This window comes from Streptomyces sp. NPDC036764, from assembly GCF_055609385.1.
Window position 1 is genome coordinate 1 of the sequence record NZ_JBVJPT010000010.1, and the last position, 55,306, is coordinate 55,306.

Below are 55,306 nucleotides of genomic sequence, written 5' to 3' on the forward strand. Positions count from 1 at the left end.
ACCCGATACGACAAGACCGCAGCCTCCTACGAAGCAGCGGTCTCCCTTGCCTCGTGCCTGCTCTGGGCAAGATGCGTTTGAAGACGGACCCTAGTACTCGTTGTCATGCTCGTCCGAACCTCATGAAATGAGGCCGCCGGGATCGGGGTGGAAGGGGTACGGATACAGGTCCGGGTCGCTGAGCCGCGCCTGGCGCCAGTCCTCCAGCGACCACAACCGGTCCAGCTCGGTGGCGTCGGCTTCCAGAGGCCGGCTCAGCGACAGGTAGCCGTCGATACTCCCCGGCCCGTACAGGTCCAGGAACGCCTTGTAATCCGAGGGCAGCCCGACATCGAGATACTGCTCGGACGCCGTCCACAGACGCGGCCTGGCCCAGCCCCAGGTCACCGGTTCACCCAGCAACGCCCTGAGGCGGTCGAGTGACGACATAGTTCCCCCTCCTCCCAGCGGAACCCGCCGAAGCCACATCGTGCACCATGAGGCCACTGAGCGCCTGCGCCTGATCTCCTCCACGGCCCGCCGGTGTTCCGGTACAGCAGCGGAGTACAGCAACCATCACGGCCACAGGCGACCACCAAAGGCCGCCAAAGGCCGACTGACCAGCCGAGCGGACCTCAATGACCCCGCGGCCGAGAGTTCGGGACGAAGGGGTCGTGCCAGATCCATGCCAGGTCGTGCGGGAAGCACAGGGAATGGCGGGGAACAGTGAGTCAGCACGTCACGTCTCACAGCAGCTTCACCGCAGGTCAGCGCAGCCACCGCCTCGAAGAAGCCCGAGCTTCCAAGCTGAGGGCTCTCGAGCCGCGATGGATGGTCAGCCCTCGCAACAGTTCTGGTCGATGACGAGACGCCAGCAGGGGTCAGCTGTTCACGCTCACAAGGAAGGAAACCAGGGTGCTGTCTCGTGCTGACTGGGCACCATCTCCTACGAGCACCTGGTGGGGGGAGCGGGTATGGGCAGAGAGCCAAGCACGCCGAAATCGATGCCAACGGGAGGAACGCGCATAGCGCCCCGTGTGCTGAGGACACTCATCACCGTCGTCGTGAGCATGGTGGCCTATGGAATTACCGATCTAATAGACCCGTCCCAGGACGCACTGGAGAAGCTCGGGGTGTCTATCGGCATCGGCGGTCTGACACTGATTGTCCAGTATATGGTCGACTTCGAGCGGCGGCTGGCCTCCATGGAGACCGGCCAACGAACGCGAACCCAAGAGCTCCACGACCACTTCCACCAGCTCAGTGAAGCTGCCGGGCTGCTGAGCGAGCTCAATCAGGCGGGCATGAGCACCATTGACGCGAAGCGTCTGATCAACAGCGCGAGCCTGGTGGGACAGCAGAGCCCGGAGATCGTGAAAGCCTTCGCCCGTGCCGAGATAGAGAGCCTTGCCTCGGTCGTCACGGACCTGTCCGGCATGACCGCCCACTGGCCGCGGGCCAACCACGAGTGGCTCATCAGGCTCATGGAATGCGCCCGGCGCACCATCGACGCCACGAGCAGCTCCGTCGACCGGCCCTTCTGGGACACCGATCCGGCGAAACACTACCTGGACGCACAGATCGAGGCGATGCGCGACCCAGGTGTGCACATTCGGCGTCTCTTCGTGATCAACGCTGAAGAGGAGAGCGACGACCATTTCATGATCGATTTCATGGCGCTCTGTCAGGAGCAGCGTGACCTCGGCATCCAAGTGCGCTTCATGATCCTCTCTGCGCAGCCGCACATGCGGGCGGCGGCGTGGGACATCGTGATATTCGACGACGCGTTGTACCTGGAGTTCGAACCGGACCGGCAGCAGAGCAGCCTCCAGACCAGACTCGACGCGGATGCCCGTCGTGTCGACAGGCAGGTCAGGCGCTTCAACGATCTGTGGCAGGCAGCCACTGAGCCGGGACAGCGGTGAGTGTCTAACTGCGTGACAACGCCCACGAACAACGACGGACGAGCGTGGACGTCTGCGGACCATCAGCGCAGGTGAGGACCACACCAGCCCAAGGCCATGCCCCCGTCCAAGTTGCTTCGGGACGAAGACGTCACTCAGTTACGGTGCGCCCCATGACCAGCTAAGCCGCTGCCTGTCCCAGAGTGCCGCCAGCCTCGCGGTTCCACTGCTTCGTCCAGGAGGACTTCATTGCAGGTGCTGCAATCAGCGGGGTGGTTACCCGCGTTCCAGTGGCGGAAGGCGCTGCGGCTGTACCCGTCGCGGGACTCGACGGGTACAGCCGCATGCTGGCCACGGCCTCCACGAGGGACATGGTCTCGGCAGCATGCGCCAGCGCGGGACTGGCAAGCGGGAAAAGAAAGAAGGCGAGGGCGGCAAGGCCGCGCACCGCGCCGCCCGTATGGCGGCAATGGTCGTACCGGGGCGCGCGCGAGCGATCCCGCCCGATCTCACGTCGTCCCCGTCCGGCAGGTCGATGCGTGGGCGAAGGAGCAGGGCGTCGAGGTCAACGGCCGCGGTCGAGCCCCCCGCGAACACCCGCGAGGCGTAGGCTCACGCCTGATGGAGAGCTACCGAGTCCGCTGGACCGAGGACGACAAGGAGTACGTCTCCGCGGCGGCCATGGACCGAAGAGCGTGCAGGTGTACTTGGAAGAGCTAAGGGCCCGCTCGGGCGTCTCTCCGACGTCGAGACGTTCTGCGTGAACTCGGGGGTGTGATGGGGAACCTAGGCAAATATCAGGAAATCACGACGCTGGCGAAGAGAGTGGGAGGCGTCGACAAGCTAATCAGTGCCATCGAGAAGGCTGCGTTCACGAAGGGCGCAGCTGTGGGCGCGGTAGTCGGCGGAGCTGCCGTCAGCGGAGCTGCTGTCGCGGTCAAGCGCTACCAGTCACGTAAGGCGCGAGCCGAAGAGGCGAAGGAAGAACTGAAGGCGGCAGTACAGGAGTCCGAGGTCAGCGACTCCTGAAACTAGGAGGAGCCCCGGCCGCCGAAGACAGCCGACGCGTTTCATTGTTCTAAGAGCGGCACGTCGTCGGGGCGAGGTCGAGGCGCGCCCTATGCCAACGCGCAGGGAGCCGCCACCGGCCGTCAAGATCGCTGGAGGAGCATGCAGACCCCTCTGAGCCTTCAACTTTCAAGCCTTGGTGTATGCAGTCCGCCAGCACTTCCGACCTGCGGTTGACGGTTCAGTGCAGTACAGCAGCGGAGACAGCAACCACGACGACCACACAAGCCTGTCGATCGACTTGAATGGCCGGTTGAACAGGTCATCAGCCATTAACGACCGCCCAGCCCAGAGTTCGGGGTGAAGAGGTCGCGTGCCACAGTCGTGCCAGATACAGGGGTCAGCTACGGTCAACAACGGGGACGAGCTGGTGCATCCGTGCCCGTTACCCCAACTGATGTAGCAGCAGGTCACCGGCAAGACACACCCGCCTCTCTCGAACAGCGGGGCGAGGGCTCGCCCGACGTCGGCTGAAGATCGCCTCTCACCCGCTCAGGAGGCCGCGGACCGCACGATGACGCGGGCCGCAGCACGCCCCTCGGAAGCGGGGACGAGCGGGTAGACATGGACCGCCCCGTCGCACACGATGACATTCCCGGCCAACCCTTCCGCAGCAGCCCGTTCTTCCAGGCGCCGGACGTCCGGGTAGAACAAGTCGCGAGTGCCGATGTAGACGTCGATGGGCGCCAGGGGGCAAGCGGGCCATTGACGGGACTGAGCCGGGGTTGGGCGGAGTCATCCCCGCCGGCCAGCCACGTCCGGCCGCGAGCAGGAGGCTGGTGGGGAGCCACGGATCTCGGGAATCGCAGGGTTGGTCAGAGTCAGATCCAGCCAGGGGGAGATCAGTACTACTCGGGCCGCTGGGGCAGACCCGAGCCGACCAGGCTCTGCGCCACGCCCAGAGCCAAGCCCGCGCCGGCGGAGTCGCCCATGATCGTGACCTGGCCGGCGTCCAGGTCGCTGAGCAGGTCGCGGTAGACGGCAGTGACGAAGGGATAGGCGTCACGGTAGGTGTACTTCGGCGCCAGCCCGTAGTGCGCCACCTCGACTCGTACACCGGCATCCGCAAGCTGCGAGATCAACTGCCAGTGCTGGGGCGAGATGTGGCTGATGTAGGCGCCGCCGTGCAGATAGACGACCGCTCGCTCCGCCCGGCGCCCGCGCGGACTGACGGTGTGGCATGCGAAACCGTCGATGCTGCGCGATCTCACGTCGTGCCGCTGTACCAGTTTGGCGGGCGGACGAGGTGGCTCCTTCGATGCAGCCACGGGGTCCGGGGCCGTCCTGCGTTTACGGGTCAACCGCAGGAACGCGGCGAGTACGTGCATCTGGGGACTGCTCATGTCCGGCTCTCCTCTTGGCACCGCGATGCCGTCCGCTTCGCGGAGGTTGTCACATGTGCAGGACGGGTCTGACGAGCCCTGCTTCGTAGGCGAAAGCCACCGCCTGGACGCGGGTCCGGGCACCGATCTTGGCGAGGATGCGGCTGACGTGTGACTTGATCGTGGTTTCGGCCAGATGCAGGTCCTCGGCGATCTCTCCGTTGCTCCGACCCGATGCGACGCGGGCGAGAACCTCACGCTCGCGTCCGGTGAGGTGGTGGAGCCGGCCGCTGTCGTCGTGGTCCTGGTCCGGGACGGGACTTTGCAGGCGGTGAGCGAAGGTGTCGAGGAGTTTGCGGGTCAGACTCGGCGCGATGACGGCGTCGCCTCTGGCCACCGCGTGGACTGCGGCGATCAGTTCCTCGGGGCGGGCGTCTTTGAGGAGGAAGCCACTGGCTCCGGCGCGCAGCGCCTTGTAGACGCGTTCCTCGAGATCGAAGGTGGTCAGTACCAGGACCCGTGAACGACTGCCGGAATCAACAATGCGCCGTGTGGCCTCCGTGCCGTCCATGCCGGGCATGTGCACGTCCATCAGAACGATGTCGGGCTGGAGTGCGGAGGCCATACGGACCGCCTCGGAGCCGTTGTCGGCCTCGCCGACGACGGTCAGTCCAGGTTGTCGTTCGAGGATCATGCGCACGGCAAGGCGTTGCAGGGACTCGTCGTCGGCGATCAGCAGGGTGGTCATGGTGCTGGTTCTTTCGTGGGGGGGTGGACCGGCGGTACGGGTGTGTACGGCGCCCCCGAGTACGCCCTACTCGTGTGCGATGTGTGCGCGGTGTTCGGCGAGTACGTCCAGTCCGAAGTCGGAGGTCAGGTCACGCCACACCGAGTGGGCGTGGTTGGCGTACCGCTGTGTGTTGTCGTACTCGATGAGGACGCGAGGGTCCTGCACCCGGTAGTAGTGCGGTTCCCCGGCGTCCGTGCTGCCCGCCCAGCCGAAATGCACCGCGTCGAGGACGGTGTCAGAGGCGTAGTGGGTGTCGTAGGCGTCTGCGAGGAACTCGGGTGCCCGTCCGGTGTAGAGGGTGACGAGCCGGTGCAACAGGTGCCGCTGCTCGTTGTTCAGGTCGCGACCGCTGATGCCTTTGGGGGGAATCGTGATGGCCACGCGCGCGTGATCGTTCTCGGTGTATCCGCTGCCCGCTTCCGCCCGGCGGTCGATGTCGTCGACAAGCCGGTCCAGCTCAGGGTCGGCGAACTGGCCGCGCCACAGGTCCTGCATGTGCATCATCGTGTCGCCGTGTTCGACGCGCGGACGGTTGCCGGAGACGATGTCCGAGACTGCGGACGGGTGGAGCAGGGCGCTTTGGAGTTGGCCCGGGTCCAGGCTGCGGACCAGTTGACGGGCCGTCTCCTCAGGGCCTTGCAAGGGCCGCAGGGTGCCTCCGATCAGCTCGGTCGTGGCCGGGTCGGCACCGATGAAGCAGGGGGTCGTGGAGACGAGCCGGCCGGCGACGACGAGGTTGTTCAGGGAGATGTGGTGGCCGCCGAACCTCCATGCCCAGACGCGGTCGCCGGGGCGGCCGAAGATCCTCAGCCAGTACAGGCCGGGGTCCCGTCCGCGCTGCCGGCCCCAGTGGACCCGCCACCCTTCCAACTGGTCCAGGACGTTCTCCAGTCCCATCACGGTGGTGACCGTGGCGTAGCCCGGGATGGACAGTCCGGTGGCCACCAGCCGCATGGCCAGGCTCTGTTGGCGGGCGTTCTGGTCTCGGACGGCGAGCCCGCCGTGTTCGGTGGGGGTGTAGAACCAGCGCAGCCGCTCGGCCTCCGCATCCGGGTGGAGCGGGGAGTCGTAGGCGGCGAGCGGGAGTTGGTCCTCGCTCAGGCTGTCCAGCCAGGCGGTGGCAGCATCGGCCATGGCGACCGCCGCCTTCTCCCGCCCGACTGCCAGGGCGTCGGGCGCGGTGCCCTCTCGGTCACCGGTCACCGGTGGACTCCGGGTCCTCGGAGATGTCAAGCATGACCTTGATGGCGTTGCCCCGGCGCTCGGCGTAGGTGTCGAACGCCTCGGCGACGTCGGGCAGCCCGAAATGGTGGGTGACCAGTTCCGCGGTGCGCAGCCGACCCCGGGCGGCCAGGCCCACGGCGCGGGCCACCGAACCGGTGCCCTCGCCGCGGACCGTCTGGATCGAGATGCCGTTCATCACGGCGTGGTTGAGGTCGGCCTGTACGGGCTCTTCGAAGAAGCCGACGAGGACGACCTTCCCGGACCGCTTGGCCATGCGCAGCGCGTCGTCCACCGCACTCGGGGCGCCAGAGCACTCCAGGACGATGTCGGCGCCGATCCCGTCGGTCGCCTCCCGAACCGCCGCTACGGCGTCCTCCTCCCGGGAGTTGACGACCAGGTCCGCGCCGAAGGACTTGCCGATGGCGAGCCTGGCTTCCCGCGTGCCGGCCAGGGCTACGGTCCTGGCCCCGAGTTCACGTGCGACCTGTACCGCGAGCAGACCTATCGGTCCGGGGCCGATCACAGCGACCGTGGATCCGACGAGCAGGGTGTCGAGCACGTCGAAGGCGTGCATCACGGTGCCCACGGTGGTGAGGACGACCGCGGCGTCGAAGTCCACGGTGTCCGGCAACCGGTGGAGGGTCGCCACGTGGTTGAGCGCGTACTCCGCGAAGCCCCCGTTGACGGTCATCCCCTGCACGCGGTGCCCGGTGTGCCGCAGGCCGTAGTTGAGGCAGTCCGTGTAGGCCCCGGCCAGGCAGTTGGCGCAGCGCATGCAGCCGCGGTGGGCTTCCGTCACCACCCGGTCGCCGACCCGGAGCTCGTCCACGGCACTGCCCACCGCGGCGACGACGCCGGCGTACTCGTGGCCGGGTACGAACTCGCCCGCGGCCGGGCCTCCGTCCTTGAAGAAGTGCCGACTGCGGATCTTCAAGTCCGTTCCGCACAGGGACGCCCTGCGGACGTGTACCAGAACGTCTTCCGGTCCCACCTGCGGCACGGGCAGCGTCGTGACGGCGAGGGTGCCGGGCTCGCCCAGCACCGCGGCCTGCATGGTTTCCGGCAAGGACATAGGGGCCTCCAGTTACGGCCGTGAACATGCGTCGGGAATCGACGGGCCAAAACGGCCCTATTCCCCACCTCATCTTGCACGCCGGCAACGCCTATTCCCTATTCGCGGCGCATAGGCATCCCTTATGCATGTCGCGAGAGATTCCTATTGGAGACCCACCACAACCTCGTGGCAGTGTCATTTGGAAACGACGGACGTAGCCGTCGGCCGTACGGCCGGGGAACGGGGCCACCGCCCAAGGAGCGAAGCTGTGGATCTGGGAATTTCGGGCAAGACCGCGCTCGTACTGGGCGGAGGTGGGGGTCTCGGCGGCGCGATCGCCCAGGCTCTCGCCGCGGAAGGCGCCGCTGTCGCCGTCGCGGACATCAGCCCACAGGCCGCAGAGAGCACCGCCGAGGCGGTGGCCGACGCGGGCGGGAAAGCCGTGCCCCTGGAATGGGACCTCGCGGACCTGGGCGCGATCGACCAGCACATCGCGGCAGTCGAAGGGGCGCTCGGTCCCGTGGACATCCTGGTCAACAACACGGGAGGGCCGCCGCCCTCGCCGGTTGCGGGGCAGGACCCTGAACTCTGGCTGAAGCACTTCCAGTCCATGGTGCTGTCCGTCATCGCGATCACGGACGGGGTCGTGCCGCTGATGCGGAGCCGCGGCTGGGGCAGGATCATCACCAGCGCCAGCTCGGGGGTGATCGCCCCCATCCCCAACCTGGGGCTGTCGAACGCCTTGCGGGGCAGCCTGCTCGGCTGGTCCAAGACGCTGGCCCGGGAAGTCGCGGCCGAGGGTGTCACCTGCAACGTGGTCGTTCCGGGACGGATCGGCACCCAGCGGATCAAGTTCCTCGACCAGGCCAAGGCCGATCGGGAGGGCAAGTCCGTCGCGGAGACGTCCGCCGAGAGCGTCGCGTCGATCCCTGTGGGCCGCTACGGCGAACCGCGGGAATACGCCGCCGCCGTCGCCTTCCTCGCAAGCGTCCATGCCTCTTACATCACAGGCTCGGTCATTCGCGTCGACGGCGGACTCATCGCCAGCCTCTGAAAAATACATCGGACTTCTGAGGAGGCAGAACAATGGCACCCCTGGACCACAACACCAATGGTGTTTTCGCCATCGCACCAACGCCCTTCGACAAGGAAGGCGCAATCGATTTCGACTCACTCAGCCGACTCGTCGACTTCTACGGCGACGCCGGCGTCACCGGACTGACCCTCCTGGGCCAGATGGGCGAAGCACCCAAGCTGTCCCACGAGGAGGGCGTGCGCATCGTCCAGCACGTCATCAAGCGCACCGATCTGCCGATCATCGTGGGCGTCTCCGCACCCGGCTACGCCGCCATGCGGGCTCTCGCGGTCGACGTCATGTCAGCCGGCGCCCACGGCGTCATGATCGCCCCGCCGAACACGCTGCGTACCGACGACCAGATCGTGAGCTACTACGAGGGAGCGGCGGGCGCCATCGGCGCGGACGTGCCGTTCGTGATCCAGGACTATCCGCTGTCGTTCTCCGTCGTCATGTCCCCTGCTGTCATCGCCCGCATCGCGAACGCCGCGCCAGGGTGCGTGATGCTCAAGCACGAGGACTGGCCGGGCTTGGAGAAGATCAGCGCACTCCGGCAACTCGAAGCCGATGGAGCGATGCCCCGCCTGTCGATCCTGTGCGGAAACGGCGGCCTCTTCCTGGACTTCGAGACCGAACGCGGAGCCGACGGAGCGATGACGGGCTACTGCGTGCCCGAACTCCTCGTCGACGTCGTACGCCACACCGCCGCCGGCGATCGTGATGCCGCCCATGACGTCTTCGACGCCCACCTGCCCCTGCTGCGCTACGAACAGCAGCCGGGCATCGGCCTGGCCGTGCGCAAGTACGTTATGAAGCGCCGCGGAATCCTGACCTCCGACACCCAGCGCAAGCCCGGGTCCGTGCTCTCGGCGCGTGCCCGCACCGAGGTCGACTACTTGCTGTCCAGGCTCACCCGCAAGGACAGCAGGGTCGCATTCATGGCATGACGCACAGGTAACACCCCTCAGCACAGCAGTCCGGCACCACGTCACCTAGCCCCGCCGAGTACTGGGCAACGCTCGGCCGAGTAACTTGATCACATGCAGCTACGTCAGCTGGAGTACTTCCTCGCGGTCTGGGAGGCGGGCTCCTTCAGCGGAGCGGCTGCGCGGCTCTATGTCACGCAGCCTTCGCTGTCCCAGCAGATCGGGGCCCTGGAGAAGGAGCTGGGCGCGGTCCTGCTGGAGCGCGGCCGGCAAGGGGTGACGCTGACTCCCGCGGGCCGTGTCTTTCTGCCCCGAGCACAGAACGTCGTCCGTGCGGTTCAGGACGCCCGGGACTCGGTGCGCGAGGTGGTGGAGGGCCGTCAGGGCGACGTCCACGTACTGACCGTACGGTCCGTCGCCTCGGGGATCCTGCCGCCGTCCGCGGCGCGCTGGCACTCGACGTACCCCTCCACCGTGCTGAGACTGCACGACTACTCCCACCGCCGGGACCTCGAAGAGGCCATGCGCAGTGGCCAGGGCGACATCGCGGTCGGTCCACGGCCCGACCCGTGGGAGGGGCCCGTCGTCTCCCTGGGATATGAGGAGATGGTGGTGACCGGCTCGGCCGAATACCCGGCGGGGACAGCGGCTGATCCGGCCGAACTGGCCGCTGCCGACTGGGTGCTCTACGAGCAGGAACAGGGCATGAGCGAAGTGGTGGACCGACTGGCAGGGCACCTCGGGTTCACGCCGCGCGCCGTCGCACGGACGGGCCAGGTCTCCGCAGCGCTCCTGTTCACGGTCGAGGGGATCGGCGTGACGGTGACACCGGAGAACGCGGTGCCGCTGCGTTGGTCGAGGCACGCCCGTCGGATCGGGCCCGGCTATTTCCGGGAGCTGGTGGTGTTCAGCAGAAAGCTCCCCTCCCAACTGGCCGAGCGGTACCGGGACATGCTCACCTCTTTGGAACTGCCGCTCACTGCTGAACGGGATCTGCCCGAAGGGGCACTCCGCTTCTAGCGGCATGATGCCCAACTGCGCTCGCCGCGCAGGAAAGGGCCCCGGCTGCGAGCGAAGTCTGCCGGCCAGCCAGCCTTGCCGCCGGCGCTGTCAGAACCTCGGTCCAGGGCCCCGAGCACGGCAATCCGTACGACGCCGGCGAGATCGGCCCAACTGGAATCACGGTTCGCCATCATGACGACGGTCACGGCGCCGAGGGCAGCGACGCCACGGACGTGCCGTTCCTCGTCCGTCCCCGCACGCTGACCGAATGCATCCATCATGCATGTGCCGTGCGGCAGCCAGACGTTCCACGACTCCCGGCTCCAGCGTCAGCCGGAAGGCACCGATGATGAGCGCGCCGGTTCACTGCCACGTCGCGATCACCCCGATCAAGGCCTGGAGAACCACAGCATCCCGCTCGCAGCCCTCAGGCCGTCCGGCGCCCGGCCGCACCGATGAGCGCCATGTGTCCTCGACTCGAGCAGTCACAGCCACCTGCATCCGCCACTGCCTGGACGGTGCCCTGGGCGAACCCGTGCCGGGGGCCTTTGCATTTGACTTTACACAGCATGGTTACCATCCTGGTCACCTAGTAACCGAAATGGTCACCCAAAGGGATGTGCACACCATGACGAACGACAACGAGCCCGCAGGAAGCAGGCTGGGGCCGCGGTTGTGGCTGGCCCCGGCAGTCATCGTCACCGTGGTCATGGCTGCCCTGGCAGCGTTGTATCTGGGGTCAACGGTCAACTCCTCCAAAGAGCTCGACGACTTTCCCGTAGCGGTCGTCAACGCCGATACCGGAGCCACGAGTCCATCGGGGCAGCGCGTCGACGTCGGCGAGCAGATCTCCGACGGCCTGCGCAAGGGGGTCGATGACGACAAGTTCGATCTACGCTTCGTCAGCCTTGCCGCAGCGAAGGAGGACATGGGCAAGGGGAAGCTCTACGGCGCGATCGTTCTGCCCTCGGACCTGAGCAAGAAGCTGGTGGCTCTCGCGGCGAGCGCTGCGACCGGTGGGGCCGCACAGCAGCCCGCGGTCACCGTGTACACCAATCCCCTCGCGAACACTTCCAGCGTGTCCGTCGTCAATTCCTTCGCTTCTCAGGCGCTGGCCGAGGCGAACCAGACCGTGGGCAAGCAGCTGCTCGCCACTGCGACACAGGCCGGGGACAGGGCGGCATCCGGCAGCCAGTCCGTCACAGGAACGGCACGCATCGTTCTGTCCGAACCGATGCCGGTGCATGTCACGCCGTTCAAGGAGGTTCCCGACGGGACCGGCGGCGGCCTCTCGGCCTTCTACTACGCCCTCCTGCTGGCGCTGGCCGGGTTCACGGGCTCCCTGATCGCCACGAATCTCGTCGACTCCCAGCTCGGTTTCACTCCGTCGGAGATCGGTCCGCTCTACCGCATGGAAAGCCACTCGGGTCGCAGCCGCCTGGCCACCCTTGTTTTGAAGTGGGGAATCATGGCGGGTATCGCGGTGCTCGTCAGCAGTGTCTATCTGGGGATCGCGGACTGGATCGGCATGCCGCTGGACCATCCAGGGGCGCTGTGGCTGTTCAGCGTGCTGAGCATCTCGGCCGTCGCAGTGGTTGCTCAGGCGATTCTCGCCCTGCTGGGCAGCCTGGGCATGGTGGTCAACCTCTTCCTCTTCATCGTGCTGTCGATCCCCAGCTCCGGGGGTACGACACCGCTGGAAGCCATGCCCCCCTTCGTCCGCTTCCTCAGCTCGTTCGAGCCCATGCACCAGATCTATCTGGGTACGCGCTCGATCCTGTACTTCGGAGCCACCTGGGACTCGGGGCTGGCGCGTGCCGTGTTGGCCTCCGTGATCGCGCTTGTCCTCGGCCTCCTCGTCGGGGCCCTGGGTACTCGTGCCTACGACCTCAAGGGGCTGACCAGGAAGCACAGCGCCCCTGCCGCCACCGTGCAGTGACGGAAAAACTCCGCTGGGGATGTTCCACAGCATCCCCATAGGCTCACCACGAGCGGCTGTTTAACTCGTCTGCCCCGGGCACTGCAACGTTGAGTGCCCGGGGCAGGCGGCTTTCCTCGCGCGGGCACCGGTTGACCGGTTCGGCCGGCGCATTCGCCCTTGGCCGGGGCCGGCGGGTCGATCACGAGTCCCTGACAGCCTCGCTCCATGCCGACCGAGATGACTCCGTAGGCGGGCGGCCTCAGGTTCGCATCGTCCTGGCTGGTCAGGCGTCGTCGCGCAGGTGGGCAAGCCCGCTGAGAAGGAGTTCGAGTCCGAAGGAGAACTCGTCCTCGATCGGAACGGGCATCGACCCGGCGACGGTGACCGTTGCCGGGAACAAGGCTGGATCGACGCTCTCAAAGACGGCGGACAGTTGCGCGTCGTCGAGTTGCCCGCCGCCGCCATGACCGTTGACCTGTATGGCGAATCCGAGGACGTAGCGGGCGAGGGTGGCAAAGGCGTGCGCGGCCAGTCGCGGCGGGAAGCCGCTGTCGAGCAGCGCCGCGACACAGTGCTCCCGCAGCGCCATGGCGTTCGGCCCCAGGGGAATCTCTTCGACCATCAGGCGCGCCGCGTTCCGGTGCCGGGCCAGGGCCTCGAACATGGTGTGCGCAACCGTCCGCAGCGCTTGCTGCCAGCCCATCGCGAGGAGTTCGTCGCCATTCAGTTCCACAGCGCCGAACATGCGGTCCACGACATGGGCGACCAGCGCTGCCCGGTTGTCGAAATGCCGGTACAGCGTCGCCGTGCCCGAGCCCAGGCGCTGGGCCAGCGTCCGCATCGAGAGAGCGTCGGCCCCTTCATCGTCCACGATCTGCAGTGCGGTAGAGACGATGCGCTCCAGCGGCACGGGCGGACGCCCCGGGCGCCGAGCCGATGCCGTGGTCGCTCGCGTAGGACCAGCTGCTGCCACTGAACGTCCACCTCCTCGGCCAGCACCATAACAGCAACACTGTATCCAGTATGGAGATCGCCGGTTGGGCATGGAGCGCCGGCGCCCCCTTCGATCAGCCCATCGACGACCGCTCGTCCGAGGTCGGCGACAGCTCCGATACCGTCCTGGACGTCGCCCAGATTGCCCGCTGGTCGGGTTGCCTCGGCAGCGAAGCCACCGTCGTCCCCGTCCCGGGCGCCCTCCACGACGTCCTGCTCTCCCGCCGCAATCCACCGCGAACACGCCTACACCGTGATCGGCGACTGGCTGCACCGGCAGCAGCTGTCTGCCGCCGTGCCGCCTGCACAGGGAGCCGCCGCCTCCTGATGCGCTGGCGCCGCCACAGAAAAAGAAGGGGGCATGGACGCTGGCCATTGCAGTGTTCCTCTGCGGGCGCCCCGGCCAACCCGAGGCCGACCTTCTGCACCTCAAGTCCACCCTCTTGACGAAGGAGTCCTTCGAGCCGCGATCCTGAGCCGTCGTCACTGCCAGGCGGGTGCGGTCAGCAAGCCATGACGAGTGGCTCCTCGAGCCACGTCGGGCACCCTGCCACGGCCGAACTGTACAAGTGACGCAGCATTGCCTCAGCCGACGCTGCGCACTGGTCGCCGGGCCCGTTGTTCCGTACTGCAGCGCCGGCTACCCCGTCGCAGTGCCTCAATCACCCGTGCCGGCATCGCCGTTGCCCCTGTGGCCCAGTGCGCCAAGGCCCGCGGCAATCACCACATCGGTGCGCTCGGTCCACCTGGCCTCACGGTTCGCCATCATCGTGACGGTCACAGCACCGATCGCGGACACCACCCGCACATGCCGTTCCTCATCAGTCCAGACATCGGGATCGAAGGCTTCCATCAACATGCGCTGCGCCCCGGAGAGGCGCTGCATGATCTCGGGCTCTCGCGTCAGCCCGAAGGCGCCGACGATGAGCGCACCAGTCCCCGGCCACTCCTCGATCAGCTCGACCAGCGCACCGAGCAGGACGGCGTCCCGCTCGAGCCCGACCGGGAGGCCCTCACTCGCAGCCGCCACTCGTGCGGCATGTTCCTCCGCGCGAGCCACCACGGCGTCCTGGATCCGCTCCTTCGAGCCAAAGCGCTTCAGCACAGCCGCCTTGGAGTAGCCGGCACCGTCAGCGATCGCCTGCACGGGGCCCTGAGCGAACCCGTGCCGCGCAAAGACTAAGGCCGCCACGTCGATCAGGGCACGATCGATCTCCTCGCTGGTGGGCCTCACGGTTGGCTTCATGACCAAAGGTTACCGTTTCGGTCAGCAAGTGACCGAAACGGCGACACCGCCCTTCGTCCACCATCACGGTCCCCATCGGGGATGTCACGGACCAGGACGATCTCAAGCGCGCGATCCAAGCGAGCCACACGGTCATCTCCGCACCCGACCCCAGCAACAACTTCAAGTCCATCCCGGTCGCACGGAGCGCCGCCGCGCGCCTCCCGGCACTGCCCGAGCGGGCGCGACCCCGGAGGGCCCGCGGCAGCCGTAGGCGTCAGCGGACACGGCAACCGAGCACACCCTCCCCCCGATCTCGCCCACCACAGCGATCGCACGGCGGCCATCGCGGCTGACCAACCGGCGCCCTGGCACGTAGGCCGCCGTGCCGCTGCTCGGCCTGGCCCGGCCGGCCAGGGCCGCGGCCGGAAGGAAGGAAACCTCGCCGCGGAGGAGCGCTTCCCCGGAAGGGGCAGAACAACCGCATCCCCAGGTGCCTTCACTGTCGGCCGACACGCATTCGCCGCCCCGCTGCCGTCTCCCGCAAGCAGGTGCCGACAAATCAGCCGTACGAATAGCCAGCCCAAAGGGTGCTACATCAGTAGCATGGTGGGGGTGGCGCGCATCGGGAGGGTGTCTCAGCCACACTTGTCGGGTGCCTGGAGGAACGAGACGTGCGCAAAAGCCGAGAGACTACGTGGTCAGCGGTGGCTGGCCGCATGCCACGATGCAGCCGCACCGCGGCGCCCTCGTCGCCCAGGCCATCGCGCGCAGGCTCGCCGAGGCCATGCCGGATCAGCAGATGAGCGCGAACGCGCTGGCGCGCAAGAGCGGAGTCAATCGTCAGGTGATCGCGAACGTTCTCAACGGGACGGTGTGGCCGGACATGCTCACCGTGGTGGATCTGGAGGGCGCGCTGGGCGTCATGCTGTGGCCGGACCATCTGGAGTGGAAGATCCCCGTTACTGGTGCCGTGGCCGCCATGGGCGAACTGGTCATCGCAGCTGCACCTTCCTCGTAGATCTCGCGGCGAGGCGGCACAGCCAGGTTTTCGACAGGCCTGCAATACGCGTCAGGCGCCGTCGACAGGGGCTGGTTGGTTCTCAATCCATGCAAGCCCTCCGAGGTCCAGTTGGTGCCGGGCGCGAGTGACGGCGACGTAGGCGAGACGGGCGTCACTGTCGCTCACAGGTTCCGGGATCGAGTGGCCGCTGTCGTCCAATTGGCCGCTGTCCGGCGGCGGGGGAAAATCGTCAGCGATCCTGACCTTGAGCCACTCCCGGCCTTTTGCCCTGTGAGCGGTGGAGATCGTGACCTCGGCTTTGTCTTCACCGGTCAGCGCGTCGACAGCAGCAATAATGGCTTCGGGCCCGTGGGTGTCGACGAGCTCCACGAACGGCTGGAGATCGAGGCCTGCGGGATCGTATTCCGCGTACTCCTGCAGCTCCCCCATGAAGCGAAGAGAACCAGTTCGGGGTGGGATGTGCGCTGGCCCTCCTTGAGATCCCGGGCGGCGCGCGCCAGCGCAAGAAGTGTCTGCCCACCCCGGGCCAGAGCCACCCGACGGCCGCTTTCCAACTGCCTCATGACTTCGGTCATGGCGCCGATGTTGGTGCGGCACAGCACCGCGTCCGGACAGATGACCAAGCCGACCTTCGTTGGAATGGTGTCGGTGCCGGTCAGCCTGATCGGCGCGTCGGTGAGCGCGAGCCATCTGTTGGCCTGTTCGGCCAGGAGCGGGCCGAAGCGGAAGGAGCGGGTCAAGGTGAGGTGAGTGGCGTCGAAGCCCGTCATTACATCCCGGGCGCCTCGCCACCCGTAGATGATCTGCCGGGAGCGGGCTCCAGTGCTCGGGGGGGGACTACGCGGCGGGGGTAAGTTCGGCGCGGCCGAACAGCAGCGCGTAGCCGGAGGGAAGCCGGCGCAGGATGCGGGTGATCAGGTCGGGGCCGGCGCAGGCGGCGACGGCGGAGAGGACGGATCCGGTGTCCCAGCGGGTCGTGGCCTGGGAGGCGCCGGTGCGGGCTGCGAGGTCCTTGACGAACGCCCATCCGGTCAGCTGCTGGGAGTCGGGGATCTGGGCGGTGAGGATGCGTGCTGCTTCGAAGGGGAGGCGGGCGGCCAGTTCGGCGCGTTCGTCGCCGGCCAGCTGGCGTCCTAGTCCTGCGAGGACCAGGCGTACGGCTTCCTCGGCCTTCTCGCGGGTGGGGTAGGCGCCGTCGTAGCGGACCTTCTCCAGCATCTGCTCGTACGCCCTGTCGTAGGGGTGCTGGAACGGTGCGGATCGGTCGGACATCACTGCGGTGGTTGCCTTTCTCTCACCAGGGTCGTGGTGCCGGTGTGCGATCACCGGGGGTGGGTGGTCAAGTGGGCTGGAGGCGGCCGAAGAGCAGGTCGTGGCCCGCGGGTAGCTGGAGCAGGATCTGGCCCAGCAGATCGTCGCCGGCGGCGTCGGCGACCGTGCAGAGGACGGCGCTGACGTCCCAGGCGGCGGTCTGCTCGGTGGCGCCCTCGATCCAGGCCGCGGTTGCCCGTACGAACCGCTCCGGGGGCAGCGGCTCAGCGCTCTGCAACGGGTTGAGCAGGATCAGGGCGAAGCCTTCCGGCAGCCGCGCCGCCAGACTGGGCGCGTACCTCGCCGACCAGGTGTGCGCCCAGCAGGGCAAGCACCACACGGGCCGCGCGTTCAGCTTGCTGCTCGGTGCCGTGCTTCCGCGTTCCTTCACGCGGTCGAGGAATGCTTCCTGTCGCACAGTCACGTCCGACGCCACCCTTCCTCGGTCCCAGGGGCGCGGAGGACGGGCAAGAGGGGCGACCAGATACCCGTCCTCCGCCGCTGTCGAGCCCTTGTCCGTCCGGTTCAGCCGGAGATCTCCTTGCGGCCGGACCCGACGCCGATGGCGATCTTGCGGGGCTTGGCGCGCTCGGCGATCGGGATGCGCAGGGTGAGCACGCCCGCGTCGTAGTCGGCCTGGATGTGCTCGGTGTCCAGCGTGTCGGCCAGCACCAACTGGCGGGAGAAGACGCCCAGCGGCCGCTCCGACAGTTCCATCTGTACGTCGTCGGCCTTCGCCACCGGCCGGCGCTCGGCCTTGACGGTCAGCATGTTCCGTTCGACGTCGATGTCGATCGCGTCCGCGCTGACGCCGGGAACGTCGAAGGCCACCACGTACTGGTCACCCTCGCGATAGGCGTCCATGGGCATCGGGGACGGACGCGACCAGGTGCCGGGCCCCATCAGCTGCTGCGCCAGCCGGTCGAGCTCACGGAAGGGGTCAGTGCGCATCAACATCGGAAAACACCTCCAGAAGGTTCAGGCAGTGGGCTGCCAATGCGCCTCACTGAAACCGTTGTAACATGTCATCCAATGGATGACAAGCACGGCGTCGTCTGAAGGATGACAACTGAGGAGGTGCCCATGCCCCCGGCCGACCGGTCGGCTTCACCCCGCACCGATGCGAACGGTCCGGCGTCGTTCCTCGCCGCCGCGGCAGCCCTGGAGGCGATAGACGAAGCCCTGCGCGCCGCCCGGCACGAGGCCCCGGGCGCTCCCGAGGCTCACGAAGTCGGCACGGACCAGGCCCTGGCATCCCTCCTTCTGCTTCGGCAGGTGCGCGAGCGGCTCGCCGGATGGGAAACCGGCCTGATCGAGACCGCCCGGGACGCCGGAGCCAGTTGGGCCGACCTCGCTCACCCCCTCGGGGTCGCCAGTCGCCAAGCCGCCGAACGCCGCTACCTGCGCGGCCGCCCCGGCCCCGCCGGAACCACCGGCGAACAACGCGTCCAGGCCACCCGCGAACGCCGCGCCGCGGAACGCACAATCACCACCTGGGCCCGCCAAAACGCAGCAGACCTGCGCCGCATCGCCGGCCAGATCACCGCCCTCACCGACCTACCGGACGGTGCTCGTCTCCCCCTCAGCGAACTCCACGCCGCCCTCGCCCACGACGACCCCGCCGACCTCATCCAGCCCCTCCACGCCACCCGCCCCCACCTCGCCACCACCCACCCCGACCTCGCCGCACAACTCGACACCATCACACCCTGCTGAGCCCGCACGAGGAGCTGGCGAGCGGGGATCGCCATGGCCCGGCCTGACCGATGTCATGCACGCGGACGTTCCGGGAGAGTCGGCATTCCGCCGCGCCTGCGACAACAGCCGTAGAGGGCTGGGACCTCCAGCGATGGGCGACCGGAGTCGATCGCGAGACCGCTGGTAACCGGCGCCGGCCTGGCCGAGCTCCACGGCCACGGCCGGACCTTGAAGAGGTGGCCGAGGACACTCGAAAGGGGTGGCAGCGGCTACCTATGGCTTCCGCCCCACTATCGGCAGCAACCGCCTGTGATCATCGGGCTCATCGGAGCAGCTTCTCTGGCACGCCCCACCGACCACGTGGGGCCATTCCCTGGGGAGGCCCAGAAAGTCGGATCAGCCCGGACCAGAGACGTTCCCAGCAACATCGCCGCAGGTCAGCGCCACCAGGTGGACGACTTCAAGAAGATCTCGAGCCGGGCGGCGATTCTGTTTGCTCCGACGCTCGTTGGAACTATCTACGGCATGAACTTCGAGGACATGCCTGAGCTGGGTTGGAGCTTCGGATACCCCTTCGCGATCGGCTTGATGGGGGTAGTTTGTGTGAGTTTGTACGTGATTTTCAAGCGACGGGACTGGCTCTAGGATCCTGACGTGACGCTCAGTTCCCGTTCACACTTTGCTCTCACACCCTTTACGGATCGAGCCAAGAACGGCCGTGGGGAGTCCCTGGGGAGAAGCGATGGCAGGAAGGGACGGTGACGGCCGTGTCCTGTGGCTGAGAGTCCGTCCGTTCTCGCACTGCCCGCTACCAGGCATCCGCCGAGTACGCTCACGGCGCCGACCGACCTCGCGACGGCACGGACCCTGTCCTCGAAGATGGTGGACTCCTTCGCCGGCTGTTGATGTCTGATGCTGCCGTGAGGGCCGCCGTCCGTTGGGTGACGGCGGCCCCCCACTTCGTCATCGGGCGACGTAACCGCCGTCGACGGGGAGGGCGACGCCTACGACGAAACCGGCTCCCGGGCTGCACAGCCACACGACCGCCTGGGCGATCTCCTCGGCCGTACCGAGGCGGTTGATGGGCTGGTCGGCCTCGGCCTCGGCGCGGTCCAGCTCCCCCTTGGCGATCATGTCGCTGACCATCGGGGTGTCGATGGTGCCGGGGCAGACGGCGTTGATGCGGATGCCGCGCGGGGCGTACTCCAGGGCCGCGCTGGTGGTCAGGCCGATCACGCCGTGCTTGGAGGCGTGGTAGGAGGCACGACCGGGGAGGCCCACCAGGCCGCCGAGGGAGGAGCAGTTGACGATGGCGCCGCTGCCCTGGGCGCGCATGTGCCGCAGCTCGTGTTTCATGCAGGCCCACACGCCCCGGAGGTTGATGGCGTTGACGCGGTCGAACCGCTCGGCGGGTTCGTCGGCGGCGTCGCTGGCCGGGATCTGGATACCGGCGTTGTTGTAGGCCATGTCGAGGCGTCCGAAGGTCTCGACGGTCCGGTCGACCGCGGCCGCCACCTGGTCCTCGTCGCTGACGTCGCAGGTGAGGGCGAGTGCTCGGTGGCCGGAAGCGGTGAGTTCCTTGACGGCTGCGTTCAGGGCGGCTTCGTCGACGTCGGTGAGGGCGACGGCGGCCCCGGATTCGGCGAAGGCGCGGGCGGTCGCCAGGCCCATGCCGGAGCCGGCACCGGTGACGAGGGCGACCTGGCCGGTGAAGTCGTAGGTGGGGTTCACGTGTTTCCTCCCGTTGAGAGTGGGCCTGGTCAGGAGGCGGCTTCGATGGTGACCTCGGTGGCGGTGGCGAGGCGTTCGGTGTCGCCGTGCACGCTGCCGAGGATGATCAGGCCGGCGTCGCTGGAACCGCTGCCTCGGTAGAAGAGGGCCAGGTTGCCCCAGGGGGCGTAGTACGCCAGGTCACCGGGCTGGGCCTCGGAGGCGTCCGGGGCGCCGGAGGTGGACAGCCGACGGGGCAGGTCAGCGATCTTCTCGCTCTCGTGGAAGTCGCTCAGGTTCAGGGTGAGCGGGAGCAGGGCGGCGAAGTCGCGGGCCGTGGCGCTGTCGTTCAAGGTGACGTCGACCCGGTGGCCGTCGAGGGTGAGCCGGAGGTTCATGGCGGTGTCCTTGTCATCGGACGGTGCGGCTGGTGCCGTGGCCGTCGGCGTTCGCTGTGACGCGGAGGCGGAGGACGGGGAAGACGGGGGCAGGGGCGCCTCGTCGGTGCAGGCGGTCACTGCGAGCAGTAAGGCGGTCGGGACAGCGCGGGCGAGGCTGGAACGGGTGGTCGGGCTCACGGCATACCCCAGGGCGTCAGTCGGGCAGGGGCTCGGCGTAGTGGCGGAAGCCGTCGCGCTTGAGGTGGATGTCGTACAGGCGGCGGGCCAGCACCTCGGGGCTGCTGTGCTCGGCGTCGGGGCGGATGGCTCCGGGGATGATCAGCTGGGCGGTGTGGATGTTCTCGGGGGCGAGGGCGTTGTGGAGCATGTGGGCGTAAGCGCTCTCGGCGGCGAAGGCCATGGAGGTTCCGGCGACCTTCGGGTTGGGGCGTACGGCGCTGCCGCCGTTGACGAACAGCAGGGTGCCGCGGCCGAGTTCGCGCATGCCGGGCAGGACGGCGTTCACCGCGGTGACCGGGCCCTTGACGGAGAAGGCGAGCGGCGCGTCGAGGTCGTCGGCGCTCGTGTCGAGGACCGGCTTCATGAAGTCGGCGCGAGGGACGGGGCTGTACTGCAGGATCTCGATGAGCCCCAGGGCGGCTGCCGCCGCGTACAGGGCCGCGTCCAGTGACTCGATGTCGAGGACGTCGGCGGTGAAGCCCCGCGCCTGGATGCCGTCGCGGGCCAGCTCGGCGGTCAGTCCGTCCAGCTTTTCGGCGTTGCGGGAGATGAGGGCGACGGCGTGGCCGGCGGTTCCGAAGCGGCGGGCGGCGGCGAGCCCCAGGCCGGGGCCGGCGCCGACGAGGGCGAAGGTCGTCATGGTGAGTCCTTGTGGGTGGAGGGGCTTCGCTCAGGGTGGGAAGGATCTTGCGGGCACAGCGCTCGGGATCGCCGTGCAGGCTGCTCTATGTGGAGCCTCACACGCCGAGGCAAGAGGCGAAAAGCGGAGAAAGGCATCCGGGGAGGGAGATATCCGGGGAGGAAACTCTCCCTCCTTCCTCAGGTGCGTTCGGTGTCATGCTGAGCGGCATGACCGGCAATGTCCCCCTCAACGAGCTGGGAGAATTCCTCAAGAAGCGCCGCGCCGAGCTGAGCCCGCGCACCGTCGGCCTGCCCGACAACGGCGGCCCCCGCCGGGTCGCCGGGCTGCGCCGCGAAGAGGTCGCCCAGCTCGCCAGCATCAGCACCGACTACTACACGCGTCTCGAACAGGGCCGTATGCAGGCATCCGCGCCCGTGCTGGACGTCCTCGCCCGGGTGCTCCACCTCGACGACGACGAACGCGGTTATCTCTTCCAGCTCGCCGGGAAGATCACCACCCGCGCCCGCAGCCGGGGGCGGCAGAAGGTACAGCCGCAGTTGCAGCGGGTGCTGGACGATCTCACCGCCACCCCGGCCATCGTGCAGGGCCGGCGCGGGGACATCCTTGCCTGGAACGCGCCGGCGGCAGCGCTGGTCACCGACTTCTCCCGGATCCCGGAGAGGCACCGCAACTACCCGCGGATCAGCTTCACGGATCCGGCCATGCGCACCCTGTACGCCGACTGGGAGACCTCCGCACGGCTCGCCGTGGCGCAGCTGCGGATGGAAGCCGCGCAGTATCCCGAGGACCCCCGACTCATCGAGCTGGTCGGTGAACTGTCCCTGCGCGACAAGCAGTTCGCCCAGTGGTGGGGCGACCACCGCGTCGCGGCCCGCACGGTGGGCACGAAGACCCTCAACCACCCGGTGGTCGGCGAACTCGTCCTGGACTGGGACACGCTGACGGCCAACACCGACCCCGACCAGCACCTCACCGTCTGGACGGCCGCACCCGGCTCCCCCACCCACGAGCGGCTGCGCATCCTCGCCTCCTGGGCCGCCGACCAGAACCTGCCGGCCTCTCCTCCGCTCGCCTGACCGGTCGGGCCCCTACCCAGCACATCGTCGGCCACAACGAAGTCCCCGATGCCACGCACACCGACCCCGGCCCGCGCTGGGAGTGGGAACGCTACCTGCGCCTGGTGCGCGCCCCCCAGGTAATAGGCGCCCATTGCACACGACTTGAACGACGAGTGCGGGTTGCCTGCCCGCAGCGGTCGGCCGGGCTCCGGTGGGCGGGTGCGGGTGTCACATACCTCGTCCGCCGATACCTCCGTCGGGTGCGATCTCGTCGATGCGGGCGAGGTCGTCGGCGGTCAGCTTGAGGTCGGCGGCGGCGATGTTCTGCGCGACGCGATCGGGGTTGCGCGAGCCGGGGATCGGGACGATGCAGTCCTTCTACGCCAGCAGCCAGAGCCAGAGCCAGAGCCAGAGCCAGAGCCAGCTTCGACAGGCTGACGCCCTTGCTCTCCGCGAGCTTGGTGAGCTCGCTGACGATGGAGAGGTTCTGGTCGAAGTTCTCCGGGACCCAGGGAATCATCTGACGGAAGTCGCTCGCGTCGAAGTTCTCACGGGACTTGACCGCGCCACTGAGGAAACCGCGGGCGAGCGGAGAATAGGCGACCAGCCCGATGCCGAGCTCCTCCAGTACGGGGAAGAACTGCTCGGAGTCGTGGGCGAAGATCGAGTACTCGTGCTGCAGGACCGAGATCGGGTGCACCGCGTGGGCCCGACGGATGGCGTGGGTGTCGGTCTTGGACAGGCCTAGGTACTTGACCTTGCCGGCGTCGACGAACTCCTTCATCACGCCCACGACTTCCTCGATCGGGACGCTCGGGTCGGGGCCGTGCTGATAGAGCACGTCGATCACGTCGACGTTCAGGTTGCGGAGGCTGTTCTCGACGACCTCCCGGATGCGCTCCGGCTTCGAGTTCGGAGCGAAGGTCGGGGTGAGACCAAACTTCGTCGCGATCGTCACCTCGTCGCGGATCGGGGCCAGAGCGTTGCCCAGCAACTCCTCACCCTCTCCCCTGCCGTACATCTCCGCAGTGTCGAAGTGGGTCACTCCAAGCTCGTGAGCGCGGCGGATCGCGGCGATCGACCCGGTGTCCTCCGAGGGGCCGTAGCCGACGGCGGTACCCATCGCGCCGTAGCCGAGCTCGGAGACTGTCAGGCCCTGGCGGCCCAGATTGCGCCGCTGCATGATCTGTTCCTGTGAGTCACACCAAACGGTTCGGTTGGTTAAGCCGGGCCTCATGGCCTCCCGTAGCAGCGTCACCGATGCCACCAGTGACCGCATCATTTCCGCGGCCACCGCCGAATTCGCCCGTCACGGCATCGCGGGAGCGCGGGTCGAGCGGATCGCCAAGGCGGCGCGCACCAGCAAGGAACGCGTCTATGCGTACTTCCGCGGCAAGGAGGCGCTCTACCGGTTCGTCGCCGGCCGGGAGCTCGCGGCCATGGCCGAAGCGGTGCCCATGGATCCCACCGATCTTCCGGGCTACGCCGGCCGCATGCATGACCACGCCATCAGCCACCCCGAACGCCACCGGCTCATGATGTGGGGCCAGCTGGAGCTGCCGGCCGGGGAGGCTCCCTCCGACGACCCGGTCCAGAAGTCCCTGCGCCGCAAGATCGAGCTGGTACGCAAGGCGCAGGGGGCCGGCCACCTCGATCCCGCATGGGAGCCGGAGGACATCCTCGTGTTCGTCAGTCAGCTGGCTCTGTCGTGGGCCGGCGAGACCGACCTCGTTCCCCTCGGCGAGGAACGCGACGCCTTCCTGGCGGCCCGCCGGGCAGCCATCGTCGCCGCCGTCCAGCGCCTCTTCCCTGCGACGGCATGAGGCAACAGCAGGGACCCCACGATGATGGGTCACGGATTCGTCAGCCTGGGTGACGTCCTCGCGGTGCCGCAGCTCGGCCGATGCTACTGCCCGCTTCCCGCACCTCGTTCGAGGCCCCTTCGCGCCATGATGGCGCCGCGCCCGTCCGCACCGGCGTCACTTGCGGGAACACCTCAGATCGGTGGCCACTCGGCCGTAGAAGTCAATGAGCATGGGCTTCCCATTCCGCTCACGCCTTCAAAGGAACTCACAGGAGATCGCACACCGCATGAGTGTCTGAAGCCGCACCGGAAGCGCGGTGAATCGGGCCAGTGACCCGAGTCAGAGGCAGGCCGGTGCTCTGGTTGGCGTGGGCGATGATCTCGGCGGTGATGGAGATCGCCGTTTCTTCCGGTGTACGGGCACCGAGGTCGAGGCCGATCGGGGAGCGCAGCCGGGTCAACTGACTGTCGGTGAGCCCGACTTCGCGCAGGCGGCGCAGGCGTTCGTCGTGGGTGCGGCGGGAGCCCATGGCGCCGACGTAGCCGACGGGCAGGTCGAGGGCGAGCTGGAGCAGGGGGATGTCGAACTTGGCGTCGTGGGTCAGGACGCAGACGGCGGTCCGGGCGTCCAAGGCTGTCTGCGCCAGGTAGCGGTGGGGCCAGTCGACGACCACCTCGTCGGCGTGCGGGAAGCGGGCTTCGGTGGCGAAGACGGGGCGGGCGTCGCACACGGTGACGTGATAGCCGACGAAGCGGCCGGCCTGGGCGAGGGCGGCGGCGAAGTCGATGGCGCCGAAGATCAGCATGCGGGGGCGGGTGGCGGCCACGTGGACGAGGACGGTGAGCTGCTCGGGGCAGGTGTCGGCGTCTCCACCGAGCGAGACAAGTCCAGTGCATCCGCTGCGGAGTTGAGCGGTGGCCCGGTCTCCCACGGCCGGGCCGGTCGGCCCGTCGCCGAGCGTGCGGTCGGCGATCCAGTTTCTGTCGCCGAGCACGCTCAACGTGGCGCCGAGCAATCCCTCAGGCCCGTCCACGACTTGGGCGACGGCAGCGGGCCGTCCCTCGACCGCTTCGGCGAACGCGGCGCCGAGTTGCGGCTGGGCGGCGGGGTCGATGCGCTGGACGAGGACGTCGAGTTCGCCGCCACAGGTCAGCCCGACGGCGAAGGCGTCATCGTCGGAGTAGCCGAACCAGGCCCGCTGAGCCGGCCCTTGGTCCCGCAGCACCTGCCGGCACAGCTCGTACACCGCGCCCTCGACACAGCCGCCGGAGATGCTGCCGATGGCGGTGCCGTCCCCGTCCACCGCGACCGATGTACCGATGGGCAGGGGTGCGCTGCCGGTGACGTCGACGACGGTGGCGAGCGCGAAGGGGCGTTCCTCGCGGCACCAACGGTGCAGTGTGTCCGCGATGTTCAGCATGGGAGTCTCCAGGATCTCCAGAGCAGGCGGTCGCTGTCGCAGAAGGTGAGCGGGCCGCCGCCGCGTCAACGGGGGCGCATACGCGGCGGCGACCCTGGGAGGTCCGGCAGCCGTACGGGGGGTTCGGCTGCCGGACCCGTCTACGGAGGCGGAGCCGTCAGAGCAACGCCTCTGCAGTGATGGGCAGTTGACGGATCCGCCGGCCGGTGGCGTTGAAGACCGCGTTGCCGATCGCGGCCGCCACGCCCACCTGGACGACCTCGCCAAGTCCCTTGACGCCCAGCAGGTTGCCGGCATTGTCCTCGCCCTCCAGGTAGATCGCCTTGATCTCGGGGACGTCGGCGTTCACGGGCACGAGGTAGTCGGCGAGGCTGGAGTTCACGATCCGTCCGTCGCGGTGGTCGGTGACCGTGTGCTCCAGCAGCGCCTGGCCGATGCCGCCCACGATGCCGCCTATCGCCTGGCTGTCGGCGAGCTTGGGGCTGATGATCCGCCCCGCGTCGTACACGCCGAGCATCTTGCGCACCCGCACGAGCCCCAGGTCCGCGTCGACCGAGACCTCGGCGAAGGTCGCGCTGTAAGCGAAGTAGGCGGACCGGTCGGAGCCAGGCCCTTCGTAAGAGCCATTCGCTTCCAGATGGGAGTGGTCGTTGCGGGCCAGCAGGCTCTTGTACGTCTCACCGCGCGCCGTGTTGTTCCGGTCGTGCAGTCGGCCGTTGCGCACGACGACGTCGTCCGCGTTCACCCCGTACAGCGGCGACTCGCGGTCCTCCACGGCCAGCTTGATCGCCTGCTGGCGTACCTTGTTGCAGGCGTCGACGACGGCCGAGCCGACACTGGCCATGGTCGACGAACCGCCGTGCGGCGAGGTGAACGGATACTCCGAGTCCCCCAGCCGAAAGGTCACCGTGCGCATGGTCAACCCGAGGGCGTCGGCCGCGACCTGGGTCTGAGAGGTGTACGTGCCGGGCCCCATGTCGGTGGTGGCCGCCTCCACGACCGCCGTGCCGTCGGCATCCAGCCGAGCCCTGGCCTGCCCCGGATACCGCCCGCAGTCGTAGGCCCCGGCGGCCATGCCCAGGCCGATCAGCAGGTTCCCCTCCCGTGTGGAGCGCGGTTTGGGGTTGCGGCGGTCCCAGCCGAACTCGCGGGCGCCGACCGTGTAGCACTCGCTCAGCCGTCGGGAGGAGAACGGCTCGTTGGTCGACTCGTCCTCGGCCGGTTCGTTGCGCCGGCGCAGCTCGATCGGGTCGATGCCGAGCTCGGTGGCGAGCTCGTCCATGGCCGACTCGATCACGAACGACGCGGGGGCGAAGCCGGGCCCGCGCATCCAGATCGGGGTGTTCACGTCCAACGGCACCTGCCGGTACGCCTGGCGGACGTTGGGCATGCTGTACATCATCTGGCCCGTGCCCAGGACGGCCTCGAAGAAGGTCTCGTAGGACGAAGTCTCGTGGTCGATGTCGTGGATCGCGGCGTTCAGCTTGCCGCGCCGGTCGCTGCCGAGGCGCAGCCGGTACTCGTAGGCCGGCCGGAATCCGGTGCCGAAGTACATCTGCTTGCGCGACAGCACCAGCTTCACCGGGCGCCTCGTCACCCGCGCCGCCAGGGCAGCGACGATGGTGTGCGGCCAGCAGCGCAGTCCACTGCCGAAGCCACCGCCGACGAACGGATTGATGACCCGCACCGCGTCCGCCGGGAGGTCGAAGACCGCCGCGATCTCGTCGTGCGTGCCCATCACCCACTGCGTCTTGTCCCACACCGTGAGCCGATTGCCGTCCCAGCGGGCGACGGTGGCGTGCGGCTCCATCGGGTTGTGGTGGTTGCGCGCCAGTTCGTACTTCAGGTCCAGCCGTACGGCGGCGGAGCGCAGCCCTGCTTCCGCGTCCCCGCGCGCATAGGGCGTCGGCTCGCCCGGCTCGGCCTTGGCGATGTCGGTCGAGGGCTTCTCGGCGTCGTAGCGGACCTTGACCAGGCTCGCCCCGTGCTGGGCGGCCTCCAGGGTGGTGGCCACCACGACGGCAACCGGCTGGCCGTGGAAGAGCACCTGGTCGTCCTGGAAGACCCGCAGCCTGCGCCCTTGCGGGTTGTTGGATCCGGTGTTGTCGCGGTACGGCAGTTTCGGGGCATTGCCGTGATGGATCACCCGTAGCACGCCCGCGTGTTTCTCGGCGACGCGTGTGTCGATGGACCTGATGCGGCCGCGGCCGATGCTCGCGTCGACGATGACGGCGTGCACGACACCCTTGATGTCGTGCTCGGCGGCGTACTGCGCCGTACCGGTGACCTTGAGCCGGCCGTCCACGCGGGACAGCGGCGCACCTACGGCTGCCTGCGGCTGGGGGCTCATTCCATTTCTCCTACGGTGCGCAGCTGGCGTTCGACGGTTCGCTTCAGGAGCTCGACCTTGAACCGGTTGTGCTGGAGGGGGCGGGCGCCGTCGGCCGCGTGACTGGCGGCCTCGGCCCACAGTCGGTCCGAGCGGCGCTCGCCGATGAGGGCTCGCTCGACGGCGGACAGCTTCCACGGCACGGTGGCCACACCGCCGGCGGCGACCTTCGCCTCGCGGATCACGCCGCCTCTGATGTGCAGGGCCACAGCAGCCGAGGCGAGCCCGAACGAGTAGGACTGCCGGTCCCGGATCTTGAGGTAGGCCGACTTGAGCGGACGCGGGTACGCCGGGATCTCGACCGCCGTGATCAACTCGCCCTGCCGGATGTTCTGTTCGCGCTGCGGGGTGCTGCCGGGGCGGAGCAGGAAGTCGGCGAAGGGCAGGCTGCGCTCCTTGCCGTCCGGCGCCTGCAGGTGGACGGTCGCCTCCAGGGCGGTGAGGGCGACGGCGAAGTCGGAGGCGTGCACGGCCACGCAGTGATCGGAGCCGCCGAGGATCGCGTGGCCGCGGTTGTAGCCGTGCAGGGCGGCGCAACCGGAGCCGGGCTCGCGCTTGTTGCAGTCGGCCGTCACATCGCGGAAGTACGTGCAGCGGGTGCGCTGCATGATGTTGCCGCCGATGGTGGCCATGTTCCGCAGCTGGGCCGAGGCGCCCCGCAGGGCCTGGGCGGCCACCGGGTAGAGGGAGTTCAGCTTGGAGTCGGCGGTCACCACGGACATCAGGGCCAGCGCGCCGATGCGGATGCCCCCGCCCTTGGTGGCGGTGATCTCCCGCAGGGGCAGGGTGCTGATGTCGACCACCGTCTCGGGGGTTTCGACGGTCTCGCGCATCAGGTCGACCAGGGTGGTGCCGCCGGCGATGTAACGGCCGCCGCGTCGACCGGCGTCCAGGGCTTCCCGGACGCTGTTCGCACGGGTGTAGGCGAAGGGATACACGGGCCGCTCCTTACTTCCGGGCGGCGGTCTGCTCGACCGCGCGCACGATCTTGACGTAGCAGCCACAACGGCAGACGTTGCCGCTCATGTACTCCCGGATCTCCTCCGGCGAGTTGGTGTGGCCCTCCTGGATGCACGCGACGCCGGACATGATCTGGCCCGGGGTGCAGTACGCGCATTGGAAGGCGTCCTCGTCGATGAACGCCTGCTGCAGCGGGTGGAGTCGGTCGCCCTTGGCCAGGCCCTCGATGGTGGTGACCTCGGTGCCCTCCAGCCGTACGGCCAGCGTCAGGCAGGAGTTGACCCGCTGTCCGTCGACCAGCACCGTGCACGCTCCGCAGGCGCCGGCGTTGCAGCCCTTCTTGGCCCCGGTCAGGTCGAGGTGTTCGCGCAGCAGATCGAGGAGCGAGGTGCGGTTGTCCACCGTCACGGTCCGGCGGGTGCCGTTGACGGTCAGGGAGACCTGGCTGGAGGGCGCCGCTTCCGCGGCGGTGGCCTCCTCCGAGCCGGCGAGGAACGTCCCTCCGGCCACCACGGCACCGCCCACCAGGACACCGGTGGCGATGACGGTACGTCGGCTGGGCCCCGAGGGGGACTCACCCGATTCGGTCGAGGGTGGAACTGCGGATTCAGAGAGGTCAGCAGACATACGTACGCCTTCGCATCACGGACGGGACAGACGTGAACAACAGCGGGGCAGCAGGCGCGGGATCAACGCCGCCGCGAGGAAAGGGCGACCGCGCGCCTTGGCAGCGGCGGCCGATCACGCCGGAGTCTTGCATCACCGGCGACACTCGCGGCAGGGAGACTTTTATCCCCCCTTTGCCTTCTCGTGGTCTTGTCCATGAGAAGGAGACGGTGAGCGAACTGGATTCTTGAGGGCACGACGCAATACGCCCAGACCATGGCCCTACGCGGCTTCGTGGCGCTCGCCTTCGACCCGTCGTTCAACGGCTGCAGCGGCGGCGCGCCGCAGCACATCAGCTCGCCGGAGATCTTCTCTGAGGACTTCAGCGCGGCGGTCGACCACCTGGGCACGCGTGACTTCGTGGACCGGGAGCGCATCGGCGTGATCGGCATGTGCGGGAGCGGCGGGTTCGCGATCAGCGCGGCCAGGTCGACCGGTGTATCAAAGCGGTCGCGACGGCCGGCGTGTACGACATCGCGCGCACCTACCCCAAGGGCCACCGCGACTCGATCACGGCGGAGGACCGCATCCGTATCTTCGACGAGCTCGCCGAGCAGTGGCACGCGGACTTCGAGGCCGGGCATCCCGCACTGGCCCCGCGCGGAGCCCCGATCGGTTTCGACGAGAACACCGAGCCCGTCAGCCGCGAGTTCGGCGAGTTCTGCTCCACGCCGACGGGCTACCACCCCAACGCCATCACGCAGTTCACCCTGTCCAGCACCATGGCGTACATGAACTTCCCGCTGTTGACGCACATCGCGTCGATCTCGCCGCGGGCCCTGCTGTTCGTCGTGGGCGAGCACGCGCACTCGCGCTACTTCAGCGAGGATGCCTGCGAACTCGCCGCAGAACCGAAGGGTCTGTCGGGGCTCAGCGTCGCCGCAGTCGCATGACGGGGACCAGGTTCAGGAGCAGCCCGATCGAGGCGACGCCGGTGACCAGGTTCAGGCCGGGTCGGTAGGCGGTGAAGTCGGGGCCGCTGTCGCCTGCTTGGGCGATCACGGCGGTGAGTACGGCGAGGACGAGGGCGGCGCCGACCTGGCCGGAGGTCTGCACCAGGCCGGAGGCGAGGCCCTGTTCGGAGTCGTCGATGCCTTCGGTGGCCTGGGCCATGATGGCGCTGTAGCCGAACGCGAAGCCGCCGCCGAGGAGCAGCAGGGACGGGAGCATGGCGAGCAGGTAGTCGGGCGAGGAGCCGGCCGTGGCCAGGAACCAGACGTAGCCGAGGGTCAGCGAGGTCATCGAGGCGATGATCAGCGGTGCCGTGCCGAAGCGGTTGACGAGTCGGCCGGTGAGGGGCGAGCCGACGGCGACGATCAGGCCGACGGGCAGCAGCGCGAAGGCCATGCGCAGCGGCGACCAGCCGAGCCCGTCCTGCAGGAACAGCGTCATCATGAACTGGAAGCTGAGGTAGGAGCCCATCAGCGCGACGATGCTGAGGTTGGCCCGGACCGTGGTGGCCTTGCGCAGAATGCCGAAGCGGACCAGCGGATGCCGGACCCGCTGCTCGACCAGGACGAAGGCGAGCAGCAGCAGGGCGGCGACACCGAAGGCGACGAGCGTCGCCGCGGAGGTCCAGCCCGTCTGCGGGGCGGTGACCACGGCGTAGACCGCGAGCAGCATGCCTGCGGTGAGGGTGACCGCTCCCGCCGGGTCCTGGCCGCCGGTCTCGGTGCGGCGGTCGCGCGGAATCAGGATCAGGCCGACGACCAGCGCGAGCAGGGCGAGCGGGACCGGCATGAGGAAGGTCCAGCGCCAGCCGATCCCGGTGAGCAGGCCGCCCAGGATCAGGCCCGAGGAGTAGCCCAGGGCGCCGAAGAGGCTGAAGACCGACAGCGCCCGGTTGCGCTGCGGGCCCTCCGGGAACGTCGTGGTGAGGATCGACAGGCCGGCGGGCGCAGTGAAGGCGGCGGCCACACCCTTGACGAAGCGGGTGGCGATCAGCAGCGAGCCGTCGTCGACCAGACCGCCGAGCAGCGAGGCGGCGGCGAAGACGGCCAGCGCGACGAGGAAGACCCGCCGGCGCCCGAGCAGGTCGGCGGTGCGGCCGCCGAGCAGCATCAGTCCGCCGTAGCCGAGGACGTAGCCGTTGATGATCCACTGCAGTGAGCCGGTGGCCATGCCGAGGTCGTGGCCGATGGAGGGCAGGGCGACGCCGACCATCGAGACGTCGAGACCGTCGAGGAACAGCACGAGGCACAGCACGGCGAGGACGGCCCAGAGGCGGGCGGTCCAGCGCGGTTCGGGCACGACCGAGGGCGGCGTCCCGGGAAGGGACTGGGTCAGGGACATGGGGAGGTGGATCTCTTTCCTGGCGGATGAAGCAGGCAGGTCGGACGCCTCGGCGCTGAGGAACCGGTTCTGTCGGTGGGAAGAGGGCCGGACCGGGGGCGGGGACGCGCGGCGCGGTGGGCCTCGTGACGAGCGTGCCGGGAAAGCCGTACACGAAAAAGGGAGAGCTTCTTCCTAGGCGCGGGGCGCGTAGGAGGAAAGGCTCCCCCCTTTGAAGGGAATACCTCGGCGACGAAGGGAAGACCTGGGCGACGGTCAGGCGGAGCTGTCGCTGGTCGAGTGGCTCGGGTCCGCCGCCCAGGAGGCCAGCATGCGCAGGCTGTCATGCGTCGGGGTGCCGGATTCGGCGGTCCAGACGATGATCGCCAGGTCGGGGTCGGCGGCCCACGTGACGGCGTTCCAGTCGAGGTGCAGGTCGCCGACGACGGGGTGGCGCAGGTGCTTGGTCCCGGTGTCCCGGACGGCGACGTGGTGGGAGCCCCACCACTGGCGGAACTGCTCGTCCCGGACCGAGAGTTCGCCCACCAGGGCGGCGAGCTGCGTATCCCCGGGGTTGTTCGCGTTGTGCATCCGCATCTGGGCGATGGCCAGCCGGGTGACGCCCTCCCAGTCCGCGTACAGCTCACGCATCCTGGGGTCGGTGATGAGCAGCCTGATGTAGTAGCGCTGCTTCTCGGGGATCTTGCCGAAGTCGGTGATCAGGGCGGCGCCCATGGCGTTCCAGGCGACGATCTCGGTGCGCGGACCGATCACGAAGGCGGGGGTGTGCGCCATGTCGTCGAGCATGCGCTGCATCTGCGGCTGCGCCTTGAGGCGCGGCTGCCGACGGGGCGGGCGGAATTCGTCCTTGGCCGCCAGCTCGTACATGTAGGCGCGCTGGTCGTCGTCCAGGCGCAGCACCCGGGCCAGGGACTCCAGCACGGACGGCGACGGCTGGATACGGCCCTGTTCGAGGCGGGCGTAGTAGTCGGTGCTGATGGCCGCCAGTACGGCGACCTCCTCACGGCGCAGGCCCGCGACACGACGCGAGCCGCCGTCGGGCAGACCGACGGCGGCCGGATCGAGCTCGGCGCGGCGCGCCTTGAGGAATTCCCCCAGATCGTGGCGGTGAGGATCGCGGTTCATGCCATCACCCTGGCATCGGAAAGCGGTGTTGTCAGGGGGAGAGATTTGTCCCTGGAAGGGCTCACCGTCGAGAAGCCGCGCTGCCCTGCGGGATCAGCGGACGCGGGTCCACTTCCCGTGGAGCTGGACGAACTCACCCCCGATGACGGAGCTGGCCATGCAGGTGCCCTCGGTGTAGTCCTCGATGTGGGTGACGTGGTCGCCTGCGTCGGGCTCGGTCCAGCGGACGACGAACAGGCCGTCGCGGAGCTGGGTGGTGGTGTACTCCATCGTCTGCTTACGGCCCTTGATAGCGCCGCCCGTCACCTCGAAGCTGACCTGGGTCGCCGAGTCGAAGGTGATCTCCACGGTGAAGTGGCCGAGCGGGGTGTCCGGGCCGAGGTCCGCCAGCCAGGTCTGGCCCACGCTGGGGAGAGTCGCGTTGCTGTCCATCGGTACTACCTCTTTCTGTCGTACGGGGGGTGTCGTCAGCCGAGGGTCTTGACGACTTCCTGGGCGAGCGGGACGGCCGAGGCGGGGTTCTGGCCGGTGATGAGGTTGCGGTCCACCTCGAGGTGGGGGGCGAAGTTCGCCTCGCCCTTGTGGTAATCCGCGCCCACGTCCGAGACGAGACGGTCCTCCAGCAGCCACTTCGCCCGGTCGGCGAGGCCGTTCTGGATCTCCTCGGAGTTGGACAGGCCGGTCAGGCGGTAGCCGGAGAACGGGGACTTGCCGTCAGCGCCCAGGGTGGACAGCAGCGCGGCCGGGCCATGGCAGACCAGCGACACGATCTTGCCGGAGGCGAGCCAGCCGCTGAGGAGCCTGCCGGCCGCGGGGTCGTCCGAGAGGTCCTCCATCGGGCCCCAGCCGCCGGGAACGAACACGGCGTCGTAGTCGTCGATGTCCACGTCCTCGATGCGGACGGGGTTCGCCAGTTCGGTGGCCTCCTTGAGGGCGGTCCGCATCTGCTCGGCACCCTCCTCGCCGCCGTTGAAGTCCGGCGTCAGGCTGAGCGCGTCGGGGGTCGGCGGGACGCCGGCCGGGGTGGCTGCGGCGATCTCGTGGCCGGCCTCCTTGAAGACGCCGTAGGGGCCGATGGCCTCCTCGGCCCAGAAGCCGGCCGGCTGCTCGAACCCGTCGGCCAGGGTCCAATGGTCGGCAGCGGTGATGAGGAAGAGGATCTTCGCCATGAAGTGCTCCCTGGGATGAGCGCGGGCGGTCAGTTGTTCGCGGCCTGCCGGACCACGTGGCTGTCGGCGGCCTGGATCAGGTGGGTGAGCTTGCCGTCGCCGACCGTCCACAGGTGGATGAAGCGGGCGTCCGACTCCTCGCCGGACTTGGACACGGCGTGGTAGTGGCCGCGGACGAACACGTGCTCACCGGCGTCGTAGAACTCCTCGGCCACCGCGCCGAAGGAGGTGAAACGCGGCGCGAGCCGGCCGAAGAAGTCGCCGCCGGCGCTGGCCCAGGTCTTGTAGACACCGCCGTAGGGGAAGCCGGGGGTGATGTCCCAGACGATGTCGGGGTCGATGACCTCGGCGGCCACGTCCGGGGCCATGCCGGAGTCGTAGAGGCGGCGGACGAGAGCGAGGTTCGGGGAGTCGGACATGAGGGTGCTCCTTGGGGATCTACAGGGGGGCTTGTCTCAGGCGGCGAGGGCGGCGCGGCCGGCGCGGAAGAAGGCGGTCTGCTGCGCGACGCGGGCGCCGAGGCCCTCGGCGGTGACGATGTCCGACTTGTGGACGGCCTCCGGACCAGCGTCGGTCGGGGTCTGGGCACCCGCACCGACGAAGTAGCCCAGACGGTTGATGTCGTCCTCGCTGCCCTCGGTGGAGGCCCAGCCCGGCTGGACGCCGAGGCTGACCCAGTGCATGCCGTGCTGGGCGGCCATGGTGAAGAAGTAGCCCAGAGTCGAGGACTTGTCGCCGTTCTTGGCACCGGAGTTGGTGAAACCGGCGGCGATCTTGTCGACCCAGGTCTGGGTGAACCAGCGCTTGCTGCTCGCCTCGGCGAAGGTGTGGAAGGCGGCGGAGGCGGTGCCCATGTAGGTGGGGGCACCGAAGATGATGGCGTCGGCGGCGTCCAGCTGCGCCCACTGCTCGTCGGTGATCGTGTCCACGGGGATGGAGATCACCTCGGCACCGGCTTCGGCAGCACCGCGCGCCACGGCCTCGGCTATGACGGCGGTGTGGCCGTAGCCGGAATGGAAAGCGACGGCGACAGTGGGGCGGGAGGTGGAGGACATGGGGGTATTGCTCCTCGAAAAGGATCTCGAAAGGGATTGCGTGAATCGTGCTCTGGAAGCATGGCACGGAATTCAACGGCGAAGGTAGGAAGGATTTATCCCTGGCTTTACGCCGGGAATCACCTGCCGATTTTACGAATTCATGGCGGGAGTCGCCGCCCAGGAGGAAAGGAAGCGCAGGCCCTCGTATGTTCCCGAGTCGGGCTCGGCGCTCCAGACGATCAGCTGCTGATCGGGGTCGGCCACGCAGGTGAGGGCGTCCCAGACGAGGGAGAGTTCACCGGCGACCGGGTGTGCGAACACCTTTGTGCCGCCGGTCCGGGGCACCACAGGGCGGCCTCCCCACCACTGGCGGAACTGGTCGTCCTGCACCGACAGCCCACCGACGAGGCCGGCCAGTCTCCGGTCGTCGGGGCAGGCCGCGGCCTGCCGCCGAAGCACGGCCACGGCGTTGCGGGCAGAGTCCTCCCAGTCGCCGTACAGCGTTCTCATGGCCGGGTCGGTGAAGAGCTGCCGGACGTGGTTGCGCTGCTGCTGGGGGACCTTCGCGAAATCGGTGCCGAACAGAGCAGCGGCCATCGGGTTCCACGCCAGGATGTCCAGGTGCCGGCCCAGGATCACGCCGGGGGCCACGCTGAGCTCGTTCAGCACGGTACGCAGCCGGGGGTGCGCCTTCTGCGGGGCCCGGCGCCGCGCCCGATCGGCCTCCGGTCTTCCGGCCAGCTCGAACAGATGGTCCCGCTGGTCGTCAGTGAGGTGCAGGACGCGGAGGGAGCCATACGGCCCTGCTCCAGACGGGTGTAATAGTCGGTGCTGACGGCGGCCAGCACGGCCACCTCGTCCCGGCGCAGTCCGGCCACGCGGCGGCGTCGGTCGGTTTCGGGCAGACCGACCGTACGGGGGCCGAACTCGGCCCGACGGGCCTTCAGGAATTGACCCAGCTCCTTACGGTGCGCACTGCTGTTCATACTGGCCAGTCTGCGCCGTCCGCCACTCCGCTGGGTAGGATGGTTTTATCCCTGGATACATCTCTCCGGGGGTGGAATTCTCCTCTGTACGGGCCCTGCGGGCGGTGACAGAGTCAGAGACCGGCAATTATTTTCACAGGCCGTCGGCGCTTCTGTACACCCTTTCCTCTTTGACCATCGTCGACGAATCCGGCATGTCCGGGTGACACCGCTGCCCGAGAAACGCATCAGGAGAAAAGAAATGCGCGCAACCGTGATCCACGCCCCCGGTGACATCCGGGTGGAGGACGCCCCCAAGCCCAAGATCCTCAAGCCGACCGACGCGATCATCCGCACCGTCGCCACCTGCGTCTGCGGCTCGGACCTGTGGCCGTACCGCGGCCTGGAGCCTGTCGGCGACCCGCACCCGATGGGGCACGAGTACGTCGGGATCGTCGAGGAAGTCGGCAGCGAGGTCGGCAACGTCAAGCCCGGCCAGTTCGTGGTCGGCTCCTTCGCCACCTCCGACAACACCTGCGCGAACTGCCAGAAGGGCTGGCAGTCCTCTTGCCTGAACCGGGAGTTCATGGGCACCTGCCAGGCCGAGTACGTAGGCATTCCCAACGCCCACGGCACCCTGGTCGCCACCGACGAGCACCCCTCCGGCGACTTGGTGCCCAGCCTGCTGGCCGTGTCCGACGTGATGGGCACCGGCTGGTACGCGGCCCTCGCCGCCGAGGTCAAGCCGGGCTCGACGGCCGTGGTGGTCGGTGACGGAGCCGTCGGACTGTGCGGTGTCATCGCCGCCAAGGAACTCGGCGCGGAACGGATCATCGCCATGTCCCGGCACGAGTCCCGGCAGAAGCTCGCCCTGGAGTTCGGCGCCACCGACATCGTCACCGAGCGCGGGGACGAAGGCATCGCCCGCATCAAGGACCTCACCGGCGGCATCGGCGCCGACTCCGTCCTGGAGTGCGTCGGCACCTCCCAGTCCATGAGCCAGGCCCTGCACTCCGCCCGCCCGGGCGGCAACGTCGGCTTCGTCGGCGTCCCGCACGAGGTGGCCGTCGACGGCCAGGAGCTGTTCTTCTCCCAGGTCGGCCTGCGCGGCGGCCCTGCGCCTGTCCGCCGCTACCTGCCCGACCTGATCGACCGCGTGCTGTCCGGCCACATCAACCCGGGCAAGGTCTTCGACCTCACCCTGCCGCTGGAGCAGGTCGCCGAGGGCTACAAGGCGATGGACGAGCGCCGCGCCATCAAGGCCCTCCTCACGCCCTGACCCGAGCCTCGTGGGCGTGAGCTGCGCCGGCCGCGCTCACGCCTACGAGGGCACACCCCGCCGCACGGTCGTGAAGGAGGCACGCCCATGACGACCTGGACGAACGACGAACTGACCCGGATCGAGCACGCCGAGGAACTTCAGATGGCCCCCGCGCACAGCGACGGAAGGCCGCGCACACCCGTGCCGATCTGGGTCGTCCGCGACGGTGACGACCTCTACGTCCGCTCCTTCCGCGGCAGCGCCGGCGCCTGGTACCGGGCGGCCCAGGCCAGCCGCGAGGGGCGTATCCGCTCCGGCGGCGTCGACAAGGACGTCACCCTCGTCGAGGTCACCGACCCCGGCGTCAACGACCGCATCGACGCCGCCTACCGCACCAAGTACGGCCGCTACGGCGCGAGTTACGTCGATCCGATGGTGGCCTCGCGGGACACGACCCTGGAGCTCGCACCCCGCTGAACAGCGGCTCTTTCACCCCTCCAGGAGAAGTACCTTGCTCGGTCTCGAACTCGTCGTGGTCCTGGGCGTGGCGGCCGTGCTGGTGGGCAACGTCGTGGGCCGGCGCCTCGGCATCGCGCCGCCCGTCGTCCTGCTCGTGACGGGTGTGCTCCTGGGGTTCGTCCCGGCCGTACGGAACGCGCAACTGCCGCCGGAAGTCGTCCTGTTGCTGTTCCTGCCGGTGCTGCTGTACTGGGAGAGCCTGACCACCTCCCTGCGGGAGATCCGCACCAACCTGCGCGGCATCCTGCAGCTGAGCACCGTACTCGTCACCCTCACCGCCTGGGCCGTCGCGGCAACGGGCACGCCCTCGGGCCGCCGTGGGGGCCGGCGTGGGTGCTCGGCGCGGCCATGGCGCCCACGGACGCGACGGCGGTCGGTGTCCTGGCCCGCGCCCTGCCACGCCGTCAGGTCACCATCCTGCGGGCGGAGAGCCTGGTCAACGACGGTACGGCCCTGGTCGTCTACGGTCTCACACCAAGGTTCCAGCACCCTCGTCGACAACGGAGGCGTTCGACTAGCCTCGGGCTTTCATGAGCAGTGCCGTCTACCGCTTGCTCAGAGACGCGAGAAGTGCTCCTGACCTGCAACGATGAGACCTGTGGAAGGTCCTGGCCGTTGCTGCCGAAGGAGCACTTCTCAGGTGAAGAGTACTGACCCATATCCGCATGTCCGCGTCCAGCGCCACGGTGGGGTCGGACGGGTGGGGTGCTGCTGGTCGAGACAGTCCGCAGTACCGGCCCGCATCAGGCGATAATGATCGTTAGCTGCCTGTGCGTATTAGGGGGTCTTGTGAGTCTGAGTCCGCGCGAGGTATTTCTCCGGCTTGTTCATGGGGTCGCCGACGGGAACTTAAGCGAGTTGCCTGACCTGTATGGCGAGGTCACCGATGTCCGGCATCCGATGGCGACGCCGGAGTCCGAGCCGTTGACGAGTCGGCGTGCGCTCCGGGAGCACTTCACGGTACCGCCGGAAGTTCGGGAGTCCTTGCCGAAGAGGAGTGTCGTCGATGTCGTCGTTCACGAGACCGCCGATCCTGAAGTGATCGTCGCCGAGTTCGCCTACGAGTTCACGTTGCCGGACGACTCCATGGCCAAGGTGCCCTGCATCTTCGTGATGCGTGTGCGGGACGGTCAGATCATCGAGTCACGCGACTACATCGACCCGATCCGTACGTACACGGCACGCGGGGACCTTGACCGCCTCATCGCGTCGTTGCGCAAGGGCGTTTCCTAACCCCCACGCTTTCCGAGGTGGGCTGTCCAAGAGTTGACCAGAAACACGGAAAATACTCTTGACCTGCAACGATAGGACTTGCTGAGGATCCTGTTGGCTGCGAGGAAAAGAGCACTTTCCAGGTGAGAGAGCCCATCGCGTCCTACCCACATGTCCGTGTCCAGGGTGACGGCCGGCAGGTGGTCTCGCAGGCCGGTGCGGTCCTGTTGGTGGAGACGGTCCGCAAGACCGGTCTTGACCGGGCGATATCCGCGGCACTGGCGCCCTGGCGGAAGCCACGGGCGGTCCACGATCCCGGGAAGATCCTCCTGGACCCTGCGCCGGCGGTCGCGTTGGGCGGGGATTGCCTGGCGGATGTCGGCATGCTGCGGGCCGAGCCGGCCGTCTTCGGCCCCGTGGCATCCGACCCGACGGTCTCCCGCTTGGTCGACACTCTCGCCGCCTGCGGCGACACGGTGCTGAGAGCGATCCGCACCGCCCGGGCCGAAGTTCGCGAACACGTCTGGTGGTTGGCCGATGAGAGAGCCCTTGATGCCAGCGGAATGGTGACCGTCGACCTGGACGGAGTGCTGGTGATTGCCCATTCCGACAAGGAGGACGCCGCCCCGGCCTGGAAGCGGACCTACGGCCACCACCCGCTGATGGGGTTCGTCGACCACGGCCCGGGCGGCACCGGGGAACCCATGGCGGCCCTGCTCAGACCGGGCAACGCAGGCTCGAACACCTCTGCCGACCACATCACCACGGCCCGCCAGGCCCTGGCCCAGTTGCCGAAGAAGTACCGGCGCGGGCGGCAGACCCTGATCCGCACCGACTCCGGCGGCGGCACCCATGACTTCGTCGCCTGGCTCGCCCAGCGCGGACGATGGCTGTCCTACTCGGTCGGCATGGTGATCACCGACGCGATCCACCAGCACGTGCTGAAAGTCCCGGCATCGGCCTGGACTCCTGCCATCGAATCGGACGGCGAGATCCGCGACGGGGCCTGGGTCGCCGAACTCGCCGGTGACGTCCTGGACGGCTGACCGAAGGGCATCCGGCTGATCGCCCGGAAGGAACGGCCGCGTCCAGGAGCACAGTTGAGGATCACGGACGCGGATGGCATGCGGCTGACCTGCTTTGCCACCAACACCACCGGGCTGCCGATCGCCGAACTCGAACTCCGTCACCGGCTGCGGGCCAGGGCCGAGGACCGGATCCGGGCCGCCCGGAACACCGGCCTGCGCAACCTCCCCCTGCACCACACCGACCAGAACCAGGTCTGGCTCGAGGTCGTGCACATCGCGCTGGACCTCCTGGCCTGGATGCCGATGCTCGCGCTGACCGGGAAGGCCAGATGCTGGGAGCCCGCCGCCTGCGGCTCCGCCTGTTCACCACTGCCGGACAACTCGCCACCACCGGACGTCGGCGGATTCTCCGCCTCGCCCGTCACTGGCCCTGGAACAGCCACATCACCGCCGCTCTCGACCGGCTCGCCCAACTCCCGAACCCCGGCTGACCAGCAGACTCCCCGTCCCAACGAGCAGCACCACCGACCCGGAGCAGTGGAACCCGGCGCCCACCCGACACGTCAGCCGGGCCACCGGCCTGCCCCTCACCTACCGGCCATTGCAAAACGCCCTGCCGACTCCGTCGACAGACCGTCACGCAAGATCGAAGGTAGCTCGCTTTGGCGTATAGAGCCGAAAGGGCATCCGCAGCCAGTGAAAGGTCGTTCGCGCAGGTCAACAGCCATCAGTCACTCATCTCTGCAGGTCACCGCCGTCACCGGTCTCTTCCGGGACATAAACTCAGCAGCGCTGAGGGGCGGGGAGGTTCCGGTGGCACGACCAAGGATCAAGGACGTCGCGCGGCTCGCAGGCGTGTCGGAGAAGACGGTGTCCAACGTCATCAACGACTACGTCCACGTGTCCGACCGGACCAGGCGCGTGGTCCGCGATGCCATCGAGGTACTCGGCTACAAGGTGAACCTCGCCGGTCGCCATCTGCGCCAGGGACGCACCGGCATCATCGCTCTCGTCGTCCCCGAACTGGACGTCCCGTACTTCGCCGAGCTCGCCCGGCATGTCATTCGCGAGGCCGAGCGGCGCTCCCTGACGGTGCTGATCCACCAGACCGGCGCGGATCGCGAGCACGAGCTGGCGGCGCTCACCGGGTTCGGCTCCAGCTTCGTCGACGGAGTCATCCTCAGTCCGCTCGCCCTCACCCCGGACGACCTGGGCGACCGTGCGGATGCTCCGCCCACCGTGCTGATCGGCGAGCTGCTGCAGGAAGGTGCCGACCACGTCGCCATCGACAATGAGAAGGCCGCACGGGAAGCGACCGAGCACCTGCTGGGCCTCGGCCGCCGCTCCATCCTGGTCATCGGCGGACGCGACGACGCGGGCCTGGGCACGGCCGAGGCCCGCACCCGCGGCTACCGTGCCGCGCTGGCGGAAGCGGGCATCGCCTACGACCCGGCCGCCCTTCTGCCCGTCGCCTCCTTCCGGATGCCCGACGGCGCCGAGGCCGTGGCACGCGCACTGAGCGAGGGCGCCCGCCCCGACGCGCTGCTGTGCCTCAACGACCAACTGGCGCTGGGCGCGCTGCGCGCACTGCACGAGCACGGCATCCGGGTTCCCGACGAGGTCGCCGTGGTCGGCTTCGACGACGTCGAGGCCGGACGCTTCAGCGTCCCCACTCTGAGCACCGTGGCCCCCGACAAGGCCGCGGTCGCCCAGGTCGCCGTCGAACTCCTGCAGCGCCGGATGGACGAGGCCACGGGATCCACCGCGGCGGACGCCTCCTCGACCGGTGTGCGGTCACCTCAGGACCTCGTGGTGACGCATCGCCTGGTACTGCGCGAAAGCACGGAGGGTGGCAGCGGGGTGCTGCCTGCGGGCTCTCGGTCAGGGGCATCCTGATCACCGCACCCTTCGGCAGGAGGTAGCACGCGGATCAGGCGAGAAAGAGCCGGGCCCAGTTCGCGAACCGCTGTCCGAGCTCCGCCTGCGCCGCCGCGATCACGGCCGCCGGATCCTTCGCCACGGGCAGTCCGAAGTGCTGGTCGAGCCAGGCCGCGTACTCGGCGTGGCCTTCACTGTGCTGCTCGTCCTCGTCGCGGTAGTAGTAGGCCTCGTCCCAGTCGACGCAGATCTCCGCGTCGAAACCGAGAAGTTGGAACAGCTCCCGCAGATCCCGGGCGACGATGTGCTGCCCGCCTTCGTCACCGAAGACGACCACGGGCAGGGTGGCCGCGTCGGTCCGGTCGTCGAGCCGCCAGAGCGCGTAGAAGGAGCCGCCGCCGGTGGCCTGCGCGAAGGGGACCAGCCGGCCGGTGAACCCGGGGTCGTCCGACCAGCCCGCCACCAGACCGGAAATGTCCCCGTACTCCGTCAGCCCGAAGCCGTCGGCGAAGTTCTCGTATCCGATCCTGTCCTGGAACTCCTTGAGCAGGTTGAGTTCTGCGACAGGCGAGTATTTCGTGGGCACCGCATCTCCTGGGGGTGAATCTAGGGGTGTGGGTCCGGTCGGCGCTCGGACGTGTCCTCGCCTCCCGCACGGCATCCTCACATCCCGCACTGACAACGCCCGTTCGGACCACCGCCGGGGCCCGTTCCGGTGATCTACGTCGGGCTCGCGCAGGCCGGACGGGCTGCGGTGGTACGCCGTCTGCGCAGATCACGACCTCACGAGGCATGAGGAGAGCAGCCATGTACGCAGTGGTTCGGCGGTACGAAGGAGTGACCGACCCCGCTGAGGCGGGACGTCGGGTGAACGACGAGTTCGTGCCGCTCCTGCGCCAGGTCCAGGGTTTCGTGGCCTATTACTGGGTCGATGCCGGGAGCGGGGTGATGGTGTCGACGGGTGTCTTCCAGGACCGGGCCGGCGCCGAGGAGTCGACCGACAGGGCGAGGAGCTTCGTACAGGACCGCCTCGCCGCTCTGCTCCCCAACGCGCCCGAGGTCACGGCCGGCGAGGTGGTGGCCCATTCATAGGGCCCTGACGCAGTCGCGGCGCGGGCCGCTCCGGCTCTCCGCGCCGCTTCTTCCGCCCCTCGGCATCGCGGGCACCCTGGACGAACCCCGCGTACGGCCGGGAGCCGGATCCCTTCCCTACTCGAAGAACTTGAGGCTCCAGCCGGTGTTCGTGTTCGCGCCGGGGACGTTGGCGCGGCTGTAGGTGGTGTTGCCCCACCAGCAGAACGTGCCGGTGTACCAGTACCGGTTCTCCCAGGCGTACGGCGTCCCCTTCGGCACCGCGTGGAACATCAGCGGGAAGCTCGGCCCGGCGGGTGGGCTCGTGCCGATGTCGCCGTCGAGCAGGACAAAGCTGTGATGGCCGGGGCCGTTGACGTGCAGAGTCGGGTCCCAACCCGGCATCATCGTGGCGCGGTCGGAGCCGAACAGGCAGCCGTTGGACTTGTACCAGTCCCACACGTACGTCGGGTCGCCCCCGGCGCGCAGCCGCAGGTCGGCCAGGCAGTACTGCTCGCTCCAGCTCCCGTTGGCGGAGTACACGATGTGCAGTTGCCCATCGGGGTCCTTGATGGCCTCGGGAGCCTCGTTGATGAACGGGTTGCCGACCACCCGCTCCCAGCTCTCCCGGGGTTGTGAGATGACGTGGCGGGCGCCGGTCGCAGTGGTCGGGCTGCTCATGCGGGCGATGTAGAGGTTCTGCTCGACGTTGGTGTCGCCGGCCCAACCGGACCACACGAACCAGCGCTGTCCGTTGAAGGTGAACAGGGTGCCGTCGATGGCCCACTTGCCGTCCGGCAGCGCCAGTTCGGTCTCGGCCGTGTATCCGCTGTCGGCGCCGGCCGAGCTGATGACGTACATGCGATGGACCGGTCCGCGGCCCGCCGAGAAGTAGATGTAGTAACGGCCGCCGTCCCGCACGATCTCAGGAGCCCAGACCTCACCGAGGTTTCGGCTGTCGGACCAGACCTGCCGGGCGGGCGCCGTCGCCAGGGCGTCCGTCGACGGAGCCTGCCGCACGAAGATGCCGCCACCGGCCGACTGCACCGAGACGTAAGTGCTGCCGACTCGCAGCACGCTCGGATCCGCGGCCCGCAGACTCGTCTGACCCGCCAGGGCCGGGTCGGCGGACGTCAGGGACAGCACGGCGGCGAGGACGCCGGCCAGCAGCATGGCCGCGGCGCCGGTGATGCGGCGAGGAAGTCTCATGGTCACCTCGACGTCCCGCTTTCCATCGATGGAACAGCTCTCCAGCAGCATTGATGCGAGTCGCGAGCATGTCAACGCCCTGGAGGGTCGAGTGCCCCAAGTCGCCTACCGCAGACGCCTGGTGAGGGTGACCGGCACAGTGGTGCGCGAGGTCTGGACAGCGGTCGAGGGTCGTGCTGTCATTTCGGCTGTCGCAGGATTTCCAACGTTGAAAGAGCCGCCCCGACCGCGTCCGTGCCGGTCTTCCGTCATTCCTGTGGGCCTGGTCTTTCCAGATGACCGGTCCCGGTCCGCGGCCTCCACGCGAGGAAGGTTCGATGACAAGACAACACATCCGCCCACGGGCCAGACTGTGGGCGCTGCTGGCCACGGCCGCTCTCGTTGTGCTCCCGACCGGTCTGGCCGCCACCGCGTCGGCAGCGGAGCCGACCGGCAGCGCCTCGGTGCCCTCCACCGAAGCAGCCGACGTCGAGGTGCACGGCCTGAAGGGCGAGTACTTCAGCATGTCGGCGCCGGGCGCACGGGACTTCGCCGAACTCGGTGGCACGCTGCTCGATCCACAGATCAACTTCTCCGGCCTGACCAGCACCTTCCAGGAGCTGACCGGCAAGACCGAGCACACCACCGCCCGTTGGACGGGTCAGATCGAGGCACCGGCCACCGGCGACTACACCTTCTACGCCATCGGTGACAACGGCTTCCGGCTCTACATCGACGGCAAGCCGGTCATCGACCACTGGGAGCCGGACTGGGACAGGGAACAGACCAGCGCCGCGATCCGGCTGACCGCCGGCGAGAAGCACGACTTCCGTCTGGAGATGTTCCAGGACTTCGGTGGCGCCAACATGTTCCTGCGCTGGGCCGGGCCAGGTCTGTCCAAGCAGCTCGTGCCGATGTCGGCGTTCACTCCGCCCGAGGGTTTCGAGGTGTACCCGGTGGAGCTGTCCGTGGCCGCGGACGGACGGCGGCTGCGGGCCCGGTTCGAGGGCAGGGTGGGCGACCTGCAGACGGTCAAGGATCACCTCAAGGTCGAGGCCGACACCACGGCCATGCCCCTGAAGTCGGTCACCGTCGCTCCCGGGGACCGCAACTCCCTGCTCGTGACACTCGCCGAACCCATCCAGAAGAACCAGCAGGTGCGGGTCACCTACGACGGCGAAGGCGGCCTCACGTCCGGCGGCGAGACCGTTCCGAAGGTCATCCGCTACGCCGACAACGCCTCCACCCACCGGCTCACCACCAGGTGGGGCGACAAGGTCGACAAGAAGAACCCGCTGCCGGAGTACCCGCGCCCGCAGCAGGTGCGCTCCAAGTGGAAGAACCTCAACGGGCCTTGGCAGTTCAGCGGTGCCGAGCCGGGCGAGCAGCCGGTGTACGGCAAGGACCTCGACGAGAAGATCGTCGTGCCGTTCCCGGTGGAGTCCCAGCTCTCCGGCCTTGAGCGGCACGAGGACCACATGTTCTACCGCAAGCTGGTGAACGTCCCCAATGACTGGCAGGTCGGCAAGGGCAACCGGCTGAAGCTCAACTTCGGCGCCGTGGACTACCAGGCCCGCGTCTTCGTCAACGGCACGAAGGTCGCCGAACACACCGGCGGCTACGACGCATTCAGCGCCGACATCACCGACGCGCTCAAGGGATCCGGGCCGCAGGAGGTCGTCGTCGCGGTCACCGACACCGGGGGCGCCGACCAGCCGATGGGCAAGCAGTCCACCAACCCGGGCGGCATCTTCTACACCCAGTCGTCCGGCATCTGGCAGACCGTCTGGATGGAGCCGGTCGCTGACGCGGCTGTCGATAACGTTGTCGCCACGCCCGACATCGACACGAGCAGCCTCGCGGTGAGGGTGGAGTCGGCCAAGGCATCCGCCGGAGCCCGGGTCGAGGCGGTCGCCCGCGACAAGCGCGGCAAGGTCGTCGGCAAGGTAAGCGGGCCTGCGAACAAGGAGCTACGGCTGCCGGTGGCGAACCAGCACCTGTGGAGCCCGGACGACCCCTACCTGTACGACCTCGACGTCAAGCTCACCGACGGCAGATCGACCGACAGGGTCGGCAGCTACTTCGGTATGCGCGAGATAGGCATCGCGAAGGTCGGCGGATTCCGGAAACTGGTGCTCAACGGCAAGCCGGTCTTCTCCCTCGCCACTCTCGACCAGGGCTTCTGGCCCGACGGCCTGTACACCGCACCGAGCGACGAAGCCCTCGCATTCGACCTCAAGGCGCACAAGGAACTCGGCTTCAACGCCGTGCGCAAGCACATCAAGGTGGAACCCGCGCGCTGGTTCTACCACGCAGACCGGCTCGGCCTGCTGGTCTGGCAGGACTTCGTCTCCGGCAACCTCACGAACGAGACCGGGCGGCGCGCGTTCGTCGACCAGGGCCGGGAGATGATGCGGGAGCACCACAACGCGCCCTCCGTGATCGGCTGGATCGTCTTCAACGAGGGCTGGGGCGAGTGGGACCGCACGGAGACCGGCAAGATCGCCGAGTCCGTGAAGGCGGCCGACCCGTCCCGTGTCGTCAACGCCCACAGCGGGGTCAACTGCTGCAACTCCAAGGGAGATTCGGGCAAGGGCGACATCATCGACCACCACGACTACAACAACGAGGACCCACCGTTCCCCGATGACAAGCGGGCCGCGATGGACGGTGAACACGGCGGCTTCACCCTGCGCACCCCGGGGCACATGTGGCCGGGCGCCCCGACGGTGATCTACAGCGGTGTCAACGACAAGGAGGCGCTGACCCGCAAGTATGTCGAGAACACCGAGAAGTTCTATCTCGACCAGGCCGGAGCCGAGCTGTCCGGTTCGATCTACACCCAGATCTCCGACCTGGAGAACGAGCTCAACGGCCTGTACACGTACGACCGTCGGGAGATCAAGGTCGACCCGGTCCGGGTCCGTGAGGTCAACCGCAAGGTCATCGCCGCCGGTGCCGCCGCGGGCGACCGGCAGCCGCTCAAGGGCGGCGGGCACTGGACGCTCGACGAGGGCACCGGTACCACCGCGAGGGACGACGGCCCGAACGCCAAGCCCTTGACGCTCGCCACGGGCACCACCTGGACGCCCGGAGTCAGCGGCAGCGCGCTGAAGTTCGACGGCAACGGCCAGTACGCCGAGACCGACGGGCCGGTGCTCGACACCACCGGAAGCTACTCGGTGTCGGCGTGGGTCCGGCTGGACGAGCTCCCCGGCAACTACGCCACCGCGGTCAGCCAGGACACCCGACGCCAGGCCAGCCCGTTCTACCTCCAGTACGGCCAGGGCGCGTTCGCCTTCAGCACTCCGGGCGGGAACCGTGCCCGCCTGGTGACCACTCCGGAGAAGGGCCGCTGGTACCACCTGGTCGGCGTCCGCGACAGCGCGGACAACACGATCGAGCTGTACGTCGACGGAAAGCCGGCGGCGACGGCCACCGGCGGCGCGGCCTACCCCAGCACCGGTGCCCTGGCCGTCGGCCGAGCGCAATGGGGCGGCAGCGACACCGACTTCTGGAACGGCGCGGTCGACGAGGTCCGCGCCTACGACAAGGCGCTCACCGCCGAGGAGGTGAGCGCGCTCCACACGCAGGAGAGGCCGTAGCGGAAGCGGCGGCGCACGGCCCCGGCGGGGAGGCACTCCTCCGCCGGGGCCCACTCGGTTCTGCTATCCCCCGGTCACGGCGCCCACGGGGCCTCCACGGTCCACGGGGTGTCCTCCGTGAGGAGAGGGGGGTTGTCCCAGGTGTGGGTGCCGCCGGGCGTGGCCAGCCACAACTCGGCGTTGTAGTGGCGCAGGTACTGCTCCGGGTAGTTGGAGGCGGAGAGCCGCACTCCCCCGTTAGCGCCCCTGATGGGGCAGAAGGTGGCGTCCGCCCGGTACAGGTCGCCGCTGCCGGACTCCTTGTACACGCGGAACTCGCGGTGGCGCAGGTACTCGCCGGGGTAGTTGCGCGACTCGAAGCTGTAGCAGGAGCTGTCGGCGAGGCCGGGGACGATCTGTCGATCAACTGACGGGGTTCGCGGCGCACTTGCCTAGGTGCGGCTCAGACTTGGGACCTGTCCTTCGCGGCCCCGCGCCCGAGGGTGCTCTCCCGCTCGACCAGGCGGTAGTCCGCCCAGACACGGCGGGGTTCGGGAGCCTCACCGCCCAGCCGGGCGAGCACCGACTCCACGGCGAGCCGGCCGATGGCCTCCTTGTCCGGCGACATGGAGGTGAGCGTCACCGCACCGAAGTGCCCCTCGACCACATCGTCGAAGCCGACGACCGCGATGTCCTCGGGGACCCGCAGTCCGCGCTCGTGCAGGACGCGCATCGCGCCGATGGCCATCGGGTCGTTGTACGCGAAGATCGCGTCGGGGCGACGTCCGGAATCGAGGATGCGGTTCATGGCCGCGGCGCCGTCCGCGTGCCCCCAGCCGTCGGTGGCGGCCACGAGCCCGTCGTCGGCCGGGAGTCCGGCGGCTGACAGTTCCTCGCGCCAGCCGCGCACACGCAGTTGCGCCGGCTCGCTGCGGCCGCGTCGGTCGCCGATGAACGCCACCTCCCGGCGTCCGAGGCCGACCAGGTGCCGGACGGCGGCGCGGGCCGCGGCGACGTTGTCGATGGCGATGTGGTCGTACGGCAGGTCGTAGTCCCGCTCGCCGAGCAGCACCAGCGGAACGTTCTCCGCCCGGTCGCGCAGGTCGTCGGTCTCCAGCTCGATGGGGCTGAGGATGAGTCCGTCGATGACACGGGCGCGGAAGCCCTGGCTGACCAGGAGCTCCTGTTCACGGCGTCCGCCGGTGTGGTCCAGCAGGACGATGTAGTCGTGGGCGGCGGCGGCATCGATGACGGCGGCGGCGAGTTCGGCGAAGTAGGGGTTGCCGAGTTCGGGCAGGGCCAGCGCGATCATGCCCGTGCGCCCTTTGCGCAGGTGCCGGGCGGCCAGATTGGGCCGGTAGCCGAGCGCGTCGATGGACCGCTGGACGCGCTCGCGCATGGCGGGGGTGACGTGCTGGTAGTTGTTCACCACGTTGGAGACGGTCTTTATGGAGACCCCCGCGTGGGCGGCGACGTCCTTGAGGCTGACCCGCACGGCATTCCCTTTCGAAGCGGCCCGACTCGGGCGGTCGGTGCGGGTACGGCATCGTCACCGTGAGCCTGGCGCCGAGTCACGGTGCTTGACTTTTACAACGTTATACAGCCGACATCTAGGCTGACAAGGCGTTCTGCGTACGCGCGACGCGAGGATTTCACCTCGGCGTTCGGTGGGCCGATCCTTGATCGAAAGCGCTTGCCGGTGGGGTCAGTGTCATGCGGACGGGGTCAGCGGTCTACAGGTGCGACACATCATGGCTCGGCGCCGTCGTGCGCGAGGAGCGTGCGACGTGCCCTATCGAACCGGACGCCTGCCGCTGCGCCGGAGCTTCATGCCGACATAGACGAGGTCGAAGATCGCCACGAGGACCCCGATGATCAGCAGGTAGAGCAGTCCTTCGGCGAGTACTCCGATGAAACCGAGCACGATGGCCACAAGGAGCAGGAACAGGAACAGTGCCATGGCGGCCTCCCGGATCGTGGTTGCCGTCAGCGGCGCGCCAGCCGCCGCTCGCCCTCCGCGCCGGGCCGGTAGGTCAGGTCGTAGTGAGCGAAGATCGCTTCTTCGTCCCCGGCCGGCAGGATGCCGTCGACGTCGATGTACGGTGCACCCTTGACCTGGCGTTTCGGGTACGTGACCTTGAGGTACCCCGGGCCGACCAGCGCCCCGTCGAGCGGAACGAACACCAAGCGGTGCCGGGTCGGCATGCCGACCGTGACGGTTGCGAAGGACGGCGCATCGGTTGCGGTGTCCACATAGATCGACTCCAGCTTGCCGATCTTGTGTGCGTTCGCATCGACCACATCGTGGCCTCGCCACTCTCGGATGTCTCCGGCCTCGAACATCGCGACCCTCCGCTCGTAGTCCCTTCCCGCCGCGTACCCCGTCTGCGCCGCTCTGCACGGCGCTCGGCATACAGGCGACCTCGCCCTGCCGACGTGGCCCGAACTCGGGTCGCCGGGCCGGGCTCCGAGGCAAGGCGACCGGCGTCAGTTCGTCCCCTCGGCCTCCTCCACCGGCGGCATGAACGCACGCAGCCACCGCTCCGTCTGCGCGACATGCGCCTGTGCCGCCCCGGCCGCGGCGACGGGGTCGCGGTCGGCGATGGCGGTGGCCAGCACGCGGTGGTCCTCGTCGCTCTTCCTGCGCAGGTCAGGTCCCTCGGGCAGGGTGAAGACCTGGTACTTGCGGGAGCGGGCACGAAAGACCGCCAGGAGGGTGGCGAGGGTGGGGTTGCCGCCTGTGCGGGCGATCTCCGCGTGGAAGCGGTGGTCGAGTTCGGAGGCCTTGGTGGGGTCGCTCGTGGCCTCCATGTCCTCGATGAGGGAGAAGAGCGTCCGCACCGTCTCCGGTGTGCAGCGCGCCGCCGCCTGTGCCGCCACATGGGCCTCCAGGACCCGCCGGATCTCGTAGACCTCCAACAGGCCGGACAGCGGGAGGAGTTCGAGGGTCAGGGAGAGGCTGCCGATCACATCCTCGGGCCTCAGTTGTGAGACATACGTGCCCGACCCGTGCCGCGGCTCGATGACGCCCAGGGCGGCGAGCATCCGTACGGCCTCGCGCAGCGACCCTCGCGAGACACCCAGCTCCTCACACAGGTCACCCTCGGGCGGAATGCGCTCGCCCGGACCGAGGCGCCCCGTCCCGATCATGTGCCGTAGGCCGTGGAACGCCTTCTCGACTGCGGACATCCGTCCCCTCTTCCTCCCCTTACGGTCCGGCGATCACGCCGCCGTCCCTTCGGAGCACTGTAGCGAGCCTCAGATGTGTCGGATGCGTGCCACACGTAAGTCATCTGATGACTTTCACTGTACGACCCTTGTTTCCGCCGAGAAAGGTAGTGCAGGATGCCGAGTCATCAAACATGTCCGGCGGATTCCGATCTTCCGTGGACCCGCCCTGCCCAGATGTGGAGTCCTGTGAGCGAGACCGAGGTGACCACCGCGCCGCGCCCTCTGCTGCTGGCCGACGGCCGGCCCGCCGACCGGGCGTGGTCGCTGGATCCTGCCCTCAAGCACCTGAACCACGGCTCCTTCGGGGCGGTTCCGCTGGTGGCTCAGGAACGGCAGGAACTGCTGCGCGTGGAGATGGAACGCTCACCCGTCGTGTGGTTCCCGGCGCTCCCCCAGCGGCTCGCCGCCACCCGAGTCGAACTCGCCGACTTCCTGCGCGTAAGCGCCGGCGACCTCGCCCTGGTGCCGAACGCCAGCGCCGGCGCGAGTGTCGTCTACGCCGCCCTCACCCTGCGTCCCGGCGGGGAGATCGTCGTCACCGACCACGGCTACGGGGCCGTGACGATGGGCGCCGAGCGGCTGGCGCGGCGCTGGGGCGGCCGGATCCGTACCGCCCGGGTGCCGCTGGACGCGGACGAGGACCAGGCGTACGAGGCCGTGGCCGCCGAACTCGGTGACGCCACCGAGCTCGTCGTCGTCGACCAGATCACTTCGGCGACCGCGCGCCGGCTCCCGGTGGAACGCATCGGGGCGGAGGCCCGCCGGCGCGGCATCCCCGTCCTCGTCGACGGCGCGCACGCGCCCGGCCTGCTCGACGCGCCGCTCGCCGACGCGACCTACGACGTCTGGACCGGCAACCTGCACAAGTGGGGCTGCGCCCCGCGCGGCACGGCTGCTCTGGTCGCGCGCGGCCCGCTGCGCGAGCGGCTCTACCCCCTCATCGACTCCTGGGCCGCGGCCGATCCCTACCCGGACCGCTTCGACCAGCAGGGCACCATCGACGCCACCGCCTACCTTGCCGCACCGACGTCCCTCGCCTTCGTCGAGCGCACCTGGGGCTGGCCCGCCGCCCGCCGCTACATGGATGAACTCGCCGACTACGGCGCCCGCGTCATCGGCACCGCAGTCGCCGAACTGACCGGCGCGGACAGCGCGGTCGACGTCGGCATGCCCGTTCCCGGCATGCGCCTGGTCCGCCTCCCGGACGGACTCGCCGCCGACCGCGTCGAGGCCGACGCACTGCGCGACCGGGTGGCCCTCGAACTGGGCGTGGAGGCGGCCTTCACCAGCTTCGACGGCATGGGCTACATGCGCCTGTCCGCCCACGTCTACAACACCGCCGCCGACTACGAGTACTTCGCCGAGGAATGCGTCCCCGTCCTCGGCCAGTGGGCACGAGAAAACTGAAGGAAGAGGTCAGCACAATGAGAAGAAGGACGGCAGCCCTCGCGCTCGGCACCGCCGCCGCGATGGTCCTGACCGGCTGTTCCACCATGAGCCCCGGTGCCGACGGAACAGTCACCCTCAACATGGTCGAGAGCCTGACGAACCCGACCCGCACCGACCTGCTCAAAGACCTCATAGCCGACTTCGAGCAGCAGAACCCCAAGGTCAAGGTCAACCTGGTCTCCCCGCCCACCGAGCAGGCCGACCAGAAGCTCCAGCAGATGCTCCAGTCCGGCAGCGGCGTGGACGTCCTGGAGGTCCGGGACATCACCGTCGGGCCCTGGTCGAACAACGGCTGGCTCTACGACATGAAGAAGGACCTCGGCGGCTGGAAGGGCTGGGAGGCGATGACGGAGAACGCCGTCAAGGCCTCACAGGACGCCAAGGGCAGAACGTACTTCGTCCCGTACGGCTTCTACGGTCTGAGCCTCTTCTACCGCACCGACCTGATCAAGGAGGCCGGCTTCAGCAAGCCGCCGGCCACCTGGGCGGAACTGGTGGAACAGGCCTCCGCCATTCACGACCCCGCCAAGCGACGCTACGGCTACGCCTTCCGCGGCGGCGCCAACTCCAACAGCAACGCCACCGCCGCCATCGAGGCCTACCTCGCCGACCAGGTCGACCCGGCGAACGGCTTCAAGCTCAAGGACGGCCGTACGATCTTCTCCGCCCCCGAGGCGGAAGACGCCATGGAGAACTACCTCAAGCTCTTCAAGCAGGCTTCCCCCAAGTCGTCCGTCTCCTGGGGCTACCCGGAGATGGTCGAGGCGTTCTCCAACGGCTCCACGGCTTTCCTGCTCCAGGACCCCGAAGTGATCGCCACGGTCTCGGAGTCGAAGTCCATCTCGAAGGACCAGTGGGGCACCGCGCCGCTGGTGGCCGGGCCCGGCGGCAAGACCGTGCAGCCGCTGGCCACCGCCGGGTGGGGTGTCGCCAAGGGCAGCAAGCAGAAGGCCGAAGCGGTCAAGTTGGTCGAGTTCCTCTCCCAGGGCGAGGCGTCGACGACGTTCACCAAGAAGAACAGCCTGGTGCCCATCCTCAAGTCCGCGACCAGCGACCCCTTCTACAAGACCGGCCCCTGGTCGAGCTACGTCACCATGACCGAGCAGCCGGACAAGTACCTCGTCGTCACCCAGCCGCGCGGTGTCACCTGGTGGGCCGAGTGGCAGCAGAAGGCGGACACCGACGTGCAGAAGCTGATCCTCGGCAAGACGACGCCGAAGAAGCTGGTCGCGGGCTGGGACGCGTACTGGACCGAGAAGTGGCAGCAGGAGCAGTAGACATGTCCGTCACGTCCACAACGGCGACTAAGACGAAGGCGCCGGGCAGTGGGGAGGCCTCGCACAGGCGGGGTCTCCCCCGCGGGGGCCGGCGACGGGAGTTCACCACCCGGCGCGGTCTTCAGATCGCCGCGTTCATGGCACCGGCCGCGCTCTTCGTGGCGGTCTTCACGTACTACCCCATGATCGCGGGCGGCCAGATGGCCTTCCGGAACTGGAAGTTGACCGACTTGACCGACACCTCCTGGGTCGGGCTGAAGAACTTCAGCGACGTCTTCGCCGACCCGGTCTGGGGCACCGTCCTCGGTAACAGCGCGATCTGGGTGTTCGGTTCGATCGTGCCCCAACTGGTCATCGGCTTCGCGCTCGCGCTGTGGCTGCGCCGCCACTTCCGCTTCCGCGGCCTCTACCAGGCACTGATCTTCTTCCCCTGGGCGATCTCCGGTTTCCTCATCGGCATCCTGTTCCGCTGGCTGTTCAACAGCGAGTTCGGCGTCGTCAACGACCTGCTCCAGAAGGCCGGTCTGATCGACGAGCCGATCGCCTGGCTGGCGGATCCGAAGACGGCGATGGTGGCCGTGCTCATCGCCAATGTCTGGTACGGCGTCACCTTCTTCGCGATCATGATCCTGGCCGCGCTCCAGTCGATCCCCGACGAGCTCTACGAGGCGGCGGCGCTGGACGGCGCGGGCAAGGCCCGCACGCTCTTCCAGATCACCATCCCGTACATCCGCACCACGCTGGCCCTCACCGTTCTGCTGCGGGTGATCTGGATCTTCAACTTCCCCGACCTGATCTTCGGCATGACCGGTGGCGGGCCGAACAACGAGACGCACATCGTGACCACCTGGATGATCAAGATCACTCAGCAGGGCGACTACGGCAGAGCCTCCGCGCTCGGCCTCCTCGTGGTGGCCGCGCTGCTGGTGTTCGCGGTGTTCTTCCTCATGGCCACGCGCGAGAAGAAAGGAGTGAGGCAGTGATCGGCAAGGAGTCCACGGCCGGCCGGGCCGTCAAGTTCGCCTTCCTCGGCGTGTGGCTGCTCTTCACCGTCTTCCCCCTCTACTGGATCACCGTCACCTCGCTCAAGGCGCCCGGCGACATCTTCCAGTTCCCGCTCGCCTACTGGCCCGAGCGGTTCTCCCTGGAGAACTACAGCGGCCTGTTCGGCACGGCCGACTTCGGGACCTATCTCACCAACAGCCTCATCGTGTCCACCGTGGCCGGGGCGAC

At 68.4% G+C, this 55,306-nt stretch carries 53 protein-coding genes and 4 pseudogenes (1 of these 57 cut by a window edge); 24 read left to right on the forward strand and 33 right to left on the reverse strand.

What is annotated here, in order from left to right; genetic code table 11:
* Positions 1–120: 120 nt before the first annotated feature.
* Positions 121–429: an SMI1/KNR4 family protein gene (locus tag ACZ69Q_RS30080; protein ID WP_471047580.1), complete on the reverse strand. Its 309-nt coding sequence runs from the start codon at positions 427–429 to the stop codon at positions 121–123.
* Between the two features lie 620 nt (positions 430–1,049).
* Here ACZ69Q_RS30080 and ACZ69Q_RS30085 point away from each other — a divergent pair.
* Together ACZ69Q_RS30085 and ACZ69Q_RS30090 are read left to right on the forward strand one after the other, a co-directional pair.
* A complete protein-coding gene (locus ACZ69Q_RS30085; protein WP_471048244.1) occupies positions 1,050–1,904 on the forward strand; it encodes a DUF6879 family protein in 855 nt (284 codons plus the stop codon).
* A gap of 753 nt (positions 1,905–2,657) precedes the next feature.
* Complete coding sequence (locus tag ACZ69Q_RS30090; RefSeq protein ID WP_471047583.1) at positions 2,658–2,912, forward strand: hypothetical protein; 255 nt, start codon at positions 2,658–2,660, stop codon at positions 2,910–2,912.
* Positions 2,913–3,799: 887 nt separating this feature from the next.
* Here ACZ69Q_RS30090 and ACZ69Q_RS30095 read toward each other — a convergent pair.
* From ACZ69Q_RS30095 to ACZ69Q_RS30110, 4 genes are all read right to left on the reverse strand, one after another.
* Positions 3,800–4,294 (reverse strand): alpha/beta hydrolase, encoded by a 495-nt coding sequence (locus ACZ69Q_RS30095; RefSeq protein ID WP_471047586.1) that lies wholly within the window; start codon positions 4,292–4,294, stop codon positions 3,800–3,802.
* 49 nt (positions 4,295–4,343) lie between these two features.
* On the reverse strand, positions 4,344–5,021 hold the full coding sequence (locus ACZ69Q_RS30100; RefSeq protein WP_471047589.1) for a response regulator: 678 nt from the start codon (positions 5,019–5,021) through the stop codon (positions 4,344–4,346).
* Positions 5,022–5,087: 66 nt separating this feature from the next.
* The gene (locus ACZ69Q_RS30105) at positions 5,088–6,266 is read right to left on the reverse strand and encodes a DUF3500 domain-containing protein (protein ID WP_471047590.1); all 1,179 of its coding nucleotides are present in this window, start codon (positions 6,264–6,266) and stop codon (positions 5,088–5,090) included.
* The gene (locus tag ACZ69Q_RS30110) at positions 6,256–7,359 is read right to left on the reverse strand and encodes a zinc-dependent alcohol dehydrogenase (protein WP_471047593.1); all 1,104 of its coding nucleotides are present in this window, start codon (positions 7,357–7,359) and stop codon (positions 6,256–6,258) included. The genes ACZ69Q_RS30105 and ACZ69Q_RS30110 overlap by 11 nt, the downstream gene beginning before the upstream one ends.
* 250 nt (positions 7,360–7,609) lie before the next feature.
* Between ACZ69Q_RS30110 and ACZ69Q_RS30115 the strand changes: the two genes are divergently transcribed.
* From ACZ69Q_RS30115 to ACZ69Q_RS30130, 4 genes are all read left to right on the forward strand, one after another.
* Complete coding sequence (locus ACZ69Q_RS30115) at positions 7,610–8,395, forward strand: SDR family oxidoreductase (protein WP_471047595.1); 786 nt, start codon at positions 7,610–7,612, stop codon at positions 8,393–8,395.
* A gap of 32 nt (positions 8,396–8,427) precedes the next feature.
* Positions 8,428–9,363 carry a dihydrodipicolinate synthase family protein gene (locus tag ACZ69Q_RS30120; protein WP_471047598.1) on the forward strand — a complete coding sequence of 312 codons (936 nt, stop codon included), beginning with the start codon at positions 8,428–8,430 and terminating at the stop codon, positions 9,361–9,363.
* Between the two features lie 93 nt (positions 9,364–9,456).
* Positions 9,457–10,362, forward strand: coding sequence for a LysR family transcriptional regulator (locus ACZ69Q_RS30125; RefSeq protein WP_471047600.1), 906 nt, complete (start codon positions 9,457–9,459; stop codon positions 10,360–10,362).
* 610 nt (positions 10,363–10,972) lie between these two features.
* A complete protein-coding gene (locus ACZ69Q_RS30130) occupies positions 10,973–12,283 on the forward strand; it encodes a YhgE/Pip domain-containing protein (protein ID WP_471047602.1) in 1,311 nt (436 codons plus the stop codon).
* Positions 12,284–12,548: 265 nt separating this feature from the next.
* On the opposite strand, the gene ACZ69Q_RS30135 is transcribed toward ACZ69Q_RS30130, so the two are convergent.
* A complete protein-coding gene (locus tag ACZ69Q_RS30135; RefSeq protein WP_471047605.1) occupies positions 12,549–13,175 on the reverse strand; it encodes a TetR/AcrR family transcriptional regulator in 627 nt (208 codons plus the stop codon).
* 741 nt (positions 13,176–13,916) lie between these two features.
* Positions 13,917–14,504 carry a TetR/AcrR family transcriptional regulator gene (locus ACZ69Q_RS30140; RefSeq protein ID WP_471047608.1) on the reverse strand — a complete coding sequence of 196 codons (588 nt, stop codon included), beginning with the start codon at positions 14,502–14,504 and terminating at the stop codon, positions 13,917–13,919.
* Positions 14,505–15,180: 676 nt separating this feature from the next.
* Here ACZ69Q_RS30140 and ACZ69Q_RS30145 point away from each other — a divergent pair.
* Positions 15,181–15,504, forward strand: a complete 324-nt coding sequence (locus ACZ69Q_RS30145) for a helix-turn-helix domain-containing protein (protein ID WP_471047611.1) — start codon at positions 15,181–15,183, stop codon at positions 15,502–15,504.
* A 51-nt stretch (positions 15,505–15,555) separates the two neighbouring features.
* On the opposite strand, the pseudogene ACZ69Q_RS30150 reads toward ACZ69Q_RS30145, so the two are convergent.
* The 4 genes and pseudogenes from ACZ69Q_RS30150 to ACZ69Q_RS30165 all read right to left on the reverse strand — a co-directional run.
* Positions 15,556–16,319: pseudogene (locus tag ACZ69Q_RS30150) on the reverse strand (3'-5' exonuclease); the annotation flags it as partial.
* Between the two features lie 25 nt (positions 16,320–16,344).
* Positions 16,345–16,779, reverse strand: coding sequence for a DUF2267 domain-containing protein (locus tag ACZ69Q_RS30155; protein ID WP_471047614.1), 435 nt, complete (start codon positions 16,777–16,779; stop codon positions 16,345–16,347).
* 67 nt (positions 16,780–16,846) lie between these two features.
* Positions 16,847–17,242 carry a DUF2267 domain-containing protein gene (locus ACZ69Q_RS30160; RefSeq protein WP_471047617.1) on the reverse strand — a complete coding sequence of 132 codons (396 nt, stop codon included), beginning with the start codon at positions 17,240–17,242 and terminating at the stop codon, positions 16,847–16,849.
* A gap of 101 nt (positions 17,243–17,343) precedes the next feature.
* Entirely contained in the window at positions 17,344–17,775 is a 432-nt protein-coding gene (locus tag ACZ69Q_RS30165; RefSeq protein ID WP_365791599.1) for an Hsp20/alpha crystallin family protein, read from the reverse strand.
* A gap of 126 nt (positions 17,776–17,901) precedes the next feature.
* Between ACZ69Q_RS30165 and ACZ69Q_RS30170 the strand changes: the two genes are divergently transcribed.
* Positions 17,902–18,534 carry a type III effector protein gene (locus ACZ69Q_RS30170; protein ID WP_471047620.1) on the forward strand — a complete coding sequence of 211 codons (633 nt, stop codon included), beginning with the start codon at positions 17,902–17,904 and terminating at the stop codon, positions 18,532–18,534.
* 342 nt (positions 18,535–18,876) lie between these two features.
* Positions 18,877–19,161 (forward strand): CorA family divalent cation transporter, encoded by a 285-nt coding sequence (locus ACZ69Q_RS30175; protein WP_471048248.1) that lies wholly within the window; start codon positions 18,877–18,879, stop codon positions 19,159–19,161.
* 318 nt (positions 19,162–19,479) lie between these two features.
* Here the strand turns inward: ACZ69Q_RS30175 and ACZ69Q_RS30180 are convergent, their stop codons facing one another.
* The 3 genes from ACZ69Q_RS30180 to ACZ69Q_RS30190 form a co-directional block, all read right to left on the reverse strand.
* Positions 19,480–20,247: an SDR family NAD(P)-dependent oxidoreductase gene (locus ACZ69Q_RS30180; RefSeq protein ID WP_471047623.1), complete on the reverse strand. Its 768-nt coding sequence runs from the start codon at positions 20,245–20,247 to the stop codon at positions 19,480–19,482.
* A 29-nt stretch (positions 20,248–20,276) separates the two neighbouring features.
* Positions 20,277–20,624, reverse strand: coding sequence for a cyclophilin-like fold protein (locus tag ACZ69Q_RS30185; RefSeq protein ID WP_471047625.1), 348 nt, complete (start codon positions 20,622–20,624; stop codon positions 20,277–20,279).
* 196 nt (positions 20,625–20,820) lie between these two features.
* Positions 20,821–21,486: an SDR family NAD(P)-dependent oxidoreductase gene (locus ACZ69Q_RS30190; protein WP_471047628.1), complete on the reverse strand. Its 666-nt coding sequence runs from the start codon at positions 21,484–21,486 to the stop codon at positions 20,821–20,823.
* Positions 21,487–21,683: 197 nt separating this feature from the next.
* Between ACZ69Q_RS30190 and ACZ69Q_RS30195 the strand changes: the two genes are divergently transcribed.
* A complete protein-coding gene (locus ACZ69Q_RS30195; RefSeq protein WP_471047630.1) occupies positions 21,684–22,565 on the forward strand; it encodes a helix-turn-helix domain-containing protein in 882 nt (293 codons plus the stop codon).
* 91 nt (positions 22,566–22,656) lie between these two features.
* Here the strand turns inward: ACZ69Q_RS30195 and ACZ69Q_RS30200 are convergent, their stop codons facing one another.
* A complete protein-coding gene (locus ACZ69Q_RS30200; RefSeq protein WP_471047632.1) occupies positions 22,657–23,730 on the reverse strand; it encodes an aldo/keto reductase in 1,074 nt (357 codons plus the stop codon).
* A 52-nt stretch (positions 23,731–23,782) separates the two neighbouring features.
* Between ACZ69Q_RS30200 and ACZ69Q_RS30205 the strand changes: the two genes are divergently transcribed.
* The gene (locus ACZ69Q_RS30205; protein WP_471047636.1) at positions 23,783–24,370 is read left to right on the forward strand and encodes a TetR/AcrR family transcriptional regulator; all 588 of its coding nucleotides are present in this window, start codon (positions 23,783–23,785) and stop codon (positions 24,368–24,370) included.
* Positions 24,371–24,617: 247 nt separating this feature from the next.
* Here the strand turns inward: ACZ69Q_RS30205 and ACZ69Q_RS30210 are convergent, their stop codons facing one another.
* The 4 genes from ACZ69Q_RS30210 to ACZ69Q_RS30225 all read right to left on the reverse strand — a co-directional run bounded on the left by ACZ69Q_RS30210 (position 24,618) and on the right by ACZ69Q_RS30225 (position 29,748).
* Positions 24,618–25,772, reverse strand: a complete 1,155-nt coding sequence (locus ACZ69Q_RS30210) for an XdhC family protein (RefSeq protein WP_471047637.1) — start codon at positions 25,770–25,772, stop codon at positions 24,618–24,620.
* Positions 25,773–25,929: 157 nt separating this feature from the next.
* Complete coding sequence (locus ACZ69Q_RS30215; RefSeq protein WP_471047640.1) at positions 25,930–28,122, reverse strand: xanthine dehydrogenase family protein molybdopterin-binding subunit; 2,193 nt, start codon at positions 28,120–28,122, stop codon at positions 25,930–25,932.
* Positions 28,119–29,099, reverse strand: a complete 981-nt coding sequence (locus ACZ69Q_RS30220; protein WP_471047643.1) for an FAD binding domain-containing protein — start codon at positions 29,097–29,099, stop codon at positions 28,119–28,121. The genes ACZ69Q_RS30215 and ACZ69Q_RS30220 overlap by 4 nt, the downstream gene beginning before the upstream one ends.
* A gap of 10 nt (positions 29,100–29,109) precedes the next feature.
* Positions 29,110–29,748, reverse strand: a complete 639-nt coding sequence (locus tag ACZ69Q_RS30225) for a (2Fe-2S)-binding protein (RefSeq protein ID WP_471047645.1) — start codon at positions 29,746–29,748, stop codon at positions 29,110–29,112.
* Positions 29,749–30,251: 503 nt separating this feature from the next.
* On the opposite strand from ACZ69Q_RS30225, the gene ACZ69Q_RS30230 reads away from it, so the two are divergent.
* Positions 30,252–30,680, forward strand: coding sequence for a hypothetical protein (locus ACZ69Q_RS30230; protein ID WP_471047648.1), 429 nt, complete (start codon positions 30,252–30,254; stop codon positions 30,678–30,680).
* Here the strand turns inward: ACZ69Q_RS30230 and ACZ69Q_RS30235 are convergent.
* The 7 genes and pseudogenes from ACZ69Q_RS30235 to ACZ69Q_RS30265 form a co-directional block, all read right to left on the reverse strand.
* Positions 30,658–32,079, reverse strand: a complete 1,422-nt coding sequence (locus tag ACZ69Q_RS30235; RefSeq protein ID WP_471047650.1) for an MFS transporter — start codon at positions 32,077–32,079, stop codon at positions 30,658–30,660. The two genes, ACZ69Q_RS30230 and ACZ69Q_RS30235, sit on opposite strands and share 23 nt — an antisense overlap.
* A 255-nt stretch (positions 32,080–32,334) precedes the next feature.
* Positions 32,335–33,204 carry a helix-turn-helix transcriptional regulator gene (locus tag ACZ69Q_RS30240; protein WP_471047653.1) on the reverse strand — a complete coding sequence of 290 codons (870 nt, stop codon included), beginning with the start codon at positions 33,202–33,204 and terminating at the stop codon, positions 32,335–32,337.
* A gap of 93 nt (positions 33,205–33,297) precedes the next feature.
* Positions 33,298–33,636, reverse strand: a complete 339-nt coding sequence (locus ACZ69Q_RS30245) for a MoaF-related domain-containing protein (RefSeq protein WP_266421262.1) — start codon at positions 33,634–33,636, stop codon at positions 33,298–33,300.
* Positions 33,637–33,671: 35 nt separating this feature from the next.
* Positions 33,672–34,373 carry a type 1 glutamine amidotransferase domain-containing protein gene (locus tag ACZ69Q_RS30250; RefSeq protein WP_471047657.1) on the reverse strand — a complete coding sequence of 234 codons (702 nt, stop codon included), beginning with the start codon at positions 34,371–34,373 and terminating at the stop codon, positions 33,672–33,674.
* Positions 34,374–34,402: 29 nt separating this feature from the next.
* Complete coding sequence (locus ACZ69Q_RS30255) at positions 34,403–34,792, reverse strand: nuclear transport factor 2 family protein (protein WP_471047660.1); 390 nt, start codon at positions 34,790–34,792, stop codon at positions 34,403–34,405.
* A gap of 36 nt (positions 34,793–34,828) precedes the next feature.
* Positions 34,829–35,428, reverse strand: a complete 600-nt coding sequence (locus tag ACZ69Q_RS30260) for a flavodoxin family protein (RefSeq protein WP_471047663.1) — start codon at positions 35,426–35,428, stop codon at positions 34,829–34,831.
* A 132-nt stretch (positions 35,429–35,560) separates the two neighbouring features.
* Positions 35,561–36,396 (reverse strand): annotated as a pseudogene (locus ACZ69Q_RS30265) (MmyB family transcriptional regulator).
* Positions 36,397–36,637: 241 nt separating this feature from the next.
* On the opposite strand from ACZ69Q_RS30265, the gene ACZ69Q_RS30270 reads away from it, so the two are divergent.
* From ACZ69Q_RS30270 to ACZ69Q_RS30295, 6 genes and pseudogenes are all read left to right on the forward strand, one after another.
* Positions 36,638–37,654 (forward strand): zinc-dependent alcohol dehydrogenase family protein, encoded by a 1,017-nt coding sequence (locus ACZ69Q_RS30270; RefSeq protein WP_471047665.1) that lies wholly within the window; start codon positions 36,638–36,640, stop codon positions 37,652–37,654.
* A gap of 87 nt (positions 37,655–37,741) precedes the next feature.
* Positions 37,742–38,113: a DUF2255 family protein gene (locus tag ACZ69Q_RS30275; protein ID WP_471047668.1), complete on the forward strand. Its 372-nt coding sequence runs from the start codon at positions 37,742–37,744 to the stop codon at positions 38,111–38,113.
* Between the two features lie 34 nt (positions 38,114–38,147).
* Entirely contained in the window at positions 38,148–38,735 is a 588-nt protein-coding gene (locus ACZ69Q_RS30280; RefSeq protein WP_471047671.1) for a cation:proton antiporter domain-containing protein, read from the forward strand.
* A gap of 125 nt (positions 38,736–38,860) precedes the next feature.
* A complete protein-coding gene (locus ACZ69Q_RS30285; protein ID WP_471047673.1) occupies positions 38,861–39,388 on the forward strand; it encodes a nuclear transport factor 2 family protein in 528 nt (175 codons plus the stop codon).
* Positions 39,389–39,510: 122 nt separating this feature from the next.
* A pseudogene (locus tag ACZ69Q_RS30290) lies at positions 39,511–40,886 on the forward strand (IS1380 family transposase).
* 322 nt (positions 40,887–41,208) lie between these two features.
* The gene (locus ACZ69Q_RS30295; RefSeq protein WP_471047676.1) at positions 41,209–42,291 is read left to right on the forward strand and encodes a LacI family DNA-binding transcriptional regulator; all 1,083 of its coding nucleotides are present in this window, start codon (positions 41,209–41,211) and stop codon (positions 42,289–42,291) included.
* A gap of 34 nt (positions 42,292–42,325) precedes the next feature.
* On the opposite strand, the gene ACZ69Q_RS30300 is transcribed toward ACZ69Q_RS30295, so the two are convergent.
* Positions 42,326–42,859 (reverse strand): hypothetical protein, encoded by a 534-nt coding sequence (locus tag ACZ69Q_RS30300; protein ID WP_471047679.1) that lies wholly within the window; start codon positions 42,857–42,859, stop codon positions 42,326–42,328.
* A 221-nt stretch (positions 42,860–43,080) separates the two neighbouring features.
* Between ACZ69Q_RS30300 and ACZ69Q_RS30305 the strand changes: the two genes are divergently transcribed.
* Positions 43,081–43,365: a hypothetical protein gene (locus ACZ69Q_RS30305; protein WP_471047682.1), complete on the forward strand. Its 285-nt coding sequence runs from the start codon at positions 43,081–43,083 to the stop codon at positions 43,363–43,365.
* 117 nt (positions 43,366–43,482) lie between these two features.
* Here ACZ69Q_RS30305 and ACZ69Q_RS30310 read toward each other — a convergent pair whose 3' ends face one another.
* Complete coding sequence (locus ACZ69Q_RS30310) at positions 43,483–44,553, reverse strand: glycoside hydrolase family 43 protein (protein WP_471047685.1); 1,071 nt, start codon at positions 44,551–44,553, stop codon at positions 43,483–43,485.
* A 317-nt stretch (positions 44,554–44,870) separates the two neighbouring features.
* On the opposite strand from ACZ69Q_RS30310, the gene ACZ69Q_RS30315 reads away from it, so the two are divergent.
* Entirely contained in the window at positions 44,871–48,137 is a 3,267-nt protein-coding gene (locus tag ACZ69Q_RS30315) for a LamG-like jellyroll fold domain-containing protein (protein WP_471047688.1), read from the forward strand.
* 74 nt (positions 48,138–48,211) lie between these two features.
* Here the strand turns inward: ACZ69Q_RS30315 and ACZ69Q_RS30320 are convergent.
* The 5 genes and pseudogenes from ACZ69Q_RS30320 to ACZ69Q_RS30340 all read right to left on the reverse strand — a co-directional run.
* A pseudogene (locus ACZ69Q_RS30320) lies at positions 48,212–48,535 on the reverse strand (AbfB domain-containing protein); the annotation flags it as partial.
* Between the two features lie 44 nt (positions 48,536–48,579).
* Positions 48,580–49,611, reverse strand: coding sequence for a LacI family DNA-binding transcriptional regulator (locus tag ACZ69Q_RS30325; RefSeq protein WP_471047691.1), 1,032 nt, complete (start codon positions 49,609–49,611; stop codon positions 48,580–48,582).
* A gap of 297 nt (positions 49,612–49,908) precedes the next feature.
* Positions 49,909–50,076: a hypothetical protein gene (locus ACZ69Q_RS30330; RefSeq protein ID WP_471047693.1), complete on the reverse strand. Its 168-nt coding sequence runs from the start codon at positions 50,074–50,076 to the stop codon at positions 49,909–49,911.
* A 26-nt stretch (positions 50,077–50,102) separates the two neighbouring features.
* Entirely contained in the window at positions 50,103–50,459 is a 357-nt protein-coding gene (locus tag ACZ69Q_RS30335; protein ID WP_471047694.1) for a PRC-barrel domain-containing protein, read from the reverse strand.
* Between the two features lie 144 nt (positions 50,460–50,603).
* Positions 50,604–51,305 carry a FadR/GntR family transcriptional regulator gene (locus ACZ69Q_RS30340; protein WP_471047696.1) on the reverse strand — a complete coding sequence of 234 codons (702 nt, stop codon included), beginning with the start codon at positions 51,303–51,305 and terminating at the stop codon, positions 50,604–50,606.
* A 228-nt stretch (positions 51,306–51,533) separates the two neighbouring features.
* On the opposite strand from ACZ69Q_RS30340, the gene ACZ69Q_RS30345 reads away from it, so the two are divergent.
* The 4 genes in view from ACZ69Q_RS30345 to ACZ69Q_RS30360 are tightly spaced (at most 17 nt apart) and all read left to right on the forward strand, a layout consistent with a single transcriptional unit that may run on beyond the window.
* Positions 51,534–52,754 carry an aminotransferase class V-fold PLP-dependent enzyme gene (locus ACZ69Q_RS30345; RefSeq protein ID WP_471047699.1) on the forward strand — a complete coding sequence of 407 codons (1,221 nt, stop codon included), beginning with the start codon at positions 51,534–51,536 and terminating at the stop codon, positions 52,752–52,754.
* A 17-nt stretch (positions 52,755–52,771) separates the two neighbouring features.
* Positions 52,772–54,073: an ABC transporter substrate-binding protein gene (locus tag ACZ69Q_RS30350; protein ID WP_471047701.1), complete on the forward strand. Its 1,302-nt coding sequence runs from the start codon at positions 52,772–52,774 to the stop codon at positions 54,071–54,073.
* A gap of 2 nt (positions 54,074–54,075) precedes the next feature.
* A complete protein-coding gene (locus ACZ69Q_RS30355) occupies positions 54,076–55,056 on the forward strand; it encodes a carbohydrate ABC transporter permease (RefSeq protein WP_471047703.1) in 981 nt (326 codons plus the stop codon).
* On the forward strand, positions 55,053–55,306 hold the 5' portion of the coding sequence (locus tag ACZ69Q_RS30360) for a carbohydrate ABC transporter permease (RefSeq protein ID WP_471047704.1). Its footprint extends 583 nt past the window's final position; the window shows 254 of its 837 coding nt (coding positions 1–254); its start codon is at positions 55,053–55,055; the stop codon falls past the right edge of the window. The genes ACZ69Q_RS30355 and ACZ69Q_RS30360 overlap by 4 nt, the downstream gene beginning before the upstream one ends.

Coding starts and splice junctions, on each gene's coding strand:
- ACZ69Q_RS30080 (WP_471047580.1), bottom strand. CDS start 429: ATGTCGTCACTCGACCGCCTCAGGGCGTTGCTGGGTGAACCGGTGACC.
- ACZ69Q_RS30085 (WP_471048244.1), top strand. CDS start 1,050: ATGGTGGCCTATGGAATTACCGATCTAATAGACCCGTCCCAGGACGCA.
- ACZ69Q_RS30095 (WP_471047586.1), bottom strand. CDS start 4,294: ATGAGCAGTCCCCAGATGCACGTACTCGCCGCGTTCCTGCGGTTGACC.
- ACZ69Q_RS30100 (WP_471047589.1), bottom strand. CDS start 5,021: ATGACCACCCTGCTGATCGCCGACGACGAGTCCCTGCAACGCCTTGCC.
- ACZ69Q_RS30110 (WP_471047593.1), bottom strand. CDS start 7,359: ATGTCCTTGCCGGAAACCATGCAGGCCGCGGTGCTGGGCGAGCCCGGC.
- ACZ69Q_RS30120 (WP_471047598.1), top strand. CDS start 8,428: ATGGCACCCCTGGACCACAACACCAATGGTGTTTTCGCCATCGCACCA.
- ACZ69Q_RS30125 (WP_471047600.1), top strand. CDS start 9,457: ATGCAGCTACGTCAGCTGGAGTACTTCCTCGCGGTCTGGGAGGCGGGC.
- ACZ69Q_RS30130 (WP_471047602.1), top strand. CDS start 10,973: ATGACGAACGACAACGAGCCCGCAGGAAGCAGGCTGGGGCCGCGGTTG.
- ACZ69Q_RS30140 (WP_471047608.1), bottom strand. CDS start 14,504: ATGAAGCCAACCGTGAGGCCCACCAGCGAGGAGATCGATCGTGCCCTG.
- ACZ69Q_RS30155 (WP_471047614.1), bottom strand. CDS start 16,779: ATGTCCGACCGATCCGCACCGTTCCAGCACCCCTACGACAGGGCGTAC.
- ACZ69Q_RS30165 (WP_365791599.1), bottom strand. CDS start 17,775: ATGTTGATGCGCACTGACCCCTTCCGTGAGCTCGACCGGCTGGCGCAG.
- ACZ69Q_RS30170 (WP_471047620.1), top strand. CDS start 17,902: ATGCCCCCGGCCGACCGGTCGGCTTCACCCCGCACCGATGCGAACGGT.
- ACZ69Q_RS30185 (WP_471047625.1), bottom strand. CDS start 20,624: ATGAACCTCCGGCTCACCCTCGACGGCCACCGGGTCGACGTCACCTTG.
- ACZ69Q_RS30190 (WP_471047628.1), bottom strand. CDS start 21,486: ATGACGACCTTCGCCCTCGTCGGCGCCGGCCCCGGCCTGGGGCTCGCC.
- ACZ69Q_RS30195 (WP_471047630.1), top strand. CDS start 21,684: ATGCTGAGCGGCATGACCGGCAATGTCCCCCTCAACGAGCTGGGAGAA.
- ACZ69Q_RS30200 (WP_471047632.1), bottom strand. CDS start 23,730: ATGCAGCGGCGCAATCTGGGCCGCCAGGGCCTGACAGTCTCCGAGCTC.
- ACZ69Q_RS30205 (WP_471047636.1), top strand. CDS start 23,783: ATGGCCTCCCGTAGCAGCGTCACCGATGCCACCAGTGACCGCATCATT.
- ACZ69Q_RS30210 (WP_471047637.1), bottom strand. CDS start 25,772: ATGCTGAACATCGCGGACACACTGCACCGTTGGTGCCGCGAGGAACGC.
- ACZ69Q_RS30215 (WP_471047640.1), bottom strand. CDS start 28,122: ATGAGCCCCCAGCCGCAGGCAGCCGTAGGTGCGCCGCTGTCCCGCGTG.
- ACZ69Q_RS30225 (WP_471047645.1), bottom strand. CDS start 29,748: ATGTCTGCTGACCTCTCTGAATCCGCAGTTCCACCCTCGACCGAATCG.
- ACZ69Q_RS30235 (WP_471047650.1), bottom strand. CDS start 32,079: ATGTCCCTGACCCAGTCCCTTCCCGGGACGCCGCCCTCGGTCGTGCCC.
- ACZ69Q_RS30240 (WP_471047653.1), bottom strand. CDS start 33,204: ATGAACCGCGATCCTCACCGCCACGATCTGGGGGAATTCCTCAAGGCG.
- ACZ69Q_RS30245 (WP_266421262.1), bottom strand. CDS start 33,636: ATGGACAGCAACGCGACTCTCCCCAGCGTGGGCCAGACCTGGCTGGCG.
- ACZ69Q_RS30250 (WP_471047657.1), bottom strand. CDS start 34,373: ATGGCGAAGATCCTCTTCCTCATCACCGCTGCCGACCATTGGACCCTG.
- ACZ69Q_RS30255 (WP_471047660.1), bottom strand. CDS start 34,792: ATGTCCGACTCCCCGAACCTCGCTCTCGTCCGCCGCCTCTACGACTCC.
- ACZ69Q_RS30260 (WP_471047663.1), bottom strand. CDS start 35,428: ATGTCCTCCACCTCCCGCCCCACTGTCGCCGTCGCTTTCCATTCCGGC.
- ACZ69Q_RS30270 (WP_471047665.1), top strand. CDS start 36,638: ATGCGCGCAACCGTGATCCACGCCCCCGGTGACATCCGGGTGGAGGAC.
- ACZ69Q_RS30275 (WP_471047668.1), top strand. CDS start 37,742: ATGACGACCTGGACGAACGACGAACTGACCCGGATCGAGCACGCCGAG.
- ACZ69Q_RS30305 (WP_471047682.1), top strand. CDS start 43,081: ATGTACGCAGTGGTTCGGCGGTACGAAGGAGTGACCGACCCCGCTGAG.
- ACZ69Q_RS30310 (WP_471047685.1), bottom strand. CDS start 44,553: ATGAGACTTCCTCGCCGCATCACCGGCGCCGCGGCCATGCTGCTGGCC.
- ACZ69Q_RS30315 (WP_471047688.1), top strand. CDS start 44,871: ATGACAAGACAACACATCCGCCCACGGGCCAGACTGTGGGCGCTGCTG.
- ACZ69Q_RS30330 (WP_471047693.1), bottom strand. CDS start 50,076: ATGGCACTGTTCCTGTTCCTGCTCCTTGTGGCCATCGTGCTCGGTTTC.
- ACZ69Q_RS30335 (WP_471047694.1), bottom strand. CDS start 50,459: ATGTTCGAGGCCGGAGACATCCGAGAGTGGCGAGGCCACGATGTGGTC.
- ACZ69Q_RS30340 (WP_471047696.1), bottom strand. CDS start 51,305: ATGTCCGCAGTCGAGAAGGCGTTCCACGGCCTACGGCACATGATCGGG.
- ACZ69Q_RS30350 (WP_471047701.1), top strand. CDS start 52,772: ATGAGAAGAAGGACGGCAGCCCTCGCGCTCGGCACCGCCGCCGCGATG.
- ACZ69Q_RS30355 (WP_471047703.1), top strand. CDS start 54,076: ATGTCCGTCACGTCCACAACGGCGACTAAGACGAAGGCGCCGGGCAGT.